Genomic DNA, 43,761 nt, shown 5'->3' with positions numbered 1-43,761 from the left:
CGGCAGCACAGACACCCGCCGGCCTGCGCCGGATCTGGAAGTACGAGCTGATGCCGCTGCTGGAGGAGCACTACCACGGACAGCTGACCCGGGCGCAGTTGGAGGAACGCTTCGGGCTGGACCAGCTGCTGGGACGCATTGCAGCGCGCTGATCCCCGGGCGTCCGGCACTTCCACCGGCCCGGTGCGGCACCTGGTCCTGGACGAGCTGTCCAGCGGGCTCGTCGAACGGCTGGATGCACCAAGCGCCGCCTACCTGAACTCCAGCGGCCTGGCCAAGGCCTCACCCATGGGGATGGGGCTGTACCGGATCGAGCCCGTGGGCAAGGTGGGGTCGGTGCGGACGGCCACCGTGCAGCTCGACGTGCGGCCGAAGGACCGGCTGGGCCTCGGCCGGCTCCTGTTTCTCCTCAGCTACGCGGGGGAGCAGGGGTTCCGCCCGGAAACCGTGGCAGCGGACGAGGACCGGGAGCTGTGGAGCGCCCTGGCCGAATCCCTGGCGCAGCTTGCAGAGCGGGCCCTGGGCCGCGGCGTGCTGCAGGGCTACCTCACCGTGGACGAATCCCTGCGGACGGTCAAGGGCCGCATCCGCATATCGGACCAGATCTCCCGCCGCCCCGGCATGCTGGTCCCCCTGGAGGTTTCCTACGACGAATTTACCGAGGACATCGCCGAGAACCGGATCCTGCGCGCCGCCTTGGAGCGGATGGCGCAGGTGCCCGGGGTTCGCCCGGAGGTGCTGGGCCGGCTGCGCCAGCTGAAGGGAAAGCTCGACGGCGTCACGCGCCTGCCGTCCGGCGCCCCGCTTCCGCCGTGGAAAGCCACCCGGATGAACCTGCGCTACCACGCGGTGCTGAGGCTGGCCGAGCTGATCCTGCGCAATGCCTCCGCCGAAACGGGCGAGGGCAGGCAGCAGACCGCCTCCTTCGTGGTGGACATGGCGCAGGTGTTCGAGGACTTTGTCGGCACTGCCCTGCGTGGGGCGATGTCCGCCTACCCGGGGGAGCTGCGGCTGCGCTACAACGCGTTGCTGAGCGAAGCCGTGCGGGATTCGGACCGCCTGTCGGTGCGCCCAGACGCCGTCCACATGCTCGGCGGACGGCCGGTGGTGGCGTACAACGCCAAATACCGCGCTGCGACGGACGCGGGCGCATCCCTGACCGCCGACCACTACCAGATGCTTGCCCACTGCACGGCGCTCGCCGTGCCCACCGCCTGGCTGGTGTATGCCGGGAAAGGCGAGACGAAGCTTCGCCGCATTCTGAACACGGATATCGACATCGTGGAATTCCCGCTGGACCTCAGCCAGCCGCCGTCGGACATCCTGGCCGCCGTCCGGGACCTCGCCCACCAGTCCTGGGGCGAGGTAGTCAGGACGGCGACATTGGCACGCGGAACGTAAACGTCGTCCCTTCGCCCAGGGTGCTTTCCACGCCGATCGTCCCGCCATGGGCCTCGACGATCGCCTTGCTGATCGGCAGGCCCAGGCCCACGCCGGGAATTGCGGTTCGCCGGACGCTGCTGGTGCGGAAGAACTTGGCGAAGACCTCCGAGGAGTCCTCCGGGCTCATGCCCATCCCGGTGTCGCTGACCCGGCAGGCCAGGTGTCCGTCTTCCCGGGCGATGGACACCACAACGTTACCGCCGTCCGGGGAGTACTTGATGGCGTTGGACACCAGGTTGTCCAGGACCTGGGAGATCCTGGCGCTGTCCACCTTGGCTTCCAGCCGCCCGGGCGTCCTGGCCTCCAACACCACTCCGGCCGCCGCAGCCCGGGGCATCGCGGAGGACACGCTGGCGCGCACCAGGTCCGCAACGTCCACGGTGTGCGGCGTGACGATGAGCTGCCCGTTGCGGCTGGACAGCAGGTCCGAGACCAGGGTGAGGAGCCGTTCGGAATTCCGGCGGATGATCTCCAGCACACCGCGCTGCGTTTCTTCCGGCTCGTCATCCAGCAGGATCTCCACGTAGCCCAGGATGGAGGTCAGCGGCGTCCGGAACTCGTGCGAAACGCTGGAGACGAAGTCATCCTTGGCGGTGAGGGCGTTAACGAGGTCGGTCACATCACTGAAGACGATCACCGATCCGGCGAAGTTGCCCTCACCGTCCTTCATGGCACGCGCCGTCGTCACGAGGGCCCGCTGCTCCTTCCCCTCTCCCAGCCACACCAGGTAGTCGGTAAAGGTTTCACCCAGGACCGCCCGGCGGACGGGCCGTTCCTGCACCGGAATCGGTGTCCTCCGGTCCGCGCCGAACACCAGCAGCTGGGATTCATTCGGGTCCGCAATGTCCTTGGGCCGGGCCAGTTCATGGTTGGCCCGCTGTTTCCGGTTCATCAGGATGTCGTGGCCGTCCGCGTCCACCGCGAGCACGCCCAGGTGCACGGTTTCCAGCACCGTGTTGAGCAGCTCTTGCTGGCGTTTGCTGGTGCGCAGGCTGGCCCGGAGCTGTTCGTCCTTCTCCTCCAGCTCGCTCTGCTGCCGCATCATGCTCAGGGTCAGGACGCTCACTGACACACCGATGCCGAGCATCAGCACCGGCAGGAGCAGGGAGCGGGCGAAATCCTGTGGGGTGTAGTTGCCCTTGAGGAGCAGCGGGACCCAGATGATGGCCAGCGGTGCCAGGAAGGAGAACCACAGGGCAGCCCTGGGGTAGTAGCCGGATGCGCACAACCAGATGACCGGAAACACCGCCAGCAGGCTGATGCCGGAAAGGCTTTCCTGGCCGCCCTCCCTGCCCAGCGCGATGGAGACGAAATCCAGGAGGGGGATGGCCAGGAAGCTCGTATAGGGCAGCCGGTCCCACGGGACCAGGTAGCACAGTGCCATGAGGACGAGCTGCGACACCAGGAAGGTAACGAACAGCGGGTTCTCCATGGTCTCGGTGAAGAACGCCCACACCAGGAACGCCGTCAGGAGGCTCGTCACGAACAAGGGCATCTGGCTCATCGCCACCCGGTCCGTCAGCCGGTACTCGTGGAAAGGGCGCTTGAAAAGCCGCATCCTCCCCGAGGACCACGCTACGGGGTTACTCATCGTGGAGGCGTGGATGTCGGAGTGCGTGCGGCCATACCAGCAGGATATCCGCCGCCGGTTATACTTCAGACGTCGGCTGCTGAGGGGGCTCTATGAGTGAGGCACGTGTGGGTCTGGTCATCGAGGATGACCACGACATTCGGGAACTGGTTCGCACGGTGCTGACCCAGGCCGGGTTTGAGGTGACCGTCGCCAGCGGCGGAGCCGAGGGCGTCCTCCTGGCCAAAACCCTGAACCCGGACGTCATCACCCTGGACCTGGGACTGCCGGACATCGACGGCTTTGAGGTATCCCGCCAGATCCGCGAGTTTTCGGACGCCTACATCGTGATGCTGACGGCGCGTACCGAGGAGCTGGATACCCTGATCGGGCTTGAATCCGGCGCGGACGACTACCTCACCAAGCCCTTCCGTCCGCGGGAGCTCCGTGCCCGGATTGCCGCCATGATGCGGCGGCCGCGGTCAGCGCCCGATCCCGGTGACGTTGCCATGGATCCCGCAGTGGACGGCTCCGCCCACCCGGAACGGGGCAATTTCAGCCACAACGGGCTGGAACTGAGCTACGCGTCCCGCACCGTCACTGTGGACGGCAAGGAGATGAACCTGACCCGCACAGAGTTCGAACTCCTGTACGCCCTGCTCGAAGCGGGCCGCACCGTGCGTACCAAGTCGGACCTGGTGCGCCGGCTCCGCGACGAGGATTACGACGTCGGCAGCTACATCAGCGAGGCCGACGAGCGTTCCGTGGAAGTGCACATGGGAAACCTGCGGAAGAAACTGGGCGACTCGCCGCAGCAGCCACGGTGGCTGCAGACCGTCCGCGGGGTGGGCTACCGCTTGGCGCCGGGACAGCACTGAGCCTGCAGCCGGTGCGTGGTCTGCCGGCTGCACAGGGTGATCGGCCGCAGGAACGCGGCGGCCAGCCTCGGCAGGGCCACAGCCATGTCCGCGTGCCGGGCCTCGGCCCGGATCTCGGTTTCCAGGTCCATGGCCAGGCCGGCCAGGCGTTCTGCCCCCACCATTTGGCTGGAGGTCTTCAGGCTGAGGACAGCGTCCATGGAACCCTCCAGGTCCCCGGTGGTCAGGGCCAGCCGGAGCCGGTCAAGCCGTTTCGGCAGGAAATCGATGAAGTTCCCCACGAACACCCGGCTGTACCCCTCTTCCTCATCAAGTTCCTCACGCAGCCGGTCCAAAACAGACTGGTCCACCAGCGGCCTGGGCGCATCATCCGGGGTGCTCATGACACTCCTTTCTGCTGGTTTCCCACCCTCGGGGAGCAGGGTGGATAGGCGGGGTATGTGTTCCTGTTCAGGTTAGGGCTGTTCCCTCCCCGCAACCGGGGCGGGAAGGAGAATTGTGGGTTTCTTGATGAGACTGCGGTTTTTGGGGCCCTGGCGGTGCAGCCCTGTGGGCTCGGCGCAGTTAAGGGCCGGCCTCCAGGAAGTGCACCAGCTGTGCCTCCAGTGAGGAGCCGTCCTTGAGTTCGCATTCCCAGACGGTCAGGACCTCCCAGCCGGCGTCTTCCAGCTGGCGCCGCTGGCCGGCGTCGCGCTCCCGCGTGCGGGCACGTTTCGCGGCCCAGAACTCCGCGTTGGCTTTCGGTGCGTGCTGGCCCACCCTGCAGTCATGGAAGTGCCAGAAGCAGCCGTTGACGAAGATCACCTTGTGCCGGCCGGCGAAAACGAGGTCCGGGTTTCCGGGCAGCCGCTTGCCGCCGCTGGTGCCGTGCAGCCGGTAGCGGTACCCCTTGGCATGCAGGAGCCGGCGCACCACGAGTTCCGGCTTGGTGTTCTTTCCGCGGATGCGGGACATGTTCCAGCTGCGCTGCTCCGGGGTGAGCCTGTCCGCACTGGTGTTGTCAGCCACCCTTCCAGTGTAGGAGCGGCTAGATCTCCCGTTCCGGCTGTTCGCCGAACACGAAGTGCCGCCCGCTGACGGACTTGGGTTCGATCTCCACGTAGAAGTCCTTGAGGGTGGGGACCCAGGTCTTCAGGCCGAGCTCTTCCACGGCCGCCAACTCGTCCGAGTGGCTGAGGACCCGCGCGCTCCCGCGCAGGACAACCGACCACGCTTCCTCGGAGAGGATGCCGTCGGTTTCGAAGAGGACCTGGGCGTTGATGGTCAGTTGTGCCAGTTTGTTGCCCGGCGCCGTGCGCAGGTAGACCTTGCGGTTCGAGGTCACGTAGTTGACGGGAAAGATGTCCGGCTCCCCGGCCACCGATACCACCAGGCGGCCATGCTTGGTTGCCGCCAGGAGGCGCCACGACTGCTCATCATCGAGTTCCAGGACGGGGTTGCCGTCCGCGTGTTCAAACATCATGGGCCCATTCTTCTACCTTCAGTAGAAAGGCGCTAGGGGCCTTCGGCACCTAATCGGAGGCCGTCACACCGTGCCGGGAGCACGTGGCCCACCACCCCAGTGGGGACACCTGGACCTGCTGCCGGCGTCCGCAGGACACGCAGAAGCGCGGCGGCTCCAGCACCAGGAGGTCGGCGCACCCAAGGTGGGCGTTCGACGGCGGGAGATGGCCGCCGTCGTCCGTTGCCTTCCTAGCGGGCTTGCCGCAGAGTCCGCAGTACGGACCCTCGGCCCGCCTTGGGCCGAGGCTGGTCACAGGGTCCTCTGCAGTTCCTTGATGGGCATGTTGAGGTCCACCAGCAGATCCAGGTCGGCGGTGGCGGGCCGGCCCAGGGTGGTGAGGTAATTGCCGACGATCACGGCGTTGATGCCGCCAAGGAGTCCGTCCCTGGTGCCCAGGTCGCCGAGGGTCAGCTCGCGGCCGCCCGCGTAGCGCAGCACGGTACGCGGCATGGCCAGGCGGAACGCTGCGATGGCGCGCAGGGCGTCCTTTCCATCCATGACCTGGTGGTGCTCGAGCGGCGTGCCGGGCCTCGGGTTGAGGAAGTTCAGCGGTACTTCATGCGGTTCCAGGGCCGCGAGCTGGGCGGCGAGTTCTGCCCGCTGCTCCAGTGTTTCACCCATCCCGACCAGGGCCCCGCAGCACAGTTCCATGCCGGCGGCCTTGACCATCGCGCAGGTGTCCAGGCGTTCTTCGTAGGTGTGGGTGGTGACCACCTGCGGGAAGTAGCTGCGGGCCGTTTCCAGGTTGTGGTTGTAGCGGTGGACGCCCCACTCCGCCAGCTGGTCCACCTGCCGCTGGGTGAGCATGCCCAGCGAGCAGGCGATATTGATGTCCACTTCTTCCCGGATGCGGTCGATCGCGAATTTGATCTGGTTCATCAGCCTCACGTCGGGGCCGCGTACTGCTGCGACGATGCAGAACTCGGTAGCGCCGCTGGCGGCTGTTTCTTTTGCGGCTTTGACCAGCTCCGGGATGTCCAGCCAGACGGCACGCACGGGGCTGTCGAACACGCCTGACTGGCTGCAGAAGTGGCAGTCCTCGGGGCAGCCGCCGGTCTTGATGGAGATGATGCCCTCCACTTCCACATCCTCCCCGCAGTGGCGCAGGCGAACCTGGTGGGCCAGTTCCAGGGCGGCCGGGAGCGCCTCGTCGGGGAGGCGGAGCACCTCCACCAGTTGTGCCTCGGACAGGCCGATGCCCTGGTCCAGGACCTGTCCGCGGGCGGTTTCCAAGATTGCGTGCTGCGTCATCAATGGTCCTTCTGCTCGGGAGGAAATGCTCTTCCCGACGCTAGTTCCGTGCTGTCCCTCGGTTTTTGTGGGGTGGCCACAACCGGCGCCGACGGCTTTTGTTGACAGAACCCGTCAAGACTTAACACTCCTGAAATGGTGCTGTGACCGGGCTGTCTTTCCGGCTGGATAGCGTCGCATGCAGACAACGAAGAGCCTGCCAACGAAAGCGACCCACTTCATGGACAACGACACACAGTCGACGCAATTACTGGAGCCGACGGCGCCGCCTGCTGCCGCCGTCGTCGGGGCTTCTCCGGCCCCCACGACGCCGGGCAACGCCGCCGCCCTCAGCGCCACCAAGGAAAGCCTGGAGGACTACACGCTGCGGTTCGCCCCGCGGTCCTACCGCAAGTGGAGTGCCGGGGTGGTGGCCACCAGTGCTCTGGGCGGCATCGCGTACCTGGCCGACTTCTCGATCGGGGCGAACATCGGCATCTCGTACGGCACGGTCAATGCGATCCTCGGCATCCTGGTGGCCGCCGTCGTCATCTTCGCAACAGGCTTCCCGCTGGCGTACTACGCGGCCCGCTACAACATCGACCTGGACCTGATCACCCGCGGCTCCGGCTTCGGGTACTACGGGTCCGTGGTCACCAACGTCATCTTCGCCACCTTCACCTTCATTTTCTTCGCGCTGGAGGGCTCCATCATGGCGCAGGGCCTGGAGCTGGGGCTGGGCATTCCGCAATGGCTGGGGTACGCCGCGTCCACGGTGATCATCATTCCGCTGGTGATGTACGGGATGAACACGCTGGCCAAGCTGCAGGTATGGACAACGCCGCTCTGGCTGCTCCTGATGGTGGTGCCGGTGGGCTACCTGCTGGTCTCCCACCCGGAGAGCATCGACAGCTTCTTTGCGTACATGGGCGCCAGCGGCGACGGCGGGCCCAACCTGGCGTCCGTCATGCTCGCCGCGGGGGTGTGCTTGTCCCTGATGGCGCAGATCGCCGAGCAGATCGACTACCTGCGGTTCATGCCGCCGCGCACGGATGCGAACCGCGGGGCCTGGTGGAGGGCCGTGATCCTCGCGGGGCCGGGCTGGGTGATCTTCGGGGCCATCAAGCAGATCGTGGGCCTGTTCATCGCCATCTACCTGATTGCCACCCTGGATCCCGCTGCGTCTGCCACCGCGAACGAGCCGGTGCACCAGTTCCTGGGCGTCTACCAGGAGATGATGCCGGCGTGGCTGGCCATGACGCTGGCCGTGGTGCTGGTGGTCATCTCCCAGGTCAAGATCAACGTCACGAATGCCTATTCCGGTTCGCTGGCCTGGACCAACTCCTTCACGCGCATCACCAAGACCTACCCCGGCCGGATGGTATTCGTGGTGGTGAACCTGGTCATCGCGCTGGTCCTGATGGAAGCGAACATGTTCGACTTCCTGAACACCATCCTCGGGTTCTACGCCAACTGCGCCATGGCCTGGGTGGTCACGGTGGCGTCCGATATCGCCATCAATAAGTACCTCCTCAAGATCTCCCCGAAGGTCCCGGAGTTCCGGCGCGGCATGCTGTACGCGGTGAACCCTGTGGGGTTCGTGTCCATGCTGGCCTCTGCGGGAATTTCGATTGCGGTGTTCTTCGGCGCCTTTGGGTCCGGCATCCAGCCGTACTCGCCGATCTTCGCGGTGAGCCTGGCCCTGGTCCTGCCGCCGGTCCTGGCTCTTTCAACCCGGGGGCGCTACTACCTCCGGCGCTCGGACGACGGGATCGAGCTGCCCATGTTCGATGCCCATGGGAACCCCAGCGACGCCAGGCTCCTGTGCCACGTGACCGGGATCGAGTTTGAGCGTCCGGACATGGTGCGGTCAGCCCAGGACGCGCCCGACGGCGGCCCGCAGTACGTTTCCTCGCTCGCCTTGTCCACGGACAAGACAGGGGAGTTGGTGCTGCCGGCGCAGAAGTAGCCCGGGCGGAAAGTTTGGGGGGAGGGAAGCCGGCGCATCCATGGTGCGCCGGTTTCCCTTTTGACTTCTTCAGGGTGTGCCTGCGGTGGTAGAACAGGGCTCGGGTGCCTGTGGATAAGTTTGATCGGGGAATTGTGACGTGGGCTACCCTTAAGGCACTGTCCGGAGCAAGCCGTCTTGAAACTACTGGGGGAATAGCGGCCCATGACATCACAGAACCTCTTTGGGCCACGTGCGGCGCGGTCCGGTACCGGGGCCCTTCTTGTTGCCGCCGCGCTGGCGCTGGCCGGCTGTGCCGGTGGAGCACCTGCAGATCCCGGTTCCACCTCCCCGGCGGTAACGGAGTCCGCAACACCCAGCGCATCGGCCACTCCAACCCCCACGCCCAGCGCTGTCTACAAGCCAGCGGACGCGTCCGGCCCCGCCCAGAACGTTCCCGTCCCCGTGCTGCCCGAGGTGGCAAAGACGGAGACGAAGGAGGGGCTGGAGGCGTTCGCTAAGTACTGGTTTGAGGAACTCAACTACGCGTACCAGACAGGCGATACAGTCAAATTCCAAGCCATGAACTCGCCGAACTGCGACTACTGCTCAAAGTTGGTGGCTGCTCTGACGACTAACTATGAAGGAGAGCGCTGGCTGTCCGGTGGAAGCATTACGGTTCCTGCGTCTACTACAACATTTGAACGAGCCTCAGATGGGAATTACCAAGTTATCCTCCAGGTGCTGCAGACTCCCATCAGCTACTACCAGCCTGGCGGCACTGAGTTTCGGCCTGCGAGTAAAGCCTCGAACACCGGCAACGTCCTGCTGGCTGACTTCAAAGATGCTGCCTGGCGCGTCAACGGCCTCCACCCGATCCGGTGAAAAGACTTAGTGGTGTTGGGCCCTGCTTAGTGCTGATCCTGTTTATGGCTTTGGGGCTGATCTCGTCCGCCCCGGTGTACGCAGACGATGGTATGGAAGCTAACTTTGGAGAAATTGGCGTTGATGTAGGTGGTCTAGTCAGGGACCCAGAGACTGGCGAAATGGTGCCACCGACCTCGGGCGCCGTGCCCACCGATCCCAACGAGTACAAGTATGAACTCCAGTGTCATCTTGGTGGGGGTGACTTCGACACTCCGTGCCTCGCCCGCCAGCTCGAATGCAAGGACCGTGAGGACGGAGCCAAGGGCATCCCGGTCATGTGGCTGTCACGGCCAAGAGGCGTAGCCGGGGCGGTGTGGGCCCATCACTCAGGACCCACCTGCCTGTACGACCCCAAGCCCGAGGACCTCCTGCCCCGCATCGCCGCCGACATCCAAAAACAGTTCCAGAACCTCCCGGTCAACGCCGGAGCCATTGTGGCCCAGCCCAGCCCGCACACACTCCGCGGCGCCGAGACCAACTTCTATGCGGAAGCGGCTGAACAGCAGTTCGACATCACCATGTTCGGCCAGCAGGTGCACGTGGTGGCCACACCCGTCCAGTACACCTGGAACTACGGTGACGGCACCGTCTTCGGCCCGCAGCCCTCCATGGGCGGCCCGCTGCCGCAGGACCGGTGGGGCGAGAAAACCAGGACCAGCCACGCATATGCTTCCACGGGAGACTTCCAGGTGGTCCTGACTACGTCGTTCACGGGGACGTACTCGGTGAACTCTGGGCCGCCGCTGCCGATTCCGGGCCAGGGCCAGTTCAGCGCCCCGCCCCAAAGCATGAGCGTATGGCGCTCCCTGACGCGCAACTACGCCGATGACTGCAACGCCAGCCCGCAGGGACAGGGCTGCCCCGGGACCGCAGCCCACTAACCACGGCTGTGATTCGCCTAACATCCGGAATAGTTGCACGCGCCCCACAGTTGGCACAGGCAGTACGTCTTCAGCCTTCGAAAGGAACTGCGCATGCTGTTTTCCCCGCTCACCCTCGGCGAACTTGAACTTCCCAACCGCCTGGTGATGGCACCCCTGACCCGCCTCCGCGCAGGTGAGGAAGGCGTCCCGGGCCCCCTCGTCGTCGAGCATTACCGCCAGCGCGCCAGCCTCGGCCTGATCGTCAGCGAAGGCACGTACCCCACCCCTGCAGGGCAGGCCTACCCCGGCCAGCCCGGGATCGTCACCGCTGAACAGGTTGCCGGCTGGAAGAAGGTCACCGACGCCGTCCACGCCGAAGGCGGCCGGATGTTCGCCCAGATCATGCACGGCGGACGGGTCTCCCACCCGGACATCACCGGGGGCCTGCCGATCGTGTCTCCCAGCGCCGTCGCCATCGACGGTGTGGTGCGCACCCCGGCCGGCAAGAAGCCGTACCCGGTGCCGCACGCACTCACCACCGACGAACTGCCCATGGTCATCCAGGAGTTCGTCAACTCCTCCCTGAATGCGATCGAGGCGGGCTTCGACGGCGTGGAACTGCATGCCGCCAACGGCTACCTCCTGCACGAGTTCCTGGCGCCCAACTCCAATATCAGGACGGACTCCTACGGCGGGTCGCCGGAGAACCGCGCACGCTTCGTCATCGAGACCATCAACGCCGTGGTGGCAGCCCTCGGCGCCAACCGCGTGGGCCTGCGCATCTCCCCGGAGCACAACGTCCAGGGCATCGCCGAAACCGATGCGGCCGATGTCCGCGCCACCTACGAGGTCCTCGTGGACAGCATCGCTCCGCTCAACCTGGCTTACCTGAGCATCCTGCACCACGAGCCCACCGGTGAGCTGGTCCAGGACCTCCGCTCCCGTTTCGGCGGCACCTTCCTCGTGAACACCGGCTTCGGCGTGGTCACCACCCGGGAAGAAGCCGTGAACCTGGTGGCCGAGGGCCACGCGGACGCTGTGGTGGTGGGCCGCCCCGCGATCGCCAACCCGGACCTCGCCCGCCGCTGGAAGGAAAGCCTTCCACTCAACGAGCCTGACCCGTCCACCTTCTACGCCGAGGGCGCCACCGGCTACACGGACTACCCGGCGTACCAGGGCTAGACGGCCCAGCAAGCCCAAAAATAACGACGACGGCGGCACCCGCATGGGTGCCGCCGTCGTGGGCTGTCCGGGGTGCTGGTCCTGGCAGCCGGCGCCCGAAGCCATCCGACGACCCCGGGCTGAAGAACTGTGGATTTGGCCCGCCGGACCCCACTGGAAGCCGGCGGTGATCAGATGCTACTCCAACGAATGGACTCTTGCCAGAGCCTGTTTCGGCCGGGGCACGCGGACGCTACAGTACAGCCTCGCGGCCGGTGCCTTCCTTCATCACCAGCCGCCCGTCTTCGATGGAGACCAGCACGCTTTTGGGCCGCCCGCTGACCTTGGTAATGGCTTTCAGGCCCCGGTTGGTCACCTCAACGCCCACCTGCGCCCCCCTCACCGGCAGCTCCACCGAGACCTCGTTGGCGATGCCAAGGATGGGATTCGTGGAAACGCCCAGGTCCCGCCGCGCCTCCTTGCCGTTAACCGTGACGGTGATGTTGGCCTCGTCGAACCCCTCCTGAAACACGATAAGCAGTTCCCGCATGGTGGCCTCTTCCTTGAGCAATTGGTGCCTGCGACGGCATGTCCACTACAGCACTTTGGCGGCTCCAGCGGAATACCCGGCGCCTCCATGACAGCGCTGCACCGGGCCCCCGGCCGGTGGAGCGCCGGAGGCCGGGTAAGGCAAGATGTTCTGGTGACCCAACAGCCAACGCCTTCCCCTGCCCCTGCTGCCGCCCCGGCATCGGAGGACGCCATCTTTGCCCAGATCGCTGCCGAACTGGGCGTGAAGGCCTGGCAGGTGAAGGCAGCCGTCGCGCTGCTCGACGGCGGCTCGACAGTCCCCTTCATTGCCCGCTACCGCAAGGAAGCCACCGGCACCCTCGACGACACCCAGCTCCGCGAGCTCGACGAGCGGCTCCGCTACCTCCGCGAACTGGCCGACCGGCGTCGCGCGGTCCTCGAAGCGGTTGAAGCTCAGGGCCAGCTGACGCCGGAACTGCGCAAAGCGATCCTCGCCGCGGACACCAAGTCCCGCCTGGAGGACATCTACCTGCCGTTCAAGTCCAAGCGCCGCACCAAGGCACAGATCGCCCGCGAAGCAGGCCTCGAGCCCCTCGCAGAGGCCCTCCTGAAGCGGCCGGACCTCGATCCGGACCGCGAAGCAGCAAAGTACCTCACCAGCGAACGCGGGGTGGAGGACGCTGCCGCTGCCTTGGCCGGTGCGCGCGCCATCCTGGTGGAACGGGTGGCCCAGGATCCGGACCTGGCCGCCACGCTGCGCGACCGGATGTGGACCCAGGGCCGCATGGTCTCCCGGGTCAGGAAGGGCAAGGAAGCCGAAGGCCAGAAGTTCGCCGACTACTTCGAGTTCGCCCAGGCGCCCGCCGGCATGCCGTCGCACCGGGTGCTCGCCCTGCTCCGCGGCGAGAAGGACGGCATCCTTGAACTCGACCTCGCCGAGGCCGATCCCGCGGACGACGCCGCCCTGGCCGCCGCCCGCGCCCGCTACGAGTCCGCGGTGGCCAGGTTCCTCGGGGTCGCCGACCGCGGCCGGCCCGCCGACGGCTGGCTGATGCAGACCGCGCAGGTCGCGTGGCGGTCCCGCGTCCTGGCCCGCCTGACCTCGGACATCCGTGCCAGGATGTTCTCGGCCGCGGAGGACGAAGCCGTCCGCGTGTTCGCTGCCAACCTCCGCGACGTCCTGCTGGCTGCGCCCGCCGGAAACCGACCCACCCTCGGCCTGGACCCGGGGCTCCGGACCGGCGTGAAAGTCGCCGTCGTGGACGGCACCGGCAAGGTGGTGGCCACCGATACCGTGTACCCCCATGCCCCGGCGCGCAAGTGGGACGAAGCGCTGGCCACGTTGGTGCGGCTGGCGCGGCAGCACGCCGTCGAACTCGTGGCCATTGGCAACGGCACCGCCTCCCGTGAGACGGACAAGCTGGCCGCCGAACTCATCAAACGCCTGCCCGAAGTGGACCGGAAGCCGCAAAAACTCGTGGTGTCCGAGGCTGGCGCCTCCGTCTACTCCGCGTCCGCGCTGGCCGCAGCCGAATTGCCGGGCATGGACGTGTCCCTCCGCGGGGCCGTGTCCATCGCGCGGCGACTGCAGGACCCCCTGGCCGAACTCGTGAAAATTGATCCGAAGTCCATCGGCGTGGGCCAGTACCAGCATGACGTGACGGCCTCGAAACTGGACCGGAGCCTGGACGCGGTGGTGGAGGACTGCGTGAATGCCGTGGGGGTGGACGTCAACACCGCCTCGCCCGCGCTGCTGAGCCGGGTGGCCGGCGTCGGGCCCCTGCTGAGCGAAAACATCGTGGCCTACCGGAACGAACACGGCCCCTTTGCCAAGCGCACCGACCTCAAGAAGGTTCCGCGGCTCGGCGCCAAGGCGTTCGAACAGTGCGCCGGGTTCCTGCGGATCACCGGGGGAGCGGAGCCGCTGGACGCGTCCAGCGTGCACCCCGAAGCCTACGCCGTGGCGCGGAAGATCCGGGCGGCCGCCGGTTCGGCGCCTGCCTTGTCCCTGGACCCGCGGAACTTCGTGGACGACACGTTTGGCCTCCCCACCGTCCAGGACATCCTGGCAGAACTGGACAAACCCGGCCGGGACCCGCGTCCAGCCTTTACCACGGCCACCTTCTCCGAGGGCATCGAGAAGATTTCAGACCTCAAGCCGGGGATGGTCCTGGAAGGGACGGTCACCAATGTGGCGGCCTTCGGGGCGTTTGTGGACGTGGGCGTCCACCAGGACGGCCTGGTCCACGTCTCGGCCCTGGCCAACCGGTTCGTCTCCGACCCCAGGGAAGTGGTGAAGTCCGGCCAGGTGGTCCGCGTGAAGGTGCTTGAGGCTGATCCGGAGCGGAAGCGCATCTCCCTGACCTTGAGGCTCGACGACGAACCGTCCGGCGGCGGGGCAGGTTCCGGGCGGCGCGGCGCAGGACGGGCGGACGCCGGCAGGCGCGGAACGCCTGAACGGGGAACGCCTGAACGGGGAAGCGCCGACCAGCGCAAAGGTGGCTCCCGGACCGGCGGCGGTGCGGGGCGGCAGTCGCCTGCACCGCAGCCGGTGAACACGGCGATGGCCGAGGCGCTGCGGAAGGCGGGGCTGGGCAAGTAGCCGTGCCGGGCTTTTGGCGGCGCGGGCTTTTCTGCAAAGGTGGGGTTATGACCTATTTCCTGGAGTACACCGTTCCCGCTGCCCCTGGTGAATCCGAGTTCGAGTTTCCCCACGACGAGATCAACTCCGGCACCACCGTCCCGCTGACCCAGACGGGCGCCGGGATCGTTCATACGCCGGACCTCCCTGCCCGGACCGGCATCATTGGTGCCACGGTGCCGGAGGCGAAGCTTGAGGCCGAGCAGCTGATTACCCACAGCCGGGCGTCCGAAGCATCCCTGTACTTCGACCCTTCCGACTCCCTGCAGGCGGGCGTCGGCACGCTCGTGGCCACCTTCAGCGAAGGCCGCGGCTGGCAGGACGCCTAGGTTTTTCCGCCTGCGGATCGGCCGGGGCTGCGCACCAGCCTCGGCCGGCCGAACTGCGTCCGTACGCCGGGCGAGTAAAGAACCGATTCCGGCGGTCCGCTGACGCTGATCCCGGCGGCGGCAACCAGTTCATCCTCCAGATGGTCCAATCGGGCGTGGCGCAGTGGCCATGGTTCATGGGTGTTGGGGATGTAGATGCTCCGTCCCCGGAACGTCCCGTGCAGACCAAACCTGGCCGTGAAAAATACGGATAACGGGTCGTCGGCCGCGGCCTCCCGCTGGGGCACGACGGCGAAGCTGCTCGCCGCTCCATGCCGGAACCGCTGTACGTCGTAACCGACGGTCGCGTCCGGGGAGTCCGGCAGCGGCTGGGAGCGGCGGATCCGCGACCATACGTAGGGGATTTCCGCTGCCCGCGCTGCAAGGACGACGGGCAGCCGGTCCGCATCCAGGGTCAGGAAGACCACGCCCCTGGTTCCATCGGGTTCCCGGGAGTAGAGGCGAACGTTGACCTCGTTGAAGCTGCCCAGATAGGGGATTCCCGGGCCGCGCCCGATTCCGGCATCCTCCATCCGGAACCCGATCAGCCCAACCCACGAACTGCCGCCGAAAAGATCCGGTTGCACCCCGGGCGGCATGAAGGGTGCAGCGGCGTCTTCGGGGATGCGCCAGTGCAGGAAGACGGCCTCGGCCCAGCGCTGGTCCATGATCGCGGGCGGCGGCAGCTCCGGCGGATCGGGCCAGAGCGAAGCGGCCTTCGAGCGGTGATCCATGTGCCTCTCTACCTAAGGCAAGGTTTCTTTCCCCCAATGTACCTAGCCCCTGTGCCGTATGGCGCCCAAATCCCTACGTAGGGGGCGGAATCAAAACAGAGTACCTATTACTGGTGCCTCTTCCGCCCCGCGCCTCCTATGCTCTTGCCACGGACAGACATCTTATGCATCCACTGGTCGGGGGTTTTAATCCCTCTTGAGGCGCCGGCTGACGAAATGCCGGGACCACGGAAAGACTTGGTCCGGTCAGAGCCGATGGGTGCCCTCGATGGTGCGGGCCGCCCAATGGCAATCGTCCTTATTGCGCCATGAAGTGGTGAGGCTTTTGTCGATTTCCACCCAGCCCCCAAGTGCAGTTTCCAAGCCTGCGGCAGTGCCGCAAAGAGCGTCCATCAGCGTAGTAATTCCTACTTTGAACGAGGCCCAGAACATTCCCTGGGTCCTTCGACGCATTCCGTTGTACGTGGACGAGGTCGTGATCGTTGACGGCCGTTCCACGGACAACACCGTTGGGGTGGCCCGGGCCATCCGTAAAGACATCGTTGTGGTCGACGAGCAGCGCAAGGGCAAAGGCGTTGCGCTGCGGTCGGGATTTGCTGCTGCAACGGGCGACATCATCGTCATGCTGGACGCCGATGGCAGCATGGATCCCCAGGAAATCGGCTGGTTCGTATCCCCGCTCCAGCATGACTACGACTTCGTCAAAGGTTCCAGGTATGTCACGGGCGGGGGGTCGGAGGACCTGACCTGGCTGCGGCGGACGGGAAACCGTGCGCTGACCGGTCTCGCCAACACGGTGCTGCACAGCAACTACTCTGACCTTTGCTACGGCTACATAGCTTTCCGGCGGGAATGCCTGGAAGTCCTGCAGCTGGAGTCGGACGGATTCGAGATCGAGACCGAACTGATCGTCCGGGCGGCGAAGGCAGGCCTCCGCATTGCCGAGGTCCCCAGCCTCGAACTCGATCGAATCTCCGGCGCCTCGAACCTCCAGACCTTCCGGGACGGTTGGCGGGTGCTGGGCACCATGGCCCACGAGTTCTTCCTCTGGGAGGCTCCCACCGCCGGCGCCCGGCCGGAGTCGTTGCGGCGCGTGAAGTACGCCTATGCCAGGGTGAGCTTCCCGCGGACGCCCACCGATCCGACAAGTGTCCTGTCCGTGGTCAGTGGTCCCTGACATGACACTCATTCCGTCGCCAAGTGTCACCGTGATCGTTTGCGCCTATACGTCCGAGCGCTGGGGCTGGCTGTTGGATGTCCTTGAATCCATCCGCGGCCAGACTTGCGCACCCAAGGAAGTCCTGGTGGTCATCGACCATAACGAGGAACTTTTCGACCTGTTGACCGAGACCGTTGATGACGTCACCATCGTCAGGAATACCGGTCCGCGCGGGCTTTCCGGCGCGCGCAACACCGGCGTAGGCCTGGCCGACTCCGATATCGTCGCCTTCCTTGATGACGATGCAGAGGCGGCACCGGATTGGCTCGAGCGCATCCTGGCGCTCTATGACGACCCCGAAGTGCTTGCAGTCGGTGGCCGCGTGGAACCTGTGTGGGAGGCGGGGCGCCCCCGCTTCTTTGGTGAAGAACTCGACTGGATCGTCGGCTGCAGCCACCGGGGCTTGCCACGGGTGGCCTCCGAGGTCAGGAACGTCATCGGCGCCAACATGTCGTTCCGGCTTGACGTGGTGCGGCAGGCGGGCGGGTTCAACCTCGCCCTGGGACGCCGGGGCTCCGTCCCCTTGGGCTGCGAGGAGACGGAAATCTGCATCCGGTCGAAGATGGGTTTCCCCGGATGCCGCATCGTCTACGAGCCCGCCGCACTGGTACGCCACCACGTTCCGGCGTACAGGGGCACGGTCCGGTACATGCTTGCCAGGTCCTGGTCCGAAGGGATTTCGAAAGCCCAGGTCAGCCACATCGTCGGGCATAAACGGGCCCTTGGCCCCGAGCGCCGTTACGTCCGGAACGTCCTGACCCGGGCCTTCATCACAGGAATCAGCGACTGGAGCCGCGGAGATCCCGGCGGACTCGGCCGGGCGGCAGCATTGGTGGCGGTCGTGGCCTGCACGTCGGCAGGCTACCTCCGGGGACGGCAGCTGGCGCATGTGCCTGGCCGCCCATTGAACCAACCCGTCCTGGCCGGAGTCAGTCCATGGCGGGAAGTGAAGTGAACCGGCCCAACGGGCACCCACCGCCCGGCTGACCTCGCGGGAACCGCCCGCAGCAGCAAGACCATCCGACCAACATCACCCAGACAGGGGACGACCATGCGCACCCGGCAGACAAAGGCACCGCACTTCGACATCCACGGCCGCGTCACGATCCGCGTCGACGCCAAGGCGCCGGCAGCGGCCCAACTCCAAAGCATGCTGGCATGCTTCGCCTCCGATACCGAACGGCCCGCCGACATTCTCGTCGACGACCGGCCGGAACCGATGCCTGATGCGGGCCTCGTGGAGCATGAACTCGCCTACACGGCGAACAGCGTGCGGTTCCAGGCCGACCGGGTGCAGATCGTCAGGGACACGGACCAATGGCGCATCCACGGTCCCGGTGAGCTGCTGACCTCCGTGGTTCCCGTCCTCGACGCCGCCATGGTCGGCAAGGGAGCGGGCATGATCCATGCGGCGACGATGGCGTACCGGGGCCACGCGATCGCTCTTCCCGCCGCGGGAGGGACTGGCAAGACGAGCACTGTCGCGAAACTGATGCGGCGGGACGGATGGTCCTTCATGGGCGACGACTGGGCCTTCCTCGCCGAGGACGCAACCCTGCTCGGCTACGCGAAGCCGATGTTCATCAAGCCCCACCACCGGGCCATCTACCCGCACCTGTTCGAAGGAGTCCGCAAGCCCCTCGTCCCCTCACAGCTCTCGAACAGCGTCAGCCGCCTCACCACCCTGGTGCACCCCTACGTCATCCGCTATCCGCGCCTGGCGGACGTCTCCCGCCGGTGGTCACCTGAACACCGCATGGTCACCCCGGCCACCGCGTTCCCGGGACGGGAGGTGACCACCTCGGCCCCGCTCGCCGCGGCCATCTATGTCGAGCGGTTCGAAGGCACGCGGACCCGGCTGGTCGAGCGGACGAGCGAGTGGATGGTGGACCGCATGCTCGGCAACTTCCATATCGAGATGGCGGGCTTCTCCCAGCGGGTCGTCACCGGATTGGCGGCCACGTCGGTCGTCCCGTGGCGTGAGCACTTCACCGCAAAGGGCATCGTGCTGAGCAAGGCGCTCGACGGCCGGCCCTGCCACCTGCTCCAGGTGCCCGCCGCCTTTACGGCGGACGAGGCGTCGGATGACATCGTCCGCTACCTGGAGCAGTTGCTGCCATCGGTCCTGGACGAGCGGGCCTGAGGGCGGGTCACCATGGCTCCTAGCCCAGCCGAGGTCACCGCAGTCGTCCCGGCCCGCAACGCGGAGCGCATGCTCCCACGATGCCTCGAGGCCCTGCGCCAGTCCGGTGTCGCCGAGATCATCGTGGTGGACGGATTGTCCACCGACGGCACCGTCGACATCGCCCGGGCAGCGGGTGCACGGGTCCTCAGCGACGAGGGCAGGGGCCTGCCATGGGCCCGGACCCTGGGCGTGCGCAACAGCACCACCCCGTGGGTCCTGCTCGTCGACACCGATGTCGTTTTCGGTCCCACCGGCGTAGCCGACCTGCTCACGGAACTGGTGGAGGACGGCTACGACGCCCTCCAGGCAGGCCTGGAGAGCGTGGGCGGCCCGGGCTACTGGGGGCAGGCGCTGGCCCACCACCACCGCACCGGCCGAAGCCGCAACTGGTTCGGCCTGGTGGCCACCATCGTGGACCGGAAACTGATGCTTGGCATGGGTTTCGACGATTCGTTCAAGTCGGGCGAGGACATCGAACTGCGCTGGCGGATGCGGCAGTCAGGACTGCGCACGGGGGTATCGCGCCGGGTCATCGTTGAACACCGGTTCGCCGCCGACGACTTCGACTTCGCGCTCGACCAGTTCCTCATGGACGGAACGGGGCTGGGCCGGATGATCCGCAAACACGGCTGGCGTGGAGCGAGGCTGGCACTGCTTCCCGCCGCGGCGGCAGTGCGCGGCAGCGCCCTGAGTTTGGCCGCGGGCCAGCCCCGGTGGCTCAGGTACTACCTCGCCTTCTGCTGGTACAACTACGCAGGCCTGGCAAGGGGCCTGGCGTCGTGAGGGCCGGGCGCGGGACGGCTGTTGCGGACGCCTCGGGCGTCCGGCACTCCGCCCTGCGCAGCTCGCTCGGCCTTGTCCTGGCCAAAGCTGCCCAGACAGGCGCGGGCTTCGCCTTCTGGATCGTGGCCGCGCGAGCCACCTCCGATCGCGAGGTCGGATTGACCGCGGCTGCTGTCTCGGCGGTGATGATTTGTACCCAACTCGCCGTGCTCGGTGCCGGGTCGGCCGTGATCGTCTCGGTGGGGCGCGGCGAGCCCCCGGCCCGGCTGCTCGATTCGGCCTTCGCCACCGTGGGAATAGCAGGCAGCGTACTGGCCCTCGGCTACCTCGTTCTGCAGTTGGCCGCGGCCCCGGACACGGCCTCGACATCGGTTCTCTTCTGGGCCATGTTCCTTCTGGCTGCCGTCACCGGAACGGTGGTCATTGTGCTCGACCAGGCGTTGGTAGCGCTGGGCCGCGGTGCCAGCGCCACCTCACGGTACGCGCTAGGTGGCGCGGTTTCACTCGGAGCTGCGGCGCTCGTGGCCTGGCTCGCCCGCGGCGCCCCCGCCGACGTGCTGTTGGCCTGCTGGACCCTGGCGACGGCCGTGGCCTGCGTCGTCGGTGCGGTCCAGCTGCGGCGGCTGGTGGGATACCGTCCGCGGCCGTCCTTCCGTTCCATGCGCGAGCGCCCGCTCCTGGCCGTGGGCATCCCGAACCAGCTCCTCACCCTCACCGAGCGCGCCCCCGGGCTGTTGCTGCCGCTCCTTCTGGCCCACACGGTGGCGCCGGAAGCCGCTGCCTACTGGTATCCCGCATGGATGATGGCATGGGCCGCGTACACGGCGCCGGTGCTGATGGGTATTGTCCAATTTTCCGAGGGCGTCCGCGATCCCGCGCGCCTGGTGACAACCACCTGGGCCAGCCTGCGATGGTCGCTCATCGTGGGAGGCCTGGCCGCCGTCGTCCTCGTGCTCTTCGCCCGCCCGCTGCTTGGCCTGTTGGGGGAGCGGTACGCTCACGCGTCCTCCGGTGCCCTGCAGCTGCTGGCTGCCGGGCTGGTGCCGTACGCGGTACTGCAGGCCTACAACGCTGTGTGCCGTGCCCGGGAGCGTTACACGGAGGCGATCATGGTGGGCGTAACGCTCGGAGCCTCCCTCTGTACCGCAGCGCTGTTGGCCGCCGGCAGCGGGGCCACCAATATGGCCCTGGCATGGCTGGTGGTGCTCTCCGTCGGCGCCGCGGCGGCGGGCGTCCGGCTGCTCATGGTCCTCCGGCGGATCAAGCTGGAGGCCCCATGATCTCCGTGGTTGAACCGGCCAGCCGCACCAAGGGCCGCATCAAGCCCCGCGAAATCCTGTGTGCCCTGGCAGGAGCCGTGGCCCTGGCGCTCGCCATCTGGGCCGCCTCCACAGTGCCCGTGCCCATCGACAGCGACCTCGGTCTTGTCGCCGTGCTGCCTTACCCGTTCTGGGCCGGGGTGGTGCTCCTGAACCTCGCCTTCGTCGTCGCGCTGCGGGGGAATGCCGCGGGACCGGCAAGCCGCCCGGTCATGATCTGGCTCATCGCGGTGCTGGTGCTCATGCTTTTCGGAACGGCGATCTTCGTGACCGACGTCCCCCGGGGCGAGGTTGCCTTCCGCCACCTGGGCATCGCCGACGCCCTCGCAAGCACCCAGGACATCAACCCGGACATTGACGCCTACTTCAACTGGCCCGGTTTTTTCGCCCTCCTGGCAACACTGCTCCGGGCCACCGGCATCGACCCGGTCTCCCTGGCCCTGTGGGCACCGGTGGTGGACATGGGGCTGTGGCTCGCGGCACTCGGAGTGCTGGTACGCCACCTGACCACCGATCCCAGGCGGCGCTGGCTGGTGCTCTGGATTTTCTGCCTCGGGAACTGGCAGGACCAGGACTACCTGTCGCCCCAGGCCTTCGGACTCTTCCTCTACCTCATCGTGATCGCACTGGTCATCGGCCCTTTGGGCGCGAAGCCGCCGAAATTCCCCGGGTTCCGGGCTGCCGGGCTCGCCACCTGGTGGCGAGGCCGGACTCCGGCCGAGCCCCGGGCGCAGCACCGCCTGAGCGCACTCGTGGTGACCCTCCTGCTGGTCGTCGTTATCTGCGCGAGCCACCAGCTGACGCCGTTCATGGTCCTCATCGCCATTACAGCCCTGACCCTCAGCGGACGTGTCTGGCCCAGCCGGCTGCCGCTCATCACCGCCGTCGTGCTGGCGCTCTGGCTCGCCTACCCCGCAAGCGCGTACCTCGACGGCCATCCGCCGCTGGCTGACGCAGGACTCCAGGCCGCCACCCAGGCCAATATCGTTGACCGCGTGAGCGGCACCCCCGGCCACCTGCTGGTGGTGCAGGTGCGGATGCTTCTCACCCTCGTTCTGTGGGCGCTCGCGATAGCGGGGGCGTTGTGGGACTGGCGCAAAAAGCGCCTGGACCTCAGGGTTGTGCTCCTCGCCGTCACCCCGCTGCTGCTCTTTCCGACGCAGGCGTATGGCGGGGAAATGCTGATCCGCGTTTCGCTGTTCGCCCTGCCCTTCATTGCCATGCAGGCCTCCTCGGTCCTGTTGCCCAAGCATTCCAGCCGGCACCGCCCCTCCGTCCTTGCCGCGGGGACCATTGCGCTTTGTTGTTCCCTGTTGGCAGTGATGACGGTGACGGGCCGGTTCGGAAATGCCAGGTACGACGTCTTCACGGACAACGAGGTGGCGGCCGTCCGCGAGGTGCAACGCATCGCACCGCCCGGATCCGCGTTTATTTCGGCGGCGCACCCGACCCCATGGCGCAACGAGGGCTACCTCGACCACCGCTACCGGACCATCGAGGACCTCTGCAAGGCCGGTTTGTCAGTGGCGACGTGCGGGCCACTCCTCTACGACTACGCCCGGCACAACCCGGCCGGCGCGGTGGTGCTGCTGACGCGGTCGTCAGAGGCAAGCCTGGTGCTCCAAGGCGACATCAGCGAGCAGGGCTTCGACGAGTTCGAGCAGTGGCTGCGCAGCCAGGACACTGTGCAGCTCGTTTTCAGCAACCCGGATGCGCGGGCATACCGCGTGGCGCCTTTCGGGGTGGCGCCATGAACGGAAGGGTTAGCAAGCTGACCTTGGCACTGGGCCTCGCCGCCGTCGTGCTGTCCGTGGCGACGTTCATTGGACTGCCGGCACCCTGGCAGGCGCTAACGGCCGCAGCCGTACTCGTCCTGCTTCCGGGGCAGGCGCTGGCGCGGCTCCTGCACGTTGCCGACCGCGCGCTCGGCGCGTTGCTGGTCCCCGTCCTGGGTTTGGCCACGCTCACAGTCGTGTCCACGGCGATGTTCTACCTCGCGGTGTGGTCATGGCAGGCGTGTGTCGTCGCGATGTCAGTCATTACCGTCTTGGCGTGCCTGGAACGCGCCCGGCAGGAGGAAGCATGATCATCAACCTGGCAGGGCTGCTCGCCGCTGCCGTTCTCCTCGTCACCCTCGTCACCCTCGAGGTCCGGCGGGTCGGGCCGGATGCCGGGCGCGCCACGCCCTCGGGGCTCGCCGGCCGGCTCCTCAGTCCCAGGGCGGTCGCCATCATGTGGGCCACCTACCTGCTCCTCTTCCTGCCGCGCGTGATCGGACTGCTCGCATGAGCAGCGCGGCCCGGTGGTGGCTCCTCAGCGACCTTCACTTGGGATTATCCGACGACGACCCCCGGAACCCCGGCAAAGTGCTGCCGGAGTTCCTGCACCGCAAGGTCCTCCCCGCGTCGGGCCGGCGCAAGCACGTCGTGTTCGTCGGTGACACGTTCGAGCTGGCGAGGTACGGCGAAGACGAGAGCCTGGGCCGGCTCGAGTCCATCCTGGCCCGCCACCTCGACACCTTTTGGGCGTTGGAGGAGTGCGCGGCCCGCGGCGTGGAACTGCACTTCGTATGCGGCAACCACGACGTCGAGCTGGCCCGGCCGGCCGTCGCCTCGCGCCTGTCGGCCCTGCTGTCACCCCGTGACCCGGCGCGGGTCAGGGTGCATCCGTGGATGCTGCACGTGCCCCACGTGCTGTTGGCCGAGCACGGGCACCAGCACCACTCGCTGCACCGGCTGCCGGAGGTGCTCCGCACGGCGGTCAACGGCACCGACGGGCTGGGCCTGCCACCGCTCGCTGCCTGGCACGCGAACTCCTCGAAGTCACCCCTCGCCCGCGCCGGCGATGTTGCCCGGGCCTGCATGGAGTCCGAACTGGCGGAACTGCGGATCCGGGGCTCCGCCTACGGCGAACTGCTGCAGATCGAGTCGCGGCGGCTGGCGCTCGACGGGGCGGCCATCCGGGAGCTGGCACGGCTGTCCCGGTTCCGGACCGTGTCGGCGCTTCCCGTGGCCGCGACCCGCATGGTGCTCGCGGCCGCCGGCCGGAGCATCGCGAGCGAGGAGGCCCCCGCCGCAGCCGGGCGGGTGGCGCAGACCCTGAAGGCGCACGGATCGAGGGTGGCCTGGTACGTTTCGGCCCACACCCACCGGGCCCTGGAGTCGCCGCTCGAGGACTGCCGCACCCGTTACATCAACACCGGCACGTGGTGTTCGGACGTCCGGGGCCGGGGACCGGACCAAGCGGACCGCGGGGTGTTCCCCTATGCCGTGATCAAGGTGGCCCGCGACGGGGCCACCACTGGTGGTCTGCGGTACTGGCGTCCGGACGGCCTCGGCGGCCAGTTGTAGCCGGGCGGCTAGTTGTCCTTCTTCCAAATGGCCACCCAGTCCACGTACACGTGGCCGCTGGTTCCCGGTTCGGGGCAGGTCGGCAGGCAGGACTCGGTCTGCAGCAGGTAATGCATCGGGGTGTCCGGGACAGCCGCCGTGCTGGTGCCTATCAGGGTGCCGTCGAGGAAGAACATGACCCGTCCGCGGCTCCACTCGGTGGTGGCGGTGTGCCAGGACGCGAAGGTAACGGCAGTGTGGGATACGTCGACGGCGCCGCCGTCAGGGCTGCCGGTGCCGTGCATGGCGGCATAGATGTGGGCGGCGAGGTCCCCCTCGGGGAAGTCTATTTCGCCGTCCTCCGGCCATTGCTTGCTGTCCGGCCAGAGGAGCCAAGCTGCCTTGAAACCTGCCAGGGTGTCCGCGCGAAACCGCACCGAGTAGCGTCCATACAGCTGGCTGTTGTAGGGGCGCCCGCTGATCGGCGTGAATTTGGGGGCGGGGGCTGCCCCCATCGAGACGCCGTTCTCGGAATGCAGGTACATGTCCATGACGCCGTTGCTGATGCTGAGGACCTTTGACGGGTAATAGCCGGACTTTGACTGCAGCAGCTGGGCGGCGGTGTCCGGCGTGCCGTCAGCGTAGTTGGCGCTCCACTTCGCGCCGTAGGCCGGGCCCGGGAACGCCCCCAGCGGCATGTCGCCACTGAGGAAATCCTCCGTGAAAATCTGGGTCCAGCCGGGCAGGTTTCCCACGGGCATGGCCTCACCGCTGGGGGAGGGGGCGCTGGGTGGGATGGCGCTGGGTGAGTTTCCGACCGCCAGCACGGCCGCGTCCGGTGCAGCACTTCGAGCGGGTGTGGCGCTGGAGACGCAACCCACTGAGCCGAATGCCAGGACCGGCACAACGGCGGCCGCAACGAGGGAGCGCACCATCAGGTGGCGGCGGGACTTCTCCACGATAAGGGCACTTTACTGCAGGATGTGCTGCCGGAACCGGCCTTCGGGTCCCCCAACAGAGGGAGGGGGAACACTAGGGGTGGCGCACGCCGTTGCCTGCCAGGATGTCCCGGTACCCATCCCTGAAGGACGGAAAGGTGAAACCAAAGCCGGTGCTGCGGAGCAGGCCGTTCCGGCAGCGTTTGTTGCCGCCGCGGGCGGGGCCGGCGTCCCCGACGGGCGGCTCCCCGAGGCCCATTTCCCCGGCCAGGAAGCGGAGCACGGTGCCGAGGTCGGCGGGGTCGTTGTCCACGCCGATGTATGTCGGTGCGGGGGTGGCGGCCATGGTGGCAAGGTGGACGATCGCGGCCGCGGCGTCGTCGCGATGAATCCGGTTGGTGTAGCGGACGTCCCGGGGGACAACGGCGGAACCTCCGCGCACCTGGTCGATCAGCCGGGTCCTGCCCGGCCCGTAGATCCCGCCCAGCCGAAGCGACACCGTTGATGTACCGCTGCCGGCGAGCCGTCCATGCAGCAGCTCCTCGGCTTCAACCAGGATCCGGCCGGAAAAGCCCCCTGGAGCCGTCGGTGTGGCTTCATCCACCCAACCGCCCCCGGCATCGCCGTAGACCGCGGTGGAGGAGACGAAGAGGATGCGCCCGGGGACCACGCCGTCGCGCTCCAGCGCGTCCAGCACGTGGGTGACGCCGCGCAGGTAGGCGGCGCGGTACGCCTCCTCGGTGGGTTCGTCGGCGGCCACGGCAATGACGACGGCGCAGGTATCCGCGGGCACGGGCGGGAGGTTAGGGGTTCCCAGGTCAGCCGCAACGCCTTCGATGGCTGCCGGCAGCTTCGCGGGGGAGCGGCGCCAGCCCACGACTTTGTGGCCCCGGCCGGCGAAGCGCAGGCCGGCCTCGGTTCCGAGGTCCCCGCAGCCGGCAAGGAGGACAGTCACTACGGGGCTTCCACGGGGAAGAACACCCGGGGATCCTGCAGGAGGGCGGGGTACGCGAACGCCGAACGGTCGATGATTTCGGTGACCTCGAAGTTCCGGCCGAACCGGCCGTCGTCCAGCGTGATGGGCCGCCCCAGCACGTGCCCCACGGCGAACCTGGCCCCGCGCTCCAGCGGGACGGCCACCGGGGTCTTGCCGGGAAGGGTCCGGAACGCTTCCTCCTGTGCCAGCCGCTTGCGGGTGGGTTTCTTCTCCTGCGGCTTCGGCGGCGCCTTCTTCGGGGCGCGCGAGGGCCGCCTGGACCCGTCCTCGATGTAGACCGGGGTGTACCCGTCATCTTCCGCGGATGCCGCGGCAGCAGCGCTGCGGTTCACCGGCGGAAGGGCCACCGTGTCCAGCGTCTGGGGATCGACGTCGTCGTGCGGGTCCCGGAGGATCCACAAGACTTCTCCCTCGGGTTCCTGCGGGAGGAACTCGTGCCGGGGCTCGGGCCAGACGTAGTCCATCTCAGGAACCGCGTCCGGGAAGACAGAGGTGTAGAACTTAGGTTCCTTGTGCACCAGCTTGGAACGGTGGCTGAGGTGGAAATCCGGGTCGCCCAGCCACGGGGGCAGGATGATTTTCGAGGCGTAGTCGGGGTGGGCCGCCTGCGGTGCGAATTCCGCGATGTTCGCCCGGGTGTTGTCCGGGTGGCCGCGTTCGATCCACTCGTCCACCATCGCCAGGCCGTACATGGTGAGGGCCGGGACGTGCCCCATCCACATCCGGATCGCGGGGTGGGTCTGCCAGCCGTACCCGGGAATCACCAGGGCGCGCAGCGTCTGCAGCGCTTCGACCCGCTGCTTGCCCAGCCGTGCGGTGTCCAGGGCTGCGGCGCTTTGCCGGAAATCGGGGTACGGGAGGAAGGTTTGCATCTATTCAGTCTGACGGCACCGGCCCGAAGTGCCAATTGCTGTGCGGCCGGCCACAGGAGAGCATCAGTGATGTCCAAATAATGGACGCCTGCATACGGCATTCAGGTTAAACCACTAAGATCTCCGCAACCACCCCCGCGTTTTGGAAGCTCTCTCATGACATCTACACCTGAAAAGACCCTTGGAACCACCCGCCCAGCCCTGCCCCGGTACGGGCAGATGCTCGGGCCGGAGGCGAAGGGCATCCTTGTCCTCGACGAATTCACCATCGACCCCGCAGCCGCCCGGAAGGAACAGCACCGCTTCCGTGACGGCGTGGCCGCCGTCGCCCGCACCGTGCGCCGCATTGCCGCGCTGCGCGTGGTGATCGCCCTGGTTGCCATCGGCAACCTGCCCCTGTTCCTGCTGTCCAGCGGATGGTGGATCTACGGCGTGTCCCTCACCCTTGTCGTTGCAGTCCACACCGCCGTGACGCTGCTGAACCGGCACGAGCCGCGGCTCAAGCAGCGTTCCGCCCTGGAGCTGCACATGCACCGTGAACGCAGCGTCAACTACCGCAAGGTGCGCGATGCCGTGAAGTACATGATCGACACCCCCAGCCGCATGAACGAGCACCTCTACCTGGAGCTGCTGGCCGTCAAGCGGGTTGCGCTGAACCTCGCCCACGGCACCGTCGCCCTCCTGGACACCAGCGATGAAAACGCATGGAAGGTGCGGATCGTCCGCGAACTGCCCGCCTCCTGACCGCGCGCAGCCTCGCCGGCCCGCGGCAGGGCCTGCGGAATTAACGAACGACGCCGGCACATCCCTTCTGGGGGTGTGCCGGCGTCGTTGTTTGGTCGACGGAATTTGTCTATCGCCGACCTGCTTTTGTCGCCCTGGGGGCGGTGCGGCTCCCGCCCGCCGCGGCCTAGGCGGGGAGCTGGATGACCTGTCCCTCGAACACGAGGTTCGGATCGGAAATGGTGTCCAGGTTGGCGTCGGCAAGGTGCTGCCAGCCGCCCTCGATGCCGAGCTTCTGGGCAACGATGCTCAAGGTATCGCCGGCCTGAAGCGTGTAGGTCTCGCCGCTGAGGGCTACGGAGGTGGCGTGCCGCGGTGCCGGGGCCTGCTGTGCTGCTGCGCTCTGGGCCGGGGCGCTCTGGACCTGCACGGGTGCGCTCTGCGCGGGCGCGCTCTGGACTGGGGCGCTTTGCACGGGCGCGCCGCCTCCGCCGCTCAAGCCGAGCTGGGATGCGCAGGAGGGCCAGGCTCCCCAGCCCTGCGAGGCCTGGACACGCTCCGCTACCGCAATCTGCTGTTCGCGGCTGGCGTCCGCGGGAGACCCCGTGCCGCCGTAGGCAGCCCAGGTGCTGGAGGTGAACTGCAGGCCGCCGGAGAAGCCGTTGCCGGTATTGATGGACCAGTTGCCACCGCTTTCGCACTGTGCCAGTGCATCCCAGGTGGAGGTGGGGGTTGCTGCGTTGGCCGCAGTGGCGGAAAGAGCCAGACCCGCCGCTGAGACGGCAGCCAGGGTGACTCCGCGGCGCGCGGCAGTACGGAATTTGGTGTTTTTCATGATGGTGATGCTCCTGAAGGCCACCAGCGCTGGTTCCGTCCCCGGAGATCGTCGCGCCACTGCCCGCCCCTGACGAATAGAGGTCAATGTCGGTGGCTGCCGCTGGGCAGTTCTGGTGAAGGCAGCACCTGGCAATCAATGAGCCCGCCGTACGGGCATGCTTTTCACGCTAGGACATCGACCTGGCGTTATCAAATCGAAACCGCTGCTGGCGTGTTGCATTATCCTGACCGGATGGACAACTTTGCCGGCGGCAGCACCCTGCCCGAAACCGAAACGGACGCAGCGGTTCCCGAGGTCCCTGCCAAGCCCCTCCCCGTAGCCGAACTGCATTTGCATATCGAAGGCACGCTGCAGCCTGAGCTCATCTTTGCCCTGGCTGAGCGCAACGGCATCGCCCTGCCGTACTCGGGGCTGGAGGAGCTGCGGGAAAAGTACGAGTTCACCGACCTGCAGTCCTTCCTGGACCTGTACTACGCGAACATGGCCGTGCTGCGCACCGAGCAGGACTTCGCAGACATGACCCGCGCTTACCTGGAACGCGCTGCCGCCGCCGGGGTGCGGCATGCCGAAATCATGATGGATCCGCAGGCGCACGTCTCCCGTGGCATCCCGCTTGAGGTCTGCGTGAACGGTGTGGCTTCGGTGCTGGCCACATCCCAGGAGGAGTTCGGCATCTCCACCATGCTGATCGCCGCCTTCCTGCGGGACCTGCCGGAGGAGTCCGCCTTGGAAGTTTTCGGCCAGCTGCTGGCCATGAACGCGCCGATCGGTGCCATCGGCCTGGATTCAGCCGAGGTGGGTAACCCGCCTGCCAAGTTCGAACGGCTGTACGCGCAGGCCCGCGAGGCAGGCCTGCGGCTGACCGCGCACGCAGGGGAGGAGGGCCCGGCGTCGTACATCACCGAGGCCCTGGACCTCCTGGGTGTGGAGCGCATTGACCACGGCATCCGGTGCATGGAGGATCCCGACCTCGTGGAGCGCCTCGTCGATGCCAGGATTCCGCTTACTGTCTGCCCCCTGTCCAACGTCCGGCTGCGTGCCGTCGATACGCTGGCCGACCATCCGCTGCCGGCCATGCTGGCCGCCGGGCTGAACGTTTCCGTCAACTCGGATGATCCGGCCTACTTCGGCGGCTACGTGGATGACAACTTTGCCCAGCTCACCACGGTGTTCGAGCTCTCTGATTTCGACAAGGCCCGCCTGGCCGCGAACTCCATCCACTCCTCCTTCGCCACCGAGGAACGGAAGGCCGAGTTGCTGGCGGAATTGAACGGCCGGGAACTGGCCTCCTGACCCCTGCTGTGTCGGGCGCAACAGCCGGGCTTCCTGCCCGGTAAACTAAATGCCGCAGGCGTGTCCGGGGGAGTGCAGGGCAGCACCCATGTCAGCGCTTGAGGGTTATGCAAACAGCCCTTACCCGAGACCTCCGCCTCACTTGCGGCACCATCCGCTTCATAGTCGGTCACGACACACAGAGTTAACCAATTAAAGTCGCGCGATTTAATGGGCAGTTGGCATGATGCCTAAGACCGATCGCTCTCATAAAAGGGGAATCATGGCCAAGTCCACCGCAGAAAACACGTTCCTTCGACTCAAGACCGTCCTGGATGTCCTGACCGAAGGCGTGTGGTCCGGCGATGCACTGAACGCAGGCCAGGTCCTCGCCGAGGCAACGGCCCGCGTGCCGTTCAACGAACACGAGGCCGAACTTCTCAGCGGCGGCATTCCCCGCGGCCACAAAACCCTCACCTCGGCCACCGCGAAGCTGGTCAAGGCGGGCTGGCTGGTGAAGGGCCGCTCCGGCTGGACCATTACCGACGACGGCATGCGCGCCACGGTCGCCTTCCCCGACCCCGTCTCGTTTGCCACCGCCCTCGACGCCGGCACCCCGGTGCCCGCTGACACCCCAGTTCCCACCGCTCCTGCCGGGTTCGTCCGCAAGTTCTCCGCACCGGCCGCCGCTGAGCCGGCAGCCGCCGAGGGCGCTGCCAAGAAGCCTGCCAAGAAGGCCCCCGCGAAGAAGGCCGCCGCCGCCGTGGGCAAGGCAGCGAAGGCACTTGAGGACGCCGTCGAGCCTGTTGTGAAGGCTGTCCGCACCCGCAAGGCACCGGCCAAGAAGGCAGATGCCGAGGCCGCCGGTGCGCCCGCCGAGCCGTTCGAGGGCCCTGACGTCGAGACCCACCCGCAGCCCGAAGCGGTTGCCGTCGCTGGCGACTTCAACACCATCCTGGGTGCCCCCGAGAACTGGGCGCCGCAGTACGACGAAGCGCAAATGGAGTTCGACTTCCTGGACCAGCAGTGGAAGAAGAGCGCCGACCTGCCGGCCGGTTACTACACCTTCAAGATCGCGCTCAACCGCTCCTGGGCTGAGAACTACGGCGCGTTCGGCGCGTTCGATGGCCCCAACCACGAGCTGCACCACGCCGGCGGCACGGTCACCATCCGGTACAACCACGCCACCCGCGACATCACCATCAACTAAGTGCCCTCGTCCCGCCCCACCAGGTAGTGCCACGTGTCGTTTTGGGCGCTCAAAACGACACTTACTGCTACCTTGTGGGGCCGGGAGAGGCTCCGGACGAGGAGGCCGCCATGGGCAGGCACACAGGTCCAGCGCAGGACGGGTCAGCACAGGATGCTGTTCGCCTGGACGCCCGCGTGCACGGGATGGTGCAGGCGGTGGGCTTCCGCTACTGGACGATGGGCCAGGCGGAGGACCTTGGGTTGTCGGGTGAGGTGAGGAACCTCGACGACGGTTCGGTGTCGGTGGTGGCCGAGGGACCCGAGCCGAAGGTGCGCCAGCTCCTGGAGTGGCTCAATTCCGGCCGCACACCGGGCCGGGTGGACAACGTGGAGGCCTCGATGTCCGCAGCCTCAGGCACCTTCCGCGGCTTCCGGGCCCACTGATACCCGCTGTCCTTACCCCCGGGAACTTAGGCCGATAAAGGCCCCCAGCTCCTCCAGGGCCGCGGGCTTGTGCGGCATGTAGCTGGTGAGTTCCGGCGAGCGGACAACAACAGCCCGCCATTGTCCGCGCGAGACCGCCACGTTAATCCGGTTCCGGTTCAGCAGGAACTCGGCGCCGCGGGGTGCCTCAGCCACGGCTGAGCAGGCCATGGACACAATGACCACCGGTGCTTCCTGGCCTTGGAACTTGTCCACGGTGCCCACCCGCACGTCCGGCAGGCCGGCCTCCGCCAAGGCTTTCCTGACCAGATGGACCTGGGCGTTGTAGGCAGCCACCACCAACAGGTCCTGCTGGTCCAGGGGCCGGGCTTCGCTGTCCGCCCCCGGTTTCCACTTCAAGCCAAGATGGCGGCGGGCCTGCCGCACCACCTCGCCAGCTTCTTCCGGTGACGCCGTGGCATTGCCGCTGTGGCTCACGAACACCGTCTCAACCCCTGGCGCCACACCCTCCAGTTCGCGCTGGGACGCTGCCGGCGCTGACCGAAGTTTCCCGTCGTAGCTGAGGTTCGACACCGCACGGCAGAGCTCCGGGTGCATGCGCCAAGTGTCCGCCAGGAAGTAGCCCAGGCGCCCGGGCAGCGTGGCATGGCCAGCCGCGAGCCAGCCCAGCGCTGACTCATCGACAGGTTCCGGGTGGGCTCCCTGCGTTACCTGGGGCAGTTGCTGCGGATCACCGAGCAGGAGCAGCCGTTTCGCCGCACAGCTGACCGCCAGTGTGTTGGCCAGCGAAAACTGGCCGGCCTCGTCGATGACCAGCAGGTCCAGCGACCCGGCCGGGACCTCCTTCCCTGTCATGGTCCAGGCAGTGCCACCAACCAGGCAGCCCCCGGGGGAGGACAGTAACCGGGACACGTCGCCGTCGGCGGTCGCCTTCCACGGCACATCGTGCGGTGCAGCCAGCTTCTTAGCCACGAGTCCCGGGTCCACGCCGCCCTTTGCGATGGCACAGCAGAGCAGGTTTTCGACAACGTTGTGTGACTGGCCAACCACGCCCACTTTCCAGCCCTCGGCCACCAGCGCGGCAATCACATGGGCACCCACGTGGGTCTTGCCCGTCCCCGGAGGTCCCTGGACCGCCAGGTAGGACTGGTCCAGGTCCCGCAGGCTTTCGGCAATCGCCGTTGCATAGTCGGCGGCGCCGTCATCTCCGTGCTGTACTTCCGCGGGTCCGGGGCGGGTGCGGAACCTCGGGGGCAGCTTTCGCAGGATGTCCAGGCCGGGCTGCGCTGGCAGTGACGGCACCGACGAGCCGACCATCCGGGCTATGCCGGCGATGGCCGCCTCAATGCTGGCGGTGGCCAGGGGCTGGTCATCGGTCAGCGCCACCGGGAGGTGCGGGTAGGCGGCGACTTTCCCTGACTCGCGCTCCGCGATGGTGATCAGTGTGTGCTCGGGGTTGTCCGGTGCGGCCTCCAGCTCGCTGATCCTGGTGCCGAATGTATAAGCGCGGGTGCCGGGGACAGCACCGGGAACGGCCATCCCGTCCGGACCGGGGTGGTCGTACAGCCGGCACCAGCTGGAGCCGGCGCGGAAGTCCGAGCCTTCCGTCATGGTGCCACGGAGCTTCAGTACCCGGGTGCGCATGCGTTCCCGGGGCTTGGCCAGTGCCCAGTCGGAGGAAACTTCGGCGGATTCAACCACGAAGACGTTCCGTTGCCCGGACCAGTTCTCCAGCGGCGCCTCCACCCGGTCGAAGTGCTGCCACCAGAACTGCTTGCGTTCCCGGCGGTGGTAGCCGGTGGCGGCAGCCACCATGGCGATGGCGCGTTCGTCATTGGTCCAGGGCCGGCTGTCCGGAAGGCTGGCCAGGTATTCCCGCAAGCGCTGTTCTTCCGGGGTCTCGTCCGCCGCGTCGGGGTGTCCGTCGCCGGCAGTTTCCGCCGTGGGGCCGCCTGTCGGGGACGACGAAGCAGCAGCCGGGCCGTCTGCCGCGGGGCGGGCGCCTGCAGGAGCCGGGGGAGCGATCTGCAGCAGCCAGTCCCTGAGGCGAAGGGTGGACAGGCAGTCGTACTCGTTGTAGTCGGAGATGGAAGCAAGGATCGTGCCGGCTTCCTCCTCGTGTCCGGCGTCGCGGGCGGCACAGTAGGCTGCATAGGCCACTACGGAGGCGCCTGCGTCTTTGACGTCTCCCGAGCGCAGGTTCTCGCCCATGTACAGGGGTTCCAGCTTCTTGATGGAGTATGAGGCCTCTGAAATCCGCAGGGAGTGCTTCACCGTGGCGTACAGGTCCACCAGCAGTCCCTTCCGCAGCCAGTCGTCCACGATGTCCTCGCCGGCCTGGTGGGCCAGTGAGAGGTTGCGCAGAGCCGTTTTTTCGTAGGCTGCGTAGTGGTAGACGTGCATGTCCGGATACTGGGCGCGGCGCTGCTCCACGTAGTCCAGGAAGTCCAGGAAGGCGTGCCGCTCCCCGGCGCGGGTGTGGGCCCAGAATGGCCTGAAGACGGGCTCCCCGCCACCGGGGGCCGGAGCCTCGACGACGCCGAACAGGTACTCGATGCCCCAGGCGCCGGTGGCCGGGTCCTGCCACAGCGGATCGCCCTCGAAGTCGAAGAAGATATCGCCGTCGCTGGGTGCGGGCAGCGAACCGATGGTGTGCTCCGGAAGGACGCTGTACGAAACGGTGTGGGGCGAGCCGTCCTTTGTGAACGTCCGGGATCCCTGGGCCTGGTCCAGGCCAAGCTGCATCCTTGCCTGGGCGCGCAGGCGGGCCACGGAGTTGTGTGCCTCGCCAACCGGCATGGCGGCGAGCTGGTCGATCGTGCCGATTCCGGCCGCCTGCAGTTTCCGTCGCTGGACCACCGACATGCCGGCCACCATCAGCAGGTCCCGGTGCAGCTGCACCTGTTCCGCGCAGTAGTCACAGCGGCCGCAATGGACGACGCCGGGCTGCTGCCACTGCACGGCGGCGTCACCGGCCCGGTGGGTGGCGGTGAGCTCGCGGAAGCGCCGCCGCCGGTCCCGGAAGACAGGCAGCAGGTCGGGCAGCGAATGGCTGCTGCGGAGCCAGTCCTCCCCTACGCGGGTGCCGAGGACCAGCGTGACCACGGGGGAGGGCTCCAGTCCCATCGCCAACAGCTGGTCGCCGTAGGCGGCAAGCTGCAGCAGGGCCCCCACCCTGGCGTGGCGGGCCAGTTTGGTGTCCCACACCTCGTAGCGGCCCGGGTTGCCGGTCCCAGCGGATTCGTTGACGAGGAAATCCGCGTAACCGAGGAACTCGCCGTCGAAGAAGGTGGCCTGGAAGACGACGTCGGCGCCGGCACGGAGGGCAAGCTCCGTCTCCGCGTGCTTGGCCTGCAGCTCCGCGCGCAGGTTCTGGCCGCGTTCCAGGGAGTACACGCCCGTGCCGCGGCTGGCGTCCCACTCGCCGTACTTTGCCACTAGGCTGGCCAGGACGGTCTGTTCGTGCCGGTCGCCAAGCTCGCCGGCCCTGGCCTTCATTTCATCGGCGGGAAACTCTGCCTTGGCGGTGCGGCCCAGCTTCTCATCCAGGACCCGAAGCGTGCGGTACTCACATTCGCTGGCGGCGACGAGGTCGCTGGCCGAAAAGACCAGGCCCGGCGGCGCGCCGGCGCCGCCATCAACACCGGCAGCATCGAGCAGGAACACGGGGCCTCCACAATGATTCCGGGCCGGTGGACTGTTCCCCGGCCCTGGTGAACAGCTGCTTCAAACCTAGCAAGAGGCACCGACAAAAGACGTCGTGGACCTCCGGAGCTGCCGCACGCCCCCGGCAGGATCTTTCGTGGACGCCGGCGCAACCCCGCAGTACCCTGTGACTGCGGGCAGCCGCCACAGCGTCTGGCCGGCAGGTAAAGGCGCCCGTCCCATTCCGGCGCCGCGTGTGGGTCTGCGACCTGGGGGCAACGAGCCGGCCCTATCGGCTGCTGCGGGGGCCTTGCCAACGCCGGCAGCTGGCGGTTATTCCCCCATTCCAGAAGAGGTTCCAACCATGAGCATCCATCTTCGCCGCATCGCCGTTGCCAGCCTTGCCGGGCTGTCTATTTTTGCCGCCGGGGTCACCCCGGCACAGGCCGCCAACGACGGCGCGAGCTGCGTCGGCATCATTGTTTCCACCCAGGCGTCGGCAGGGGAGCTTGACGTGAACTACTTCAAGGACCTGGCCGAGGATGAACACGCGCCCAACTTCGGGCAGTTCGTCCAGGGCGGAGCCCGGCTGCACGAGGGTTCCCTGAAGGCATGCCTTCCGGATTGATGAGTGACCCGGGGCAGCACAGGTAGCCCGGAATACAGCAGGCGTACGACGGCGGCACCGCCCGCCGTCGTTCGCTGCGCCCGAGACGGAACTACGTCAGGCGCGCGACGCTCCGCCGGGTGGGGCGGTGTGGCGCACCGTCGGAAAACAGCTCCATTCCTCCACGTCGCTCCGGGCATCCGCATCGGACTGGGTCTGTAGGATTTCCCCCAGCCCGCTGAATGCCGCGCTGTCCACCGCAAGATCCCGCAGCGAGGCGCATTCGATGGAGGAGGTCAGCCCTTGGCGTCAGCCCGCACCTGGGCTTTGTCGTGCTCGGTGTGGGCGTTGCGCAGCAGCTCCATGAACTCGGTCTCGTGCCGGACCAGCCGCTTGTATTTCTCCGGAAGCTTGCGGATCTGCTCTTCCTCGCGGACCATCCGGGTGAAGATCTTGTCCCGCTCCGCCATGTCCGTCTCGTAGTTCAGGTCCAGGTACTCGGTGGCGTGCCGCCGGGCACCGGAAACGGCGTTCTTGGCCTTGCCCTTGGGGCTGAAGATGGAGGCCAGGATGGTGACCAGCAGGACGCCCAGGATCACGCTCAGGGACAGTCCGGTGCTCACTTCCACCACGTTGACGTGCTCGCCGTCGTTGATGAACGGCAGGGTGTTCTCGTGCAGCGCGTGCAGGATGAGCTTCACGCCGATGAAGCCCAGGATCACGGCCAGGCCGTAGGAGAGGAAGATCAGCCGGTCCAGCAGGCCGTCGATCAGGAAGAACAGCTGCCGCAGGCCCATCAGGGAGAACGCGGTGGCGGTGAACACGATGAAGACGTTCTGGGTAAGGCCGAAGATCGCCGGAATCGAGTCGAGGGCGAAAAGGATGTCAGTGCCCCCGATGGCCACCATGACCAGCAGCATCGGCGTCAGGACCCGCTTGCCGTCCTCCACGGTGAAGAGTTTGTCGCCGTCGTAGTGCTGCGAGGCGGGCAGCAGCTTCTTGGCGAGCCGGACCACCAGGCCGTCGGAGTCGTCGTCGTGGCTGTCCGGCTTGAGCAGGTTGCCGGCAGTCACCAGCAGGATGAGCCCGAAGATGTAGAACACCCAGGCAAAACTGGTGATCAGCGCAGCGCCCAAGAAGATGAATGCCGTGCGGGCGACCAGCGAGAACACGATGCCGAACAGCAGCACCTTCTGCTGGTCCGCGCGGGGCACCCTGAAGCTCGCCATGATGATCAGGAACACGAAGAGGTTGTCCACGGACAGCGCCTTTTCGGTGACGTAGCCGGCAAAGTACTCGGTCCCCATCGTGGGGCCGCCGAACACCAGCACCCCGAGCCCGAACACCAGCGCAATGCCCACGTAGATCGCCGACCAGGTGGCGGACTCCTTCAAGGACGGGGTGTGCGCCTTCCGGACATGGAAGAAGAAATCGAAGGCCAGCAGCCCCACGATTCCCACTATGGTCAGGGTCCAGACATAAGCAGGTACTTCCACGCGGCGGCCTTTCGTCGGGGTTGTCCCCCCAGCCTACCTAAGCGGGCTTCAGGAGTTCGTGCTCCATGACGGCGGACCGTGACAGGGTTTTGTACCCTTCATGTTCGAAAAGGACCGTGATCACGTCGTCCTCGTGCCGCATCACCAAACCCGGCCCCCAGTCCTTGTGGACCACGGCGGACTGGAGCGGGAACGGTTCGTCGGCGGCGGAAGCCGGCCGGCCGCCGTCGGACGCCTGGTTCGTTGCCTGCTGCCCCGCATCCTGGCTGGCGGCCGCCGCGCACCCGTCGCAGTTCCCGCACGGCTCCGGCAACTCTTCGCCGAAGTAGCCCAGCAGGAACTGCCGGCGGCAGCCGTCCGTCTCCGCGTAGGCGCGCATCATCGTCAGCCGGGAATGGTCAACCCGCTGCCGGGCTTCGGCGCGTTCTACGGCGCCGTGGACCAGTGCGGGCAGCTTGGCTTTGGATGTCAGCCGGATGCCTCGCTTGCCGATGCTGACGGCGCCGGCTTCCTGCAACTGGTTGACCAGTGAGGTGATGCGCCGGGCAGGGAACCCGGTCAGTTCGGCCAGGGACGATTTCGGCGCTGGTGCGCTGGCGGCTTTGAGGACCTTCAGCACTGCCAGCAGGGAATCGGGATCGGGCGAGTGGGTGCCAAAGAACTTGCGCAGTCCCAGATCCTCCGACCGGTAATGCAGCACGGCGGACGCCGGTTCACCGTCCCGGCCCGCGCGCCCGATCTCCTGGTAGTAGGCATCGAGGGATTCCGGAATGTCCGCATGGACGACGAAGCGGACGTTCGGCTTGTCGATGCCCATGCCGAAGGCCGTGGTGGCCACCACCACGTCCAGTCCGTCGTTGAGGAACTCTTCGTGGATGCGTTCCCGGTCGGCGGCGGAACGCCCGGCGTGGTAGGCCTCCGCGCGCAGTCCATCCTTGGCCAGCTTGGCTGCGTACTTCTCGGTGTCCTTCCGGGTGGCCGCATACAGGAGTCCGGGCCCCTGCCTGGCAAAGTCCACCACCTGCGCCAGAACTGCCTTGCGCTTGCCCTTGTCCTCGTGGTGCCGGACTACGTCCAGGCTGATGTTCGGCCGGTCGAAGCCCCGGACCAGGACCAGCGGGTCAGCCATGCCCAGCCGCTCCACGATCTCGTCCCGGACCGGCGGCGAGGCCGTGGCCGTCAATGCGGCGACCGGCGGATTTCCCAGCTGCGTGCGGACGTTGCCCAGTCCGAGGTAGTCGGGACGGAAGTCATGGCCCCAGGAGGAGACGCAGTGGGCTTCGTCCACCACGAACAGGGAGATGTCCAGGGCGGCGATCCGTTCCACGGTGGACTGCTTGGCCAGCTGCTCGGGGGCGAGGAAGACGAACACGGCCTTGCCGGCTTCGGCGGCCTCCCATGCGGCCTCCACCTCGGAGTCGCTGTGGGATGAGTTGATGGCGACGGCGGCATCCGGGCCCAGGTGCCCGGCCAGCCCGTCCAGCTGGTCCTCCTGCAGGGCGATGAGTGGTGACACCACGACGGCGGGCCGTCCCGTTGCCTTGTGCAGGTGGAGCGCCGCCACCTGGTAGATCGCGGACTTGCCGTAGCCCGTGGGCATCACGGCAAGGACGTCGCGGCCGTCCACGAGGGCGGCCATCCCGGCTAGCTGGCCGGCGCGAAGATCGGGAAGAGAGAAGGCGGACGCGGCGAGGTCGCGAAGGGCAGGTTCGTCGGACATGTGAGTGGCTCCGCACGGCAGGAAGAAACGCGGCCGTTGGCTTCAGCCTTGGCAACCAGCCTACGCCAGCCCCCCGCCGTCGTCGTACGTTGCTTCACAGGCCGGACAACCGGCGCTGCCCCGCAAATCCGGCCCTGCCCCGCACAGGCGGTGCCGGGCAGCAGCGCTCATGCGGTCGAGGGCCGGGCAAGCCGCCTGCAGGAAGTGTCAGGTGTCGATGGTTGACATGTTCGGGTAGCGGGCGCCGGCAGTTTCCCCGGCCGGTGCCATCTGCTCCAGTAGTTGGAGGTCCTCCACAGCGAGGTCAATCTCCACCGCGCCCAGGTTCTCACGCAGCCGTTCGCGCTTCTTGGTGCCGGGAATCGGGACTACATGCTCACCCTGCGCCAGCAGCCAGGCGAGGGCCAGCTGCCCGGGTGTGCACTGTTTCCGGTCGGCCAGCTCCTTCACCCGGTCCACGAGTTCCAGGTTCCGGGTGAAGTTCTCGCCCTGGAAACGGGGGGAGTGCCGGCGGAAGTCGTCCTCGGCGAAGTCATCCACGGTGCGGATCTGCCCGGTGAGGAAGCCGCGGCCCAGCGGGCTGTAGGGGACGAAACCGATCCCCAGTTCCGCGAGCACGGGAAAGACCTTGGTCTCGGGCTCCCGTTCCCACAGCGAATACTCGGTCTGCAGCGCCGTGATGGGATGCACGGCATGGGCCCGGCGGATGGTTTCTGCCGAGGCTTCGGACAGGCCCAGGTGGCGGACCTTTCCGGCCTGCACCAGTTCCGCCATCGCGCCCACCGTGTCCTCGATAGGCACGGTCTTGTCCACGCGGTGCTGGTAGTAGAGGTCGATGTGGTCCACCCCCAGCCGCCGCAGGCTGGCATCACAGGCGGACCGGACATAGTCGGGACGGCCGTTGATGCCCACCCATGATCCGTCTTCCCGGCGTTCGTTGCCGAATTTGGTGGCCACCACCGCGTCGTCGCGGCGTCCTGCGATGGCACGGCCCACCAGCTCCTCGTTGGTGAACGGGCCATACATGTCAGCGGTATCCAGCAGGGTTCCGCCGGCGTCCAGGAATTCGTGGATGGTGGCGATGGACTCCTGTTCGTCGCCCTCGCCGTAGAACTCGCTCATGCCCATGCAGCCAAGGCCGAGGGCGGAAACTGTCAGTTGTCCAATGGTGCGTGTTTTCATGCTGTTCTCCTTGCCGGTAGAACGTGCCTGGGTATGGGCCAGCCGGCGTCACGGAAGCGGCTGGTGCAGCGTTGGCCACTATAGGCACTTCCCCTGTGAAAACCCCGATAAACAAGGGGCTTCCTACCCCTAGACCCCCACCGGGAGCGTGCCTAGACTGGGCGAATCCCCACCCGGGAACCGGTACCTGACCATGCCAAACATCAGGAAGCACCACAGGTCCAGGGCTGTTCCCCACACGGGATGTCTCACCTACCCAGATCATGGCCGTCCCACCGGACGCCTGACTATAGGAGCGATAGATGACAGGGAACAAAGCCGTTGCCTACAAGGAAGCGGGCAAGGTCGAAGTAATTGACATTGATTACCCAACGTTTGAGCTCAAGGACGGGCCGGGGGTCAACCCGGCGAACGTGGGGCGGGCTGTCAACCACGGGGTGATCCTCAAAACGGTGGCCACCAACATTTGCGGCTCCGACCAGCACATGGTCCGCGGCCGCACCACAGCTCCGCCCAACCTGGTGCTCGGCCACGAAATCACCGGCGAAGTGGTGGAAGTGGGCCGGGACGTCGAATTCATCAAGGTGGGCGATCTCTGCTCGGTGCCGTTCAACATCGCCTGCGGCCGCTGCCGGAACTGCAAGGAACGCAAGACAGGCATCTGCCTCAACGTGAACCCGGACCGGCCTGGCAGCGCCTACGGCTACGTGGATATGGGCGGCTGGGTCGGCGGCCAGGCGAACTACGTGCTGGTGCCGTACGCGGACTGGAACCTGCTGAAGTTCCCGGACAAGGACCGCGCCATGGAGAAGATCATGGACCTGGCCATGCTCTCGGATATCTTCCCCACAGGGTTCCACGGCGCCGTCACGGCAGGGGTCGGCGTGGGCTCCACCGTGTATGTCGCAGGCGCAGGTCCCGTGGGCCTCGCAGCGGCAACGAGCGCCCATCTGCTGGGCGCCGCCGTCGTCATTGTTGGCGACCTCAACGAGGATCGGCTGGCGCGGGCGCGGAGTTTCGGCTGTGAAACGGTGGACCTCACCAAGGGCGATCCCAAGGACCAGATTGAACAGATCCTGGGCGTGCCTGAGGTGGACTGTGGTGTGGACGCCGTGGGCTTCGAAGCGCGCGGCCACGGAAAGGGCGCCCAGGAAGCTCCGGCGACAGTCCTGAACGACCTCATGGACATCACCGCCGCAGGCGGCGCGCTCGGCATCCCGGGCCTGTACGTCACGGGCGACCCGGGCGGAATCGACGAGGCCGCCAAGAAGGGCTCACTGAGCCTCAGCCTTGGCACGGGATGGGCGAAGTCGCTGAGCTTCACTACCGGCCAGTGCCCGGTGATGAAGTACAACCGGCAGTTGATGATGGCCATCCTGAACGACAGGGTGAACATCGCCAAGAACGTGAATGCGAAGGCGATCACGCTTGAGGAAGCGCCGCAGGGCTACGCCGAATTCGACGCCGGTGCTGCCACCAAGTACGTCCTGAATCCAAACGGCTACCTGAGCTGACCGGCGGGCGGACGGGGATGCCGCCTGGGAGCCGTCGCTTGCGGAAATAAGTGCTGACCGGGCCGGGTTAGGCTTTGCACGGGCAGCACTAACCGCAACGAAGGAGTTTCCCTTGAGTGACATCACCGTCCGCCACAACCCTGAACGCCAGCGCTTTGAGATCCTCGACGCCGGGAACCGGATCGGCAAGGCCGCGTACAAGGATTACGACGGCGGGACGGAACCGCAGCGGATTTTCTACCACACGGTGATCAACGAGGAATACGGCGGCCAGGGCCTGGCGGGCCAGCTGGCAGGGGCCGCCCTGGACAGCACGGTGGAGGCGGGGTTGCGGATCGTTCCGGTCTGCCCGTTCATCAAGAAGTTCGTCGCTAAGCACCCCGGGTACCTGGGCAGCGTGGTGGCCGTAACGCCGGCCCACCTGGAATTCCTGGAGGCGGCGCTCGCGGCACGCACCCGCGCCTAGTTCAATGCAGGCCTTTTTCACCGTGGCCTGATCCGTTCTCCGACAGCCCATTTCACGGTCGCCTCAGTGCCTGTGTCCGAACCGGTCCCGGGCACTCCGGGCGGACGTGCCGAGGGCGGCACCGTTTTTCGACGCGCAAAACGGTTCTCGAGGCGCAGATTCCTTGGCGCGCCCACAATTTGGTATGCGCAAAGTAATTTGCGCGTCGAAAGGGCTTTGTGCGGGGCGGCATCGTGGCGCGGAACGCCCCGCAAGCCTTCAGGAAGCTCCCAAAATCCAGTGATTTAATCACCTCTGTCAGCGTGGTTTCGAACCACGCTGACGTCGTTTGTGATTGCTGATCCGGGTCAGGAGCCTTTTGTATGTCCGTCCACCCCACGGTGCCCCAGCCAGGCCGTGACGTCCAGCCGCCGGCACCTGAACCGCTGCCAGGTAGACGGCAGGCGGCCAGGCGCCTGATGCTGCTGTTCGTCGCCGTGGTGCTGGTGATTGCCGGTACCCTCACCCTCGCCGTCTTCCGCTCCGAACCACGTTCAGGCGCCGCGGTGCCCGCCCAGCCGGCAGTACCTGCCTCCCCGGTGGCGGCAGCCCCGGCATCGTTGCAGGACAGGGTTGAATCCATCCTCAGCGAGGCGGACGAATACCGGATCGGGCTGGCCCTGGCTGACGTCAACGGGGGAGCGGAACGGACCTTCGGCGACGAGGAGACCTTCACCGCGGCCAGCACGGCGAAAATCCTGACCGCTGCCGCCTACTACCACTTGGTGGAAAACGGCGAGGCGGGCCTGGACCAGCCCTTGGGCGACTACGACGCCGCTTTCCAGCTCAAAGCCATGGTGAACGACAGCAACAATGACTCCTGGCTGCTCCTCATGGATGCGATCGGCTGTCCGCGGCTGATCGATTACGCGAAGTCCATCGGCGTCACCTACGATCCCGAACAGAACCTCCTGACCGCCGCGGACATGGCCCTGGTCCTGAAGAAGTTGTACGCGGGGGAACTGCTCAACAAGGACAACACCGAAGAGCTGCTCAGCTACATGCAGGACACCAACAACGAGGACCTCATTCCTGCCGGTTCGAAAGCTGGCGTGGAGGTGCACCACAAGTACGGTGAGCTGTCCGGCGAGTTGCACGACGCAGCGCTGGTAACGTACCGCGGCTCAACCTTCGCGCTGGTGATCTACACCGAGAACCCCGACGGCGTCCAGGACGACGGCCAG

General features: G+C 66.8%; 42 protein-coding genes (1 of these 42 only partly in view). 26 read left to right on the top strand and 16 right to left on the bottom strand.

Annotated features, from left to right (window positions below):
- The coding region (locus tag AC3IMC_RS17045; RefSeq protein ID WP_490919854.1) for a hypothetical protein at nt 1-152 on the top strand (152 nt) is incomplete at its 5' end.
- Nucleotides 139-1,401: a 5-methylcytosine restriction system specificity protein McrC gene (locus tag AC3IMC_RS17040; RefSeq protein ID WP_490919853.1), complete on the top strand. Its 1,263-nt coding sequence runs from the start codon at nt 139-141 to the stop codon at nt 1,399-1,401. The genes AC3IMC_RS17045 and AC3IMC_RS17040, both read left to right, overlap by 14 nt.
- On the opposite strand, the gene AC3IMC_RS17035 is transcribed toward AC3IMC_RS17040, so the two are convergent.
- A complete protein-coding gene (locus tag AC3IMC_RS17035; protein WP_490919852.1) occupies nt 1,370-3,034 on the bottom strand; it encodes a sensor histidine kinase in 1,665 nt (554 codons plus the stop codon). The genes AC3IMC_RS17040 and AC3IMC_RS17035 overlap by 32 nt on opposite strands.
- Nucleotides 3,035-3,126: 92 nt before the next feature.
- On the opposite strand from AC3IMC_RS17035, the gene AC3IMC_RS17030 reads away from it, so the two are divergent.
- On the top strand, nt 3,127-3,891 hold the full coding sequence (locus AC3IMC_RS17030; protein ID WP_490919851.1) for a response regulator transcription factor: 765 nt from the start codon (nt 3,127-3,129) through the stop codon (nt 3,889-3,891).
- Here the strand turns inward: AC3IMC_RS17030 and AC3IMC_RS17025 are convergent.
- The 5 genes from AC3IMC_RS17025 to bioB form a co-directional block, all read right to left on the bottom strand.
- Nucleotides 3,864-4,274: an Hpt domain-containing protein gene (locus AC3IMC_RS17025; protein WP_490919850.1), complete on the bottom strand. Its 411-nt coding sequence runs from the start codon at nt 4,272-4,274 to the stop codon at nt 3,864-3,866. The two genes, AC3IMC_RS17030 and AC3IMC_RS17025, sit on opposite strands and share 28 nt — an antisense overlap.
- 181 nt (nt 4,275-4,455) lie before the next feature.
- A complete protein-coding gene (locus tag AC3IMC_RS17020; RefSeq protein ID WP_490919849.1) occupies nt 4,456-4,899 on the bottom strand; it encodes a very short patch repair endonuclease in 444 nt (147 codons plus the stop codon).
- A gap of 19 nt (nt 4,900-4,918) precedes the next feature.
- Nucleotides 4,919-5,353 (bottom strand): pyridoxamine 5'-phosphate oxidase family protein, encoded by a 435-nt coding sequence (locus tag AC3IMC_RS17015; protein ID WP_490919848.1) that lies wholly within the window; start codon nt 5,351-5,353, stop codon nt 4,919-4,921.
- Between the two features lie 49 nt (nt 5,354-5,402).
- The gene (bsaP, locus tag AC3IMC_RS17010; RefSeq protein WP_490919847.1) at nt 5,403-5,648 is read right to left on the bottom strand and encodes a biotin synthase auxiliary protein BsaP; all 246 of its coding nucleotides are present in this window, start codon (nt 5,646-5,648) and stop codon (nt 5,403-5,405) included.
- Nucleotides 5,645-6,646, bottom strand: a complete 1,002-nt coding sequence (bioB, locus tag AC3IMC_RS17005) for a biotin synthase BioB (RefSeq protein ID WP_490919846.1) — start codon at nt 6,644-6,646, stop codon at nt 5,645-5,647. The genes bsaP and bioB overlap by 4 nt, the downstream gene beginning before the upstream one ends.
- Nucleotides 6,647-6,866: 220 nt before the next feature.
- On the opposite strand from bioB, the gene AC3IMC_RS17000 reads away from it, so the two are divergent.
- The 4 genes from AC3IMC_RS17000 to AC3IMC_RS16985 all read left to right on the top strand — a co-directional run bounded on the left by AC3IMC_RS17000 (nt 6,867) and on the right by AC3IMC_RS16985 (nt 11,545).
- Nucleotides 6,867-8,594: a purine-cytosine permease family protein gene (locus tag AC3IMC_RS17000; RefSeq protein ID WP_490919845.1), complete on the top strand. Its 1,728-nt coding sequence runs from the start codon at nt 6,867-6,869 to the stop codon at nt 8,592-8,594.
- 204 nt (nt 8,595-8,798) lie between these two features.
- Entirely contained in the window at nt 8,799-9,458 is a 660-nt protein-coding gene (locus AC3IMC_RS16995; protein WP_490919843.1) for a DUF6318 family protein, read from the top strand.
- A 161-nt stretch (nt 9,459-9,619) separates the two neighbouring features.
- On the top strand, nt 9,620-10,381 hold the full coding sequence (locus tag AC3IMC_RS16990; RefSeq protein ID WP_490919842.1) for a PKD domain-containing protein: 762 nt from the start codon (nt 9,620-9,622) through the stop codon (nt 10,379-10,381).
- Between the two features lie 93 nt (nt 10,382-10,474).
- Nucleotides 10,475-11,545 carry an alkene reductase gene (locus AC3IMC_RS16985; protein ID WP_490919841.1) on the top strand — a complete coding sequence of 357 codons (1,071 nt, stop codon included), beginning with the start codon at nt 10,475-10,477 and terminating at the stop codon, nt 11,543-11,545.
- A 232-nt stretch (nt 11,546-11,777) separates the two neighbouring features.
- On the opposite strand, the gene AC3IMC_RS16980 is transcribed toward AC3IMC_RS16985, so the two are convergent.
- On the bottom strand, nt 11,778-12,074 hold the full coding sequence (locus AC3IMC_RS16980; protein ID WP_454482286.1) for a hypothetical protein: 297 nt from the start codon (nt 12,072-12,074) through the stop codon (nt 11,778-11,780).
- Between the two features lie 153 nt (nt 12,075-12,227).
- Here AC3IMC_RS16980 and AC3IMC_RS16975 point away from each other — a divergent pair, with 153 nt between their 5' ends.
- Together AC3IMC_RS16975 and AC3IMC_RS16970 are read left to right on the top strand one after the other, a co-directional pair.
- The gene (locus AC3IMC_RS16975; protein WP_490919839.1) at nt 12,228-14,657 is read left to right on the top strand and encodes a Tex family protein; all 2,430 of its coding nucleotides are present in this window, start codon (nt 12,228-12,230) and stop codon (nt 14,655-14,657) included.
- Nucleotides 14,658-14,704: 47 nt separating this feature from the next.
- Nucleotides 14,705-15,025, top strand: coding sequence for a hypothetical protein (locus AC3IMC_RS16970; RefSeq protein WP_490919837.1), 321 nt, complete (start codon nt 14,705-14,707; stop codon nt 15,023-15,025).
- Here AC3IMC_RS16970 and AC3IMC_RS16965 read toward each other — a convergent pair.
- A complete protein-coding gene (locus AC3IMC_RS16965; protein ID WP_490919836.1) occupies nt 15,022-15,798 on the bottom strand; it encodes a YqjF family protein in 777 nt (258 codons plus the stop codon). The genes AC3IMC_RS16970 and AC3IMC_RS16965 overlap by 4 nt on opposite strands.
- A gap of 373 nt (nt 15,799-16,171) precedes the next feature.
- On the opposite strand from AC3IMC_RS16965, the gene AC3IMC_RS16960 reads away from it, so the two are divergent.
- The 9 genes from AC3IMC_RS16960 (at nt 16,172) to AC3IMC_RS16920 (ending at nt 24,654) form a co-directional block, all read left to right on the top strand.
- A complete protein-coding gene (locus tag AC3IMC_RS16960; RefSeq protein ID WP_490919835.1) occupies nt 16,172-16,975 on the top strand; it encodes a glycosyltransferase family 2 protein in 804 nt (267 codons plus the stop codon).
- Nucleotide 16,976: 1 nt separating this feature from the next.
- Nucleotides 16,977-17,972: a glycosyltransferase family 2 protein gene (locus AC3IMC_RS16955; RefSeq protein ID WP_490919834.1), complete on the top strand. Its 996-nt coding sequence runs from the start codon at nt 16,977-16,979 to the stop codon at nt 17,970-17,972.
- Nucleotides 17,973-18,068: 96 nt separating this feature from the next.
- Nucleotides 18,069-19,160, top strand: a complete 1,092-nt coding sequence (locus AC3IMC_RS16950) for a hypothetical protein (protein ID WP_490919833.1) — start codon at nt 18,069-18,071, stop codon at nt 19,158-19,160.
- A gap of 12 nt (nt 19,161-19,172) precedes the next feature.
- Complete coding sequence (locus AC3IMC_RS16945; RefSeq protein WP_490919832.1) at nt 19,173-19,985, top strand: glycosyltransferase; 813 nt, start codon at nt 19,173-19,175, stop codon at nt 19,983-19,985.
- Nucleotides 19,982-21,265: a lipopolysaccharide biosynthesis protein gene (locus tag AC3IMC_RS16940; RefSeq protein WP_490919831.1), complete on the top strand. Its 1,284-nt coding sequence runs from the start codon at nt 19,982-19,984 to the stop codon at nt 21,263-21,265. The genes AC3IMC_RS16945 and AC3IMC_RS16940 overlap by 4 nt, the downstream gene beginning before the upstream one ends.
- Nucleotides 21,262-23,058 carry a glycosyltransferase gene (locus AC3IMC_RS16935; protein WP_490919829.1) on the top strand — a complete coding sequence of 599 codons (1,797 nt, stop codon included), beginning with the start codon at nt 21,262-21,264 and terminating at the stop codon, nt 23,056-23,058. Before AC3IMC_RS16940 ends, AC3IMC_RS16935 begins: the two co-directional genes overlap by 4 nt.
- A complete protein-coding gene (locus tag AC3IMC_RS16930) occupies nt 23,055-23,390 on the top strand; it encodes a hypothetical protein (RefSeq protein WP_490919828.1) in 336 nt (111 codons plus the stop codon). The genes AC3IMC_RS16935 and AC3IMC_RS16930 overlap by 4 nt, the downstream gene beginning before the upstream one ends.
- Nucleotides 23,387-23,593, top strand: a complete 207-nt coding sequence (locus AC3IMC_RS16925; protein ID WP_490919827.1) for a hypothetical protein — start codon at nt 23,387-23,389, stop codon at nt 23,591-23,593. The genes AC3IMC_RS16930 and AC3IMC_RS16925 overlap by 4 nt, the downstream gene beginning before the upstream one ends.
- The gene (locus AC3IMC_RS16920) at nt 23,590-24,654 is read left to right on the top strand and encodes a hypothetical protein (protein ID WP_490919826.1); all 1,065 of its coding nucleotides are present in this window, start codon (nt 23,590-23,592) and stop codon (nt 24,652-24,654) included. Before AC3IMC_RS16925 ends, AC3IMC_RS16920 begins: the two co-directional genes overlap by 4 nt.
- A gap of 8 nt (nt 24,655-24,662) precedes the next feature.
- Here the strand turns inward: AC3IMC_RS16920 and AC3IMC_RS16915 are convergent, their stop codons facing one another.
- From AC3IMC_RS16915 to AC3IMC_RS16905, 3 genes are all read right to left on the bottom strand, one after another.
- Nucleotides 24,663-25,592, bottom strand: a complete 930-nt coding sequence (locus AC3IMC_RS16915; RefSeq protein WP_490919824.1) for a glycoside hydrolase family 16 protein — start codon at nt 25,590-25,592, stop codon at nt 24,663-24,665.
- 73 nt (nt 25,593-25,665) lie between these two features.
- Entirely contained in the window at nt 25,666-26,526 is an 861-nt protein-coding gene (locus AC3IMC_RS16910; protein ID WP_490919823.1) for an SDR family oxidoreductase, read from the bottom strand.
- Nucleotides 26,526-27,440 (bottom strand): MSMEG_6728 family protein, encoded by a 915-nt coding sequence (locus AC3IMC_RS16905; protein WP_490919822.1) that lies wholly within the window; start codon nt 27,438-27,440, stop codon nt 26,526-26,528. Before AC3IMC_RS16905 ends, AC3IMC_RS16910 begins: the two co-directional genes overlap by 1 nt.
- 156 nt (nt 27,441-27,596) lie before the next feature.
- Between AC3IMC_RS16905 and AC3IMC_RS16900 the strand changes: the two genes are divergently transcribed.
- Entirely contained in the window at nt 27,597-28,184 is a 588-nt protein-coding gene (locus tag AC3IMC_RS16900) for a hypothetical protein (RefSeq protein ID WP_490919821.1), read from the top strand.
- 166 nt (nt 28,185-28,350) lie between these two features.
- Here AC3IMC_RS16900 and AC3IMC_RS16895 read toward each other — a convergent pair whose 3' ends face one another.
- Nucleotides 28,351-28,998, bottom strand: a complete 648-nt coding sequence (locus tag AC3IMC_RS16895; RefSeq protein ID WP_490919820.1) for a transglycosylase family protein — start codon at nt 28,996-28,998, stop codon at nt 28,351-28,353.
- A 234-nt stretch (nt 28,999-29,232) separates the two neighbouring features.
- Here AC3IMC_RS16895 and AC3IMC_RS16890 point away from each other — a divergent pair, with 234 nt between their 5' ends.
- The 3 genes from AC3IMC_RS16890 to AC3IMC_RS16880 all read left to right on the top strand — a co-directional run bounded on the left by AC3IMC_RS16890 (nt 29,233) and on the right by AC3IMC_RS16880 (nt 31,908).
- Nucleotides 29,233-30,294, top strand: a complete 1,062-nt coding sequence (locus AC3IMC_RS16890; protein ID WP_490919819.1) for an adenosine deaminase — start codon at nt 29,233-29,235, stop codon at nt 30,292-30,294.
- Between the two features lie 262 nt (nt 30,295-30,556).
- Nucleotides 30,557-31,483 carry a pullulanase X25 domain-containing protein gene (locus tag AC3IMC_RS16885; protein ID WP_490919818.1) on the top strand — a complete coding sequence of 309 codons (927 nt, stop codon included), beginning with the start codon at nt 30,557-30,559 and terminating at the stop codon, nt 31,481-31,483.
- A 110-nt stretch (nt 31,484-31,593) separates the two neighbouring features.
- Nucleotides 31,594-31,908, top strand: a complete 315-nt coding sequence (locus tag AC3IMC_RS16880; protein WP_490919817.1) for an acylphosphatase — start codon at nt 31,594-31,596, stop codon at nt 31,906-31,908.
- Nucleotides 31,909-31,920: 12 nt separating this feature from the next.
- Here AC3IMC_RS16880 and AC3IMC_RS16875 read toward each other — a convergent pair whose 3' ends face one another.
- Entirely contained in the window at nt 31,921-35,574 is a 3,654-nt protein-coding gene (locus AC3IMC_RS16875; RefSeq protein ID WP_490919816.1) for a TM0106 family RecB-like putative nuclease, read from the bottom strand.
- Nucleotides 35,575-35,917: 343 nt separating this feature from the next.
- Here AC3IMC_RS16875 and AC3IMC_RS16870 point away from each other — a divergent pair, with 343 nt between their 5' ends.
- Complete coding sequence (locus tag AC3IMC_RS16870) at nt 35,918-36,181, top strand: hypothetical protein (protein ID WP_490919815.1); 264 nt, start codon at nt 35,918-35,920, stop codon at nt 36,179-36,181.
- Between the two features lie 275 nt (nt 36,182-36,456).
- On the opposite strand, the gene AC3IMC_RS16865 is transcribed toward AC3IMC_RS16870, so the two are convergent.
- The 3 genes from AC3IMC_RS16865 to AC3IMC_RS16855 form a co-directional block, all read right to left on the bottom strand.
- Entirely contained in the window at nt 36,457-37,656 is a 1,200-nt protein-coding gene (locus AC3IMC_RS16865) for a TerC family protein (RefSeq protein WP_490919814.1), read from the bottom strand.
- Nucleotides 37,657-37,693: 37 nt separating this feature from the next.
- Nucleotides 37,694-39,376, bottom strand: a complete 1,683-nt coding sequence (locus AC3IMC_RS16860) for a RecQ family ATP-dependent DNA helicase (protein WP_490919813.1) — start codon at nt 39,374-39,376, stop codon at nt 37,694-37,696.
- Nucleotides 39,377-39,583: 207 nt separating this feature from the next.
- On the bottom strand, nt 39,584-40,558 hold the full coding sequence (locus AC3IMC_RS16855) for an aldo/keto reductase (protein ID WP_490919811.1): 975 nt from the start codon (nt 40,556-40,558) through the stop codon (nt 39,584-39,586).
- Nucleotides 40,559-40,860: 302 nt separating this feature from the next.
- Here AC3IMC_RS16855 and fdhA point away from each other — a divergent pair, with 302 nt between their 5' ends.
- From fdhA to AC3IMC_RS16840, 3 genes are all read left to right on the top strand, one after another.
- Complete coding sequence (gene fdhA / locus AC3IMC_RS16850; protein ID WP_454482323.1) at nt 40,861-42,072, top strand: formaldehyde dehydrogenase, glutathione-independent; 1,212 nt, start codon at nt 40,861-40,863, stop codon at nt 42,070-42,072.
- 112 nt (nt 42,073-42,184) lie between these two features.
- Nucleotides 42,185-42,538, top strand: coding sequence for a GNAT family N-acetyltransferase (locus tag AC3IMC_RS16845; RefSeq protein ID WP_490919810.1), 354 nt, complete (start codon nt 42,185-42,187; stop codon nt 42,536-42,538).
- A 362-nt stretch (nt 42,539-42,900) separates the two neighbouring features.
- Nucleotides 42,901-43,761: the 5' portion of a serine hydrolase gene (locus tag AC3IMC_RS16840; protein ID WP_490919809.1), read on the top strand. 72 nt of this gene lie beyond the right edge of the window; the window shows 861 of its 933 coding nt (coding positions 1-861); it begins with the start codon at nt 42,901-42,903; its stop codon lies off the right edge, out of view.

This window comes from Arthrobacter sp. E70 (assembly GCF_058266945.1).
This window is presented reverse-complemented; position numbering and strand designations above follow the sequence as displayed.

Excerpts from the sequence above, each read along its gene's own strand:
- AC3IMC_RS17035 (WP_490919852.1), bottom strand. The coding sequence starts at position 3,034 with ATGAGTAACCCCGTAGCGTGGTCCTCGGGGAGGATGCGGCTTTTCAAG.
- AC3IMC_RS17030 (WP_490919851.1), top strand. The coding sequence starts at position 3,127 with ATGAGTGAGGCACGTGTGGGTCTGGTCATCGAGGATGACCACGACATT.
- AC3IMC_RS17025 (WP_490919850.1), bottom strand. The coding sequence starts at position 4,274 with ATGAGCACCCCGGATGATGCGCCCAGGCCGCTGGTGGACCAGTCTGTT.
- AC3IMC_RS17015 (WP_490919848.1), bottom strand. The coding sequence starts at position 5,353 with ATGATGTTTGAACACGCGGACGGCAACCCCGTCCTGGAACTCGATGAT.
- bioB (WP_490919846.1), bottom strand. The coding sequence starts at position 6,646 with ATGACGCAGCACGCAATCTTGGAAACCGCCCGCGGACAGGTCCTGGAC.
- AC3IMC_RS17000 (WP_490919845.1), top strand. The coding sequence starts at position 6,867 with ATGGACAACGACACACAGTCGACGCAATTACTGGAGCCGACGGCGCCG.
- AC3IMC_RS16995 (WP_490919843.1), top strand. The coding sequence starts at position 8,799 with ATGACATCACAGAACCTCTTTGGGCCACGTGCGGCGCGGTCCGGTACC.
- AC3IMC_RS16990 (WP_490919842.1), top strand. The coding sequence starts at position 9,620 with ATGGTGCCACCGACCTCGGGCGCCGTGCCCACCGATCCCAACGAGTAC.
- AC3IMC_RS16985 (WP_490919841.1), top strand. The coding sequence starts at position 10,475 with ATGCTGTTTTCCCCGCTCACCCTCGGCGAACTTGAACTTCCCAACCGC.
- AC3IMC_RS16980 (WP_454482286.1), bottom strand. The coding sequence starts at position 12,074 with ATGCGGGAACTGCTTATCGTGTTTCAGGAGGGGTTCGACGAGGCCAAC.
- AC3IMC_RS16970 (WP_490919837.1), top strand. The coding sequence starts at position 14,705 with ATGACCTATTTCCTGGAGTACACCGTTCCCGCTGCCCCTGGTGAATCC.
- AC3IMC_RS16965 (WP_490919836.1), bottom strand. The coding sequence starts at position 15,798 with ATGGATCACCGCTCGAAGGCCGCTTCGCTCTGGCCCGATCCGCCGGAG.
- AC3IMC_RS16955 (WP_490919834.1), top strand. The coding sequence starts at position 16,977 with ATGACACTCATTCCGTCGCCAAGTGTCACCGTGATCGTTTGCGCCTAT.
- AC3IMC_RS16950 (WP_490919833.1), top strand. The coding sequence starts at position 18,069 with ATGCGCACCCGGCAGACAAAGGCACCGCACTTCGACATCCACGGCCGC.
- AC3IMC_RS16945 (WP_490919832.1), top strand. The coding sequence starts at position 19,173 with ATGGCTCCTAGCCCAGCCGAGGTCACCGCAGTCGTCCCGGCCCGCAAC.
- AC3IMC_RS16935 (WP_490919829.1), top strand. The coding sequence starts at position 21,262 with ATGATCTCCGTGGTTGAACCGGCCAGCCGCACCAAGGGCCGCATCAAG.
- AC3IMC_RS16930 (WP_490919828.1), top strand. The coding sequence starts at position 23,055 with ATGAACGGAAGGGTTAGCAAGCTGACCTTGGCACTGGGCCTCGCCGCC.
- AC3IMC_RS16925 (WP_490919827.1), top strand. The coding sequence starts at position 23,387 with ATGATCATCAACCTGGCAGGGCTGCTCGCCGCTGCCGTTCTCCTCGTC.
- AC3IMC_RS16920 (WP_490919826.1), top strand. The coding sequence starts at position 23,590 with ATGAGCAGCGCGGCCCGGTGGTGGCTCCTCAGCGACCTTCACTTGGGA.
- AC3IMC_RS16905 (WP_490919822.1), bottom strand. The coding sequence starts at position 27,440 with ATGCAAACCTTCCTCCCGTACCCCGATTTCCGGCAAAGCGCCGCAGCC.
- AC3IMC_RS16900 (WP_490919821.1), top strand. The coding sequence starts at position 27,597 with ATGACATCTACACCTGAAAAGACCCTTGGAACCACCCGCCCAGCCCTG.
- AC3IMC_RS16895 (WP_490919820.1), bottom strand. The coding sequence starts at position 28,998 with ATGAAAAACACCAAATTCCGTACTGCCGCGCGCCGCGGAGTCACCCTG.
- AC3IMC_RS16890 (WP_490919819.1), top strand. The coding sequence starts at position 29,233 with ATGGACAACTTTGCCGGCGGCAGCACCCTGCCCGAAACCGAAACGGAC.
- AC3IMC_RS16885 (WP_490919818.1), top strand. The coding sequence starts at position 30,557 with ATGGCCAAGTCCACCGCAGAAAACACGTTCCTTCGACTCAAGACCGTC.
- AC3IMC_RS16880 (WP_490919817.1), top strand. The coding sequence starts at position 31,594 with ATGGGCAGGCACACAGGTCCAGCGCAGGACGGGTCAGCACAGGATGCT.
- AC3IMC_RS16870 (WP_490919815.1), top strand. The coding sequence starts at position 35,918 with ATGAGCATCCATCTTCGCCGCATCGCCGTTGCCAGCCTTGCCGGGCTG.
- AC3IMC_RS16860 (WP_490919813.1), bottom strand. The coding sequence starts at position 39,376 with ATGTCCGACGAACCTGCCCTTCGCGACCTCGCCGCGTCCGCCTTCTCT.
- AC3IMC_RS16855 (WP_490919811.1), bottom strand. The coding sequence starts at position 40,558 with ATGAAAACACGCACCATTGGACAACTGACAGTTTCCGCCCTCGGCCTT.
- fdhA (WP_454482323.1), top strand. The coding sequence starts at position 40,861 with ATGACAGGGAACAAAGCCGTTGCCTACAAGGAAGCGGGCAAGGTCGAA.